We start from the raw sequence: 54,447 nt of genomic DNA, 5'->3' as shown, positions 1-54,447 counted from the left end.
TTAAAACGCGCTAGCGGGGACTCGCCGACCGTGCTTGTGACATGGAGCGACGAGCCCCTGACCGCCATCATGGCGGCTAAGGGCGTTAGACATGACGAAAACGACACACGTCAAACACGGCATGGTGGAAAATTAACCCGTGATTTTCTTTGGCGTTTGAAATTCCTTAAATTTTTCAAAGACTTTCAAAAACGGCGTGAAACTGTGCTCACAGGACTGTGAACACAGCCTTTCTGAATGGTTTCTGCAACAGCGACAATTTGAATGATTTTTGTACGAGCCTGGGAATATTAGGATTAACGTCCGGTTAATCTTTGCGTGTTTGTAATGCCTGAAGCGGTTAGAGATTCGGTGCTAAATCTATAGTGCGAAATCTAGCAGGTGAGGCGGGCAAGCATATGGCCCCGCTCTCGAGCGCACGTCTCCCATGCCAGTCTGTGGACTGGAAATGAACAATGTTGTGGTGCTGATATTCCTGCGCGTCCGCAAGGCCTCGCGCGTCTATTCGATAACCAATGCGTCATGCCCCCTGAGAGGAGAAGATTATGGCAGACATTATCTCGTTCTACGCGGCGACCCGCCGCTTGAAACGACCGGCGTTGAGCGAAAGTGCAGCCGTCGGACCCGCGCAGCTTCTGTTTTTCACCGGCGTGCGCTATGAGCGCCCGATCATCGATATCCAGATGGAAAACCGCAAGAAGCCGCGCAAACGCAAGGTCATCACCGTTTCAACGGATGCTGCGATCGGCTCTTAATGGGGATTGCGTGAAGGCTGGTTATTGCCCGGCCGTCTGCGCGCATTTCGCCTCGCCTAAAAACCGCGTGGCTTCTTCCACGAAGCTTGGCTGCGGCACCATGGTGCGCAACACCGCATAGCCCTTGTTCTGGGCTGCTTCCACCAGAATGGATTGTGACAGAGCCGCAGGCTGTGCCTTGCGAATGGCGGCCAACTGCACCTGGTTGGCGACCAGAATATCCAGCTCACCGCCCGCCGATGTGCGATCGTTCATGCTGAAGATTTCGTTGGACGCGCTATCGAAAATCGCCACCGACCAGAACGGCACCGCCCCAAAGGCTTCCAACCGCACCGGCTTGTCCGAAATATCGAAGGTGCAGACGGCCACCCGCATGAAGGGATCGCCGCTGCCAAGCTCCGTCTTCTCACGGCTGTCATCCAGAAGATGAAACAGATTGGCCGCCCCTTCCGCCACCGCACGCGTATAGGCGTCGCGGTTGGAAAAATGCGGTGTCGATAGCAGAATGACCAGATGCAGCACGGCTGCACCCACAAGCCCCACGAAAATGGCAAAGACGACCTTAAGCATTGCCGCATCCTGCCTTGCGGATATCCGGCATCTTGATGTCGATGAGGCCCGTGCTGCCCGCAACCGGCGTATCGAGCAGGGTCAGCACCAGCTTGAAATTGCTGCCCTGTGGCACCGACAGCCAATTGTAGGTCTGGGCACTAGCGGCCACGCTGATATCCATGCCGCCATCCGGCCCGTGCAACAGCGTGCGGGAGTTGAGCGCGAATGGCCGGCCCGAGCCGTCATCCAGAAGGTTGCCCTGCTGATCTGCGGCATACAGCGTCCAGAAGCGGGATGGGGGCACGTTGCCGCTCAAACTGTAGCGGCATTGGCCGGTCAGGCGCTGGCCGTCGCTATCGGTTGCTGCGGTGAAGCTCAAACCCTCGGCCGTTCCGTAGAGCAGCTTGCCCGCATCGGAGCGGTGCGACTTGGCATAAGGATCGGCCTCGATCGTCTGTGCTTCGGGAAAGGCATCCCACGCGCCGATCTTGATAGACCCAAAACCATCCGTCGCTTCCAGCGCCGCCAGCGTGGATAAAATTCCGCCGCCGAAGGCGACAATGAGCGAGATTGCAACAAGAAATGGAACTCGGAACACGCTGTTTTCCCGTTTTGGAACAGGTGAGGGTTAGCACTGATTCCGTTTGGGGGAAATGGGCAGAACGCCATGGCGATGAGGCTTTCCATAAATCTTCGCGTTTCCTGCTGATGATGTATGGACCTTGTCTGGGTTACTCTGCTTTAGACTCAAGCGCCGTGCGGGCGATGTCCGAAAGGCGGGCATCTCGAAAGGCCTTTGCCAAAGCCAGCTCTGCGCCCTGGAACGCCTCCAGAAGCCTTGCATTCGTTGCTTTTTCCACCGGACAGGAGGGATGATCGTTAGAAAGGGGAGCTTCCAGAAGCGTGTCGCCCTGAAGCGCTTGCTGAATATCGAGGATCGTCAACTCGTCCAACGGTTTGGCGAGCGACCAGCCGCCGCCGCGACCACCTTCCGAAGCAACGATCCCGTGCCGCCGCAACTGGCCCATGGTTCGCCGGACCACGACGGCATTGGTATTCAGCATCTGCGCAATGCGCTCGGATGTTTCCCGCCCGCCTAAAAGCCCCATGTGAACGAGAACATGCACCATTCGCGCCAGCCGTCCATCCTGTCTCAATCGTGACACCTCCATTAAATGTAACAATATTTGTTACGGTATCTTGATCCCATCTATTCTGTAACATATCTTGATACGCAATGAAGATGAAATGTCGCTGCATTGAAACATGCCTTTCGAGGAGACCGATATGAAACAGCGGATGATCAAGACACAAACCCTGCACATGAACATTCTGGAAGCGGGCGAGGGGCCGTTGGTGCTGCTATGCCATGGGTTTCCGGAAACCTCGCATGCATGGCGTTACCAGATCAATGCTTTGGCAGATGCCGGTTTTCATGCCGTCGCCCCGGATATGCGCGGCTACGGCCAGACCGAAGCACCGCTGGATTCGGCGCAGTTTACCGTGTTCGATCTTGTGGGTGACATGGTGAGTTTGGTCAATGCGCTGGGTGAGGACAAGGCTACCTTCATCGGCAATGATTGGGGTGCGACAGTCGCCTGGCAGGCAGCGCTTCTGCGCCCGGATCGTTTTCATAAGGTCGTCGCCATGGGAGTACCCATGATGGTCCCGCCACCCGTTGCGCCCAGCGCTATCTTCCCAGCCACTGGTGATGCACTGCTTTACGCCCTTTATTTCCAGCAGGATGAGGCGCGCCTGGAGTTGGAAAAGGACCCTGAAACGACGCTGCGCAAAATCTATCATGCGGCCAGTGGCGAGGCCGGGCCGCGCCTGCCGGGCAATGGTACGCCCAACCCGTTCGGAATGGTGTCGCGAGAACGTGGTTTGCTCGCCGATCTGCCGGATCGTCCGGTGTCATGGCTGACGGATGCCGATTGGGATGTGCTGGTGCACGCCTTTACCGCATCCGGTTTTACAGGCGGCCTCAATTACTACAAAAACCTGGATCGCAACTGGCAGCTTGCGCACGCTTTGTCCGGCTTGAAAGTGACTGTCCCCGCGCTGTTCATGGTGGGTGAGCGCGATACCGGTCTTGCTATTCCGGGCATGCGAGAGATGATCGAGGCTATGCCTGCACTGGTTCCAGCTTTAAAGACGACGCAGATCATTGCCGGGGCAGGCCATTGGCTGCCGCAGGAAGCACCGGATGTGGTAAACCGGTCCATCATCGCGTTTCTGAAAGGCTGACGTGGCAGAAAGATTGCGCACCTCAACCGCAAACGCCGCCACTTGAAAGGGAGCGGCGTTGGGAAAAGTGCTTTCTCAGTTCGCTGGAGCGGTTGGCGCAGCGGCGGCCGGAGCAGGGGCCATGGCTGTTTGCGCGCCACCCGCAGATACGTCATCGGTTGCGATGGGTGCCGGTGTCACCGTGCCATCTGCCGCGGCCACGCGCCACACCGAATTGCCCGCATCGTCCGCCACCAGCAAGGCGCCGGTGCCATCGATGCCGACGCCCACGGGCCGCCCGCGCGCCTTGTCGCCCTGAATGAAGCCGGTGACGACATCCTGCGTTTTGCCGGACGGCTTACCGTTTTCGAAGGGCACATAGGTCACGCGGTAGCCGTTGAAGGCATTGCGGTTCCAGCTGCCGTGTTCACCGATGAATACGCCGTTGGCATAGGCAGCAGGCATGGCGGAATTGAGCGTAAACGTCAGGCCGAGTGCGGCAACATGGCTGGACAGCGCATAATCCGGCTTGATGGCCGTCGCGACGATATCGGGACGCGGAGGGTAGACGCGGGCATCCACATGGTTGCCATAATAGCTCCATGGCCAGCCGTAGAAGCCACCTTCCTTCACCGATGTCATATAGTCGGGAACCAGATTCGGTCCCAGCTCATCACGCTCGTTGATAACGGCCCACAATTCCTTGGACTGCGGATTGAATGCGAGCCCGTTTGGATTGCGAAGCCCTGACGCAAACAGCTTGAAGGCACCCGTCTGCCGGTCCACCTGCAAGATGGCGGCGCGGTTTTTTTCAGCCTCGAGGCCATTTTCCACGATGTTGGAATTTGACCCCACCGACGCATACAGGAACTTGCCATCGGGGCTAAGCGCCAGATCCTTCGTCCAATGGTGGTTGATCGGCCCGCCGGGCAGCGGTGTCAGCACCCGTGGTTCGGCAGTGATCTCGTTTGCCCCGAGCTGGTAGGGATAGGCAAGAATCTCGCTGGCGGTGGCGACATAGAGCGTGTTGTCGGCAAAGGCGACGCCGAAGGGCGAATCCAGCTTCGTCAGCAGATCGTGGCGCTCATCGACAGTGCCATCGCGGTTGGTATCGCGAAGCAGTGTGATGAGATTGCTTTCCTTCTGCGGACGCGTCTCCCCATGCGAAATCGCCATAATCCAGCCGCGGATAATATCCTTCGGCCGCGAGGGAGACTGGCCCGCCGGGCCGCGCGACTGCACCACCAGCACGTCGCCATTCGGCAGCGTGTGCACGGTGCGGGGATTGGCAAGGTCCTTCTGGTAAAGGCTGACCTTCAATCCCTCAGGCACCGTTGGCATCTCGCCATCCTTCCAGCCCACGACCTCTGCGACCTTGAGGTCAGGCAGAAGGTTGGTCGATGGTTCCGGCAGCACGGGGTCTGCGCCGATCTGCTGGGACAGATCGAAATTATTGTCCTGCTCGTTGCAGGCGGACAGGACGACGGCGACGCTGCCCATCAGGACAGCGGTGTGAATGAGACGGCGCGCGATCATCATACTCTCCAAGCCAGTCTGGCATATTTGCGGGAAGACGCAGCAACGGTCATCAGCGCGACGACAAAGGTGATAGCCGAAATCAGCAACCCATAGGGCACCACAGCCGTCCATCCGTCACCGGCATGAACAAGACTGTTCAGCAGCGCCAGCACCAGCATGCCGACAAACAGCACGATCGAAAACAACGATGGCCGCATGGGCCGGGTGCGCGACCTGAACAGATCAACCAACCCCGCCAGCAACGCCAGCCCGCCCAACACCAGCCCGGCAAACAGCAGCCAAGCCGAAAAATTCAGCCACAACAGATTGCCCGTCTGCCAAAATGCAATATCCGTCCCCAGCGTCATTGAAAAACAGACGAACGGAAACGGCACAAAAAGAGATTGAAAAGGATAAGCAGAGGCTTCTCTGCCAGTCGCATCGCTCATAGACTGGTCTCCAACCAAAAAGGACTTGCCCTGTTTTATGGGGTTGAAATTGAAACGGTTTGAGAGACGATTGGTTGCAGACAACAGATACGAGCTTTTGCGCATTGCTGCTTGGAAAGTAAATGCCTCGCTTAATCTTCTCGCGGGCGGTAAAGCCAAGGCCAGCGAAGGCCTTAGTTACTGATCGTTTGGCTCAAAACGAATATAACTTTCCGGGTCGTCAAGGATCGTTCTGAGCATGTCGAAAAATTCGGGCACCGTCTGGCCTATAATATCGGGTGTGAAGTCGAACCCGTAACGTCTTGAAAACTCGCCGTCGAGATCGTTGTGATACCGTCCGAGGAAGGTCTCCATTTCATCGACCAGCTTATGTTTTTCACCGGGTTCAGTCATACGTGAGTAGCCGGCGAGCGCTTCTGGCACGCTGTCAAACTCAATGTCCATATCCTGATGGAGATAGTTTCCAATCAGGTTGAAAAGTGCGGGAAAATCGCGATCGATTATGTTCACGCCAGCAGAATCCACACCCCACCAAAATTTGAGCATCATACGACGGAGCTCCCCGATGATGGTCACGGATTTTATTCCGCGCAGATGACGCCCAATGGTGGACATCAGACCTCCTGACCAAAGTATCACTACTATCGTCACTCCCTATCGTTAGAGGAAACTCTTTATTTCGTTGAGCAGCATTTGTTTTTCATCGCGTTCGGTAAATCGCGCGTATCCCGCCAGAGCCTCCGGTACGGTGTCGTATTCCAAATCGATGTCCTAGTGCAGGCCACCAGCAATGAGGCCAAAAAGCGCTGGGAAATCGTCGGATGCTATGGTCATCTCAGCGAGCGTCCGAATCCACGCCTTTCGGGCGAGAGGCGTCCAGCACATTTTTGAACTCAAGATTGGGCCATGCGACGAGGCGGACTTGGCTTGCGCTTTCGATGAGCCAGAGCGACTTATCGGAAAAAGATACGATCTTGTCGCATGCCACCGTCTGGCCAGAGCGTAGTTCGACCGATCCTTTGCGACACACGAATGTGTCGTTATAGGACTTGGAAATTAGCACGTTACCGAAAAAACCGATTGCTGCAGCGCTTACAATGACGACGATGACTGTAGGGACGCCAGCTTTTTGTGCCCATTGTAGAATTATGCGGCCAACGATGCAGCACAGGATAATCGCGGCTATGGACAGCAGTAACGTCATGCCTGCACCCCATAACAGGGGCATTATGAAGATTGATGTACCGATCACTGCGACCAAATGCCGACGGTCCAACTGTCCGATCCAGTTGCGGAAGCTCCGAAAGTCGGAAAACTTGGAGACCTCGATGTTGACGAAGTATGCCATGGCGAAAAACAGTCCGAAACGGGTATCCGGCCAAGTGGAAAAAACCAGCCACATGGAGCGCCCATCACGCAAGAGTTCAGAGAGCCTTGGAAGCTGCACGAGAAAGGCCAGTTGAGCGCCGAGCAACATGGTGTAGAGCAGCAGGATCATGACGACAACGAACATAAGGGCTGCGCCATATCTCGCTAATCTCGTGGGTCGTTTGGTGTCAGGCTCGCTCATGGGCTGTGTCCCGAAGTCCTGTCGACCTCCTCAAGGCCGAAGTCGCTTGTCTTGATGAGCCTTGGTTTCGTAGGTCCTTCTACGATGACGAACGGACCGCTGCCGAGCAGGACAATCTGTGTGCATTGCATCGTTTCACCTGACAGAAGCCGCAGTGTGTTTGATTTGCAATTGTAGACCGATTGCTGCTGATCCGTCAGGATAAGACCAACCAGTATCCCGAAGAATAAGCCGGCTGCGATTCGTAAAGGAATGACCGGTACGCCCTTCCGTTCTGCCCGAATGTAAACGAGGCGATGAAGAACGGTCGCTGCTGCGGTCAGAAACATCTTTAAAAACGTGAAGGCGGGAACCACAAACAACAAGGGTGTCAAAAGTAGTGCAATGCCTGTGTAAGCATGGCGGACAGGTTTGCTGATAGCCCGCAAGCGTTGCCGCGCTTCGTCAATGCTGGCAACGTTGTCTATGACCCAGGATGTGCCAGAGGCCACGGCCAGAATGAGAATCATAAAAAGAGAATTTGGATTCTGCGGGCCGTTTGCAAACACCCGCCACAGCGCTTCGCTGTCTCCAATAACTGCCGGAAAGTGCGGCATGTGAAGAAGAAATCCGGCCCGCTCGCCAACAAGCCCAGCTAGAAGCGCGAGCACAATACTGGCCACGTCGATAAAGCCCGATCTGATACGCGATTGCGACGCCATATTGCCTTTTGCTTATCACCCTCTGTCGGCATATTTGCTATCACAGGTAGATAATTTTTCAACCAGTATGGGGTCGCAGAGGCGTGCTGCATCTCTGGCGATAGATGGGCAGATACTTACTCGTCGATCGAGATGACACTTACCCGGCAGAGGGCCATCCAACGAAAAACACGCAATCCTGTGAAAAGCGCTACCGCTTCACCCCATCACTCCCCACATCGGCCACCTTCTGCACCGTCAGCGATGGCGCAGAGGCTTCCTTCAGCTTCTTGCCGATAGAGCGAATGACTCTTGTTGCTTCGGCGGAGAGCGAGCGGGGGCGGGTGAGGGCTGGCATGGCGTTGGCGTCTGCGGAGGCGACAAGCGCGCCGTTCGCGGGTTTGGGGTGCGTGCCATTGGGTAGCGGGTTCTGGATGCCGGGGATGGCGCGCAGTTCCATGCCCTGGTGGGCATAGTCCATGAGGCGTTTGAACGTCATGGCGGGCAGGGCGCCGCCGGTCATGTTGTTCATGGAGGTGAAGTCGTCGTTGCCGAACCAGACGGCGGTTGTGTAATTGCCGGTAAAGCCCACATACCAGGCATCGCGGTAGGATTGCGACGTGCCGGTCTTGCCGCCCGAGACGATGCTGTTGTCCAGCGCGCCGCGTCGTGCCGTTCCTTCCACGGGAATGGTCACCAGCATGCGGTTCATCTTGGAATTGGCTTCTTCCGAGAGCACGCGCTTTGCGGGCGGCTCATCGCGGTCGAAATCGTAGAGGACTTTGCCTTCGTAATCCAGCACTTGAGCTACGCCGTGGCGGCGCGATTGCATGCCGTCTGCGGGGAATACGGCATAGCCCGTGGCTTGGTCCAGCACGGTCACTTCGGACGTTCCGAGCGGAATGGTCTTGTCGGTGCGAAGCGGCGTGGCGACGCCCATGGCTTTCGCCGTATCGGCAATGATCTGCGTGCCCAGAACATCCTTGGCAAGACGCACCGGCACGGTATTGTAGGATTTAGCAAGGGCCGTCTGCAACGTCACCTTGCCCGCATAGGAGCGGCCATAGTTCTGCGGCGACCAGCCGCGCCATGTCACCGGCGCATCCGAAATCAGCGTTTCCGGCTTGTAGCCCTTCTCCATGGCGGCGGAGTAGGTGTAGACCTTGAAGGACGAGCCGGGCTGGCGCAGCGCTGCCGTTGCGCGGTTGAACTGGCTTTCGCCGTAGTCACGACCGCCGACCATGGCGCGGATGCCGCCGCCATTTTCGATCATCACCATCGCGCCCTGCTTGACGCGGTACCCTTCGCCAAACTCGCGGAGGCTGCCTTCCATCGCCTGTTCGGCCGCCTGTTGCAGGCCGGTGTCAATGGTGGTGCGCACAACGACCGTGTGGTCCTTGATCTTGCCGTCCTTGGCCAGACGCTGCACCTCGTCGAACGCCCAGTCGAGGAAGTAATCCGGTGCCTGCTTTTCTTCGCGGTCGATGACGGTGGCCGGGTTGCGGCGGGCGCCGACGACCTGCCCCTCGGTCATCAAGCCACCCTGCACGAGGTTGGACAGCACCGTGTTGGCACGCGCACGCGCGGCGGGAAGGTTGACGTGTGGCGCGTATTTCGCCGGTGCCTTGAACAGACCGGCGAGAATGGCGGATTCCGCCAGCGTCACATCCGTCAGGTTCTTGCCGAAATAGAATTGCGCCGCCGCCGCAGCACCAAAGGTGCCGCCGCCCATATAGGCGCGGTCGAGATAAAGGCTGAGGATTTCCTTCTTGGACATGTTGGCTTCCAGCCAAAGCGCCAGAAAGGCTTCCTTGATCTTGCGTTCCAGCGAGCGCTCATTGGTCAAAAACAGGTTCTTGGCCAGCTGCTGCGTCAGCGTCGAGCCGCCCTGCACGACGCCGCCGGCGCGGGCGTTTTCGCTCATGGCGCGGGCCAGGCCGATGAAATCGATGCCGAAATGCTCGAAGAAACGTCGGTCTTCTGTGGCCAGAACGGCCTTGATGAAATGATCCGGCATCTGGTCGATCGGCACGGAATCTTCGTGGATGATGCCACGATGGCCGATGGTGTTGCCGTAACGATCGAGGAATGTGACGGCGAAATCACCGCGATAGCGCCAGTCCTTCTTGGTTTCCTCGAAGGCGGGTAGGGCGAGAGCCAGCATCAGCACCGTACCAGCGGTGCCGACCGTCAATGCATCATCGGCAATGTTGATGAGGAATTTCTTCCAGCCGCGCACATGCAGTTTGCGCGAAGCGATGGTCACCTCTTCCCAGAAATCGAAAAGGCGGGATGCAGAGGTCCACAGGCCGGAATCGATCCATGAATCGATGCGCAGCAGAATATGGCGTTTACGGCGCGCCTGTTTCTTGTTCTTATCTTCCTGCACGTAAAACGAATTCCTGTTCGATATTTCGAGCGTCTGCTTGACGCGGCAACCTTGCGCGGGTCATTCCCTCAACACTACTCCGCCGGATTTAAGGATTATCTTACAATCCGGCAGATCGCGCCACGACGAAACGGGCCGGGCCATGTTGCCGCCCGATGATGCAAAATGGAACGGAAATGTTAACGATGAGTGACGCGCCATTCTGGAAAACGAAATCACTGGCGCAAATGAGTAACACCGAATGGGAAAGCCTGTGTGACGGCTGCGGCCTGTGCTGTCTCAACAAGCTTGAGGATTGGGACACGGGTGAGGTGGTGTTCACTTCCGTCGCCTGCCAGTTGCTGGATGGCGACAGCTGCCAGTGTTCGGATTACCCCAACCGGTTCGATACCGTGCCGGATTGCATCCAGCTGAACCTCAAGCTCGTCAACGAAATCGGCTGGCTGCCACCGACCTGCGCCTATGCGCTGGTGCGCGATGGCGAGGACCTCTACTGGTGGCACCATCTGGTCTCGGGCGATCCTGAGACGGTGCATGTGGCCGGCATTTCCGCCCGTGGTCGTACAGTAAACGAGCTGAAGGTGGAGGTGGACGATTTCGAGAACTACGTTGTGGACTGGCCATTGACGGTGGGCGAGCAGCCGGAGGCGCAGCAGCGGTGAGATCATCGTGCATCCACTCCACCCTCATTCCTGTGCTTGTCACAGGAATCCAGCCAGCCCAAGTCCTTGGGCTGAAAAGACTCGTCCCGCCGCGCAGACGCGCGACGACTGGACTCCTGTCACAGGGACAGGAATGAGGGGGATATGGGCTCGTCCTATTCCTGCCCCATCTGCATCCTAATATCTTCCGATACCTTTAGACACGCCCATTACCGGCCATGACGACCGGACATTCAAGGAAAATGCATGCTGCCCCGCTGCGCCGTTCTTAAAGCTCTGTGCCTGACCGCTTTCGGTTTGTCACCCGTTTGGGCCTATGCCGCCACCCAGCCTTATGAATGCACCTTCGTAACATCGGTGGAAACCGGTGCGGTCATTACCCAGCAGGGCACCTGCGACAAGCGGGTTTCTCCCGGTGCGACGTTCAAGGTGCCGCTGGCGCTGATCGGCTATGATTCCGGCATTCTGCTCGATGAATTCAATCCCGTCTGGGAGTGGCATAAGGGCATGGAGGCAACGCCGCAGGAGCGCAAGAAGGTCGATCCGTCCACGTGGCAGAAAGAGTCGATCCGCTGGTACTCCCGCGAAATCACCAGCCGCTTGGGGCCGGAGAAATTCGCCAGTTACGTCAAACGTCTGGGCTTCGGCAATGCCGATGTGGCGGGAGAGGCAGGCAAGGATAACGGCCTGACGGACGCCTGGGTCGGCACGTCTCTTGCCATTTCCCCAGTCGAACAGATCGGCTTCATGCGCCGCCTGCTGGCCAACAACCTGCCATTTTCCCGCGATGCCCAGAACAAGACCAAGGCCATCATCCCAGTATTCGATGGCGCCGAAGCCTGGAGCGCCCACGGCACGACCGGCACTGGCAACCTCAAGGGCGACGACGGTCAACCAGACCCCAACCGCCCCTTCGGCTGGTTCGTCGGCTGGGCCGAACGCGAAGGCCAGCACATCGTCTTCGTCCGCTTCCGCGTGGCCGACAAACCGTCGGACAAGCCGATGGGAGAGGTGGTGCGCGAGGAGTTCTTGCGGGATATCCCACGGTTTTCCGTGCACCGGTAAGGGTGATATCAGAGCTATCTGAAGAGTTCGGAATGTGTTCCGGCGCGCGTGAAGATGACCAGATTTGCTTGGTCATCTATTGTATAGATCAGCAAGAAATCACCACCGATGTGGCATTCACGGTGATCCCGCCATTCTCCGGTCAACTCATGGTCGCGCAGTTGTGCGGGTAAAGGTGTTTCGTTTGCTATAAGAAGCAGCATGACGTGCTTGAGTTTCACCATGTCGTAGCGACCTGACACGTTGAGACGTTTCCAGTCTTTCAGAAATTGTTTTGTAAAGTCGCAACTGCGCGGCAGGGTCGCCCGCTTGGACGCCGCTTTTGTTTCATCACCTTTGTGACCCTTCACGGCTTGCTGCCATCAAGAACATTGAAAAGTTCATTAGATGTGCTGAAGCGAGCGCGTTTTTCAGCGGCAATTGCGCGTGCTTCCTCAATAGCAGCTAATGTTTCCGCGTTGGGTCGCGTAAGCTCGATCGGTAAAGCTTTTTCACGTGCAATCCGTGTCAACATCATGCGCATCACATCTGAAACGGTGAGCCCGAGGCTGTCGAGAACGGCCGTGGCGTCATCTTTCACATCCTGATCTATGCGCGCTCGAACATATGCATTTGCCGTCATGATCCTACTCCTGTTCGTCTTGATGTAGCTCAATTGAGCATCAAATTCAATGGAGTTCAAATATCAATGGAATACTCTTGACCTTCCCATCATGGGAAGCATTACATGAAGTCTCGAAAGGGGAAGTCTTATGAACGAGACAGTCAAGACCACCATCCCGGCAGAACCGATTTCCGTGTCCGTGGAGGGCATGACCTGCGCGTCCTGCGTGCGGCGCGTTGAGGTGGCGGCGGGCAAGGTGCCGGGGGTGGCGGCGAGTTCGGTGAATTTTGCGACGAAGAAGCTGACGGTGGAACCGGGGGACGGGTTTTCGGCGAAGACGCTGGCAGCAGCGGTGAGGAAGATCGGGTATGAGGTCGCGCCTCAAACGATGACGCTGATGGCGCATGGCTTGAAGGGTGCGGATGATGTTGCGCGATTGATCAGCGTGCTGGAGGCAGCGCCGACCACCGTTAGCGTGGAGGTGGATGCGCACAGCGGTGCTGTGACCATCGCAAGCATGGGCGGTGCGCGGCAGCGCGAGGTGCTGGTGGAAACGGCGCGGCTTGCCGGATTTGCGTTGAAGGTTCCGGGTGCTGTTGGTCAAGATCACGCAGGCCATGAGCATATGCACCATGCCGGTGACGAGGCGACGCTGAAGCGGGACGTGTTGCTTGCGGCCATTTTCACAGCGCCGCTCTTCGTGCTGGAAATGGGCGGGCATCTTTATGCGCCGATGCACCATTGGCTGATGGGCATCATCGAGACGCAGACGCTGTATTATGTCTATTTCGCGCTGGCGACAGTGGTGATTTTCGGGCCGGGCTGGCGGTTCCTGAAGTCGGGTTTTCCGGCCCTACTACATGGCGCACCGGAGATGAATTCGCTGGTGGCGCTCGGTGTGAGTGCTGCTTATCTTTATTCGCTGGTCACCACATTCGCGCCCGGCCTGCTGCCGGAGAATGCCCGGCATGTCTATTACGAGGCGGCCACCGTCATCGTCACGCTGATCCTCATCGGGCGGTTGCTGGAGGCGCGCGCCAGCGGCAAGACGGGCGATGCCATTCGCAAGCTGGCGGGCCTTCAGGCCAAGACGGCGCGAGTGGAGCGGGGCGGTCAAACCATTGATCTTCCAACGGACGAGGTCGCCGTTGGCGATATCGTCGTCATCCGCCCGGGCGAGCGTCTGGCCGTGGACGGCGAGGTGGTGGAGGGCGCTTCCTATGTCGATGAATCGATGATTTCGGGTGAGCCGGTGCCGGTGGAAAAAAGCATTGGTGCCCATGTGGTCGGCGGTACCATTAACGGCAATGGTGCGCTGAAATTCCGCGCAACCAAGGTCGGTGGCGATACGATGCTGGCGCAGATCATCGCGCTGGTAGAGCAGGCGCAAGGCGCAAAGCTGCCCATCCAATTGCTGGTGGACCGGGTCACCGCACTGTTCGTGCCGGTGGTCATCGGGGTTGCGGTGCTGACCTTCATCGCCTGGGCAATCTTCGGCCCGCAGCCCGCCTATACCCATGCGCTGATCAATGCCGTGGCCGTGTTGATCATCGCCTGCCCCTGCGCAATGGGCCTCGCCACCCCGACATCGATCATGGTTGGCACTGGCAGGGCTGCGGAGCTGGGTGTTCTCTTCCGCAAGGGCGCCGCCTTGCAGGCGCTGCGGTCTGCCGGGATCGTGGTGGTGGACAAGACAGGGACGGTAACGAAAGGCAGACCGGAACTGACGGATATGGTGGTGGCCGACGGGTTTGAGCGCCGTGAGGTGTTGAGGCTGGTGGCAGCGGTTGAGAGCCGGTCGGAGCATCCGATTGCCGAGGCGATTGTGCGAGCGGCGAGGGGGCAAGAACCCCTCCCCAACCCCTCCCCACAAGGGGGAGGGGCTAACCCAGCCGCACCGTTTGATGGAGGAGTGGCAAGCTTGCAACACGGTCTCTCCCCCCTCGTGGGGGCAGAGGAGTGGTCTGCGCAGCAGAGCAATCGATCCAGTGAATCGATTGCAGCGACGAAGCCCGGCAGGGCAGAGGGGGTCTTCCCCACAATCACCAACTTCGAAAGCATTACCGGCTACGGCATCTCCGCCACCGTGGATGGCCGCAAGATCGAGGTGGGCGCAGACCGGTTCATGGAAAAGCTTGGCCTCTCAATCGCAGCTTTTGCGGACACCGCACAAAAGCTGGGCGAGGAAGGCAAGACACCGCTCTATGCAGCCATCGATGGGCAACTGGCTGCTATCATCGCGGTGGCGGACCCGCTGAAACCATCCAGTATAAACGCTATCAAAGCCTTGAAAGCCACGGGCATCGAGGTTGCGATGGTGACGGGGGATAACGCCCGCACGGCCAACGCCATCGCCGGCCAAGTTGGCATCGAAAAGGTGGTGGCAGAGGTGTTGCCGGACGGAAAGGTGCAGGCGATCAAGGACCTGAAACAGGGCGGCAAGACGCTGGCTTTCGTGGGTGATGGCATCAATGATGCACCGGCGCTGGCTGAGGCCGATATCGGCATTGCTATCGGCACCGGCACGGATGTCGCCATCGAAAGCGCCGATGTGGTGCTGGTGGGCGGTGACCTGATGGGCGTGGTTCACGCCATCGAAATAAGCCGCGCCACCATGCGCAACATCCGCCAGAACCTGTTCTGGGCCTTCGGCTACAATGTCGCGCTCATTCCCGTTGCGGCAGGCGCGCTCTATCCCGGCTTCGGCATCACGCTCTCACCCATGATCGGGGCGGGCGCCATGGCGCTGTCGTCGGTCTTCGTGCTGGGCAACGCCTTGAGATTGAAAACAGCGGGGGTATCGCCATGAACATTGGTCAGGCATCGCAGGCCTCAGGCGTTTCGGCCAAGATGATCCGCTATTACGAACAAATCGGCCTCATCACGCCCGCTGCCCGCACGGGCAACAACTACCGAACCTATGGCGAGCAGGACGTTCACAATCTGCGCTTCATTAAGCGCTCCCGCACGCTGGGTTTTTCGCTGGAAGAAACAGAAACACTGCTGAAACTCTGGCAGGACAAGACCCGCGAAAGCTCAGCCGTGAAGGACATAGCCCTTGCCCATATCAACGATCTCGAGCGCAAGATTGCCGAGATGAAAGCCATGGTCAAAACGCTCTCCCATCTCGCCCACTGCTGCGGCGGCGACCACCGGCCCGATTGCCCCATTCTGGACGATCTGGCAGGCATCGACGCTGCCTCTGCGCAAACGTAAGTCGCAACGATATTAAGGAAATTACCATGGAAACCACCACTTTCACCGTTCCAGACATGACCTGCGGCCACTGCGAGAAAACCATTCGCGGCGCGCTGGCAGAGGCGCTTCCCGGCGCAAATATCGTCATCGATCTGCCCACACATCGTGTGACGGTGACTGGAGACGCGGCAACGGCTGAAGAGGCGATGCGGGAGGTGGGGTATAGCCCGGAACGGGTGGGATGATCTTGCAAAAGAGGTGGCATGTGCTACATATGTAGCACATATGATCCCACTTAAGGCTTCGTTTGTCTTGAAACTATTCGTGACGACGCAGAGCGGAAATCTGGAGCAGGAGCAATGACGGTAACGACAAAAATCAGACGGCAGGGCGGTGCTGCGGTCATGACCATACCGCCCGCTTTGCTGAAGCTCATGGGAACCGAAATCGGTTCGGAAATGACACTCGAAATCGACAACGGAAATCTTGTCGCGAGCCCGGTGACAACGCAAAAAAAGCGCTACTCGCTTGCAGAATTGCTGGAGGGCGCTGATGAAATGGCTGAGCTGAACGTGGAAGCTTCGGCCTGGGACGCAGCGCCGCGTGTGGGCAAAGAAGCGCTGTAATGGTGCGCAGCAATGTTCCAAAGCGCGGCGACGTGTTTCTCATCGATCTCAACCCGGTGGTCGGCAATGAGATGAAGGACGAACATCGCTGTGTCGTCATTACGCCAAAAGAGATAAATGCCGTTGGGTTGTGCTTGGTCTTACCGATAACGACTGGAGGTATGTTTACCCGTAAAGCGGGCTTGGCGGTCAATATTTCCGGGCATAGAACGACCGGCGTTGCACTGTGTAATCAGGTACGAAGCCTCGATATCGCTGGGCGTATCGCGCTAAAGAGAGCAAAATTTCTCGAAACGTTGGACGATGCTAAGATGCAGGAGATCGTAGCGAGGGTCGTCAGCATGATCGACCCAGTATAGAGGTCAAAATGTATGAGAGAGGCAGAAGGAAGAACGCGGCAATTCCTGAAGACGAAATCGAGCTTAAACAACTGCTTCTAGCCAGAATACGTGGGAAATTCGTGTCTAATGAAGAGGGAAGATCGCGCGCCGAGGCAATGATAGAGGTGAAGAAAGTCTTTTATGGCCTGTCGAAATCAGCGCCCCCCAAGGATTGAGAAGCGCTGATAATTTCAAACCTCGTCGAACTTCCCACCTTCCATGGATGGATTGCGGTCCAAGACCTTTTCCTCATCGTCATCAGGCAGAGCGTCGTCGCTTTCCTGATAGGGATCGTCATCCGTTTCGGCCTCTTCGTCCCGCAGTTCCTGCTCGATCTGCTGGGACAGTTCTCCGTCTTCGGGCAGATCGTCTACCTCGAGATCTACGATGTCCTGATCGAGGGCGTCTTCGTTTTCTGTCAGTGGCTTGCGCGGGTCCATGGGGGCCTCCCTGAGGGTTTTTGTTTTTGTCCTGAGTTAAACTGAGTGGGGCGCGCAGAGTTCCGGCTGTGCATCAAAACAAAGTCTTGACCTCAACCATGGTTGAGGACCTATTTTCCCTGCCGACCTTTGAATTGGCAGGGAGACGGCAGTGGTGGATGTGATGGAAGACAGCAGTTGGGCGGCATTGTTGCGGGGCCGCAATCTGGCGCTGCTATTGGCGATTTCGGCGGGGATCGGGCTTCATGCCTTCAACCAGTTCGCCATTGTCGCGGCTTTGCCGGTGGCGGTGGCGGATATTGGCGGTGCGCTGATTTATAGCTGGGCCTACAGCATCTACTTCGTCGGGTCGGTCGCGGGTGGTGTGACGGCGATTCTTCTGCGCGAACGGGTTGGTGCACGGACGGCACTGGTGGTGTCGGCGCTGTTCTTTTCTCTGGGCATGGTGATCTGCGCGGGTGCCATCAACTTTCCCATTCTGATTGTGGGGCGCGGCTTGCAGGGCATTGCCGATGGTCTGATCGTGGCCGTGTGTTACAGCCTGATCCCAGCAGGTTTCCGGTCCGATCTGCTGCCCAAGGTCTTTGCGGTGGAGGCTGGCGTGTGGGCGGCTGCATCCGTCGCGGGTCCGCTTCTGGGCGGGCTTGCCACCGAACATGTGTCGTGGCGGGCGACGTATCTGTTGCCGGTGCCGCTCATTCTGTTGCTGGTCGTCTATACGTGGGTGTCGGTTTCGCCGGAAAAGCTCGCCCTTTCCCAACGCAAGGCGACATGGCCGCTGGTGCTATGCCTTACAGGCGCGCTGGCCCTGTCGGCTCCCGCCGCCTTCGAAGGTCTGGAGATGCGCATGGCCAGCCTGGTGCTTGGCGCGGCATTGCTGTTCACATCGCTGAAATTGGGCGTGCGGCCCGACGCTGGACTGTTTCCCAAGGACGCATTTCGGCCCGGCACGGTGGTGGGAAACGGTTTCTGGATGCTGTTTCTGATGTCCTATGCGCAGGCGCTGACCAGCGTCTATCTGGCGCTGATCGCCATCGGGCGGTGGGGCTATGAGCCGACATTTGCGGGGTTCATCGTGGTGGCCATGCCATTGGCTTGGAGCACGGTGGCGGTGATTGTCGGTAGCTTGCAGTCGCAGCGGCTTCGCGATGCGTGTGTGCATTACGGCCCGTGGCAGATGGCACCGGGTTGCGTGCTGTTGGGCTACGGTCTGCTGACGGGAAGCTGGCTGGAAATGCTGGCGGGACAGGCCCTGATCGGCTCGACATTCGGCATGTGCTGGGCTGGAATCAACCAGAATGCCATGGAGGCCGCACCGGAACACGAACGCAAGATGACGGGAGCACTGCTGCCCACCGTCGCCACTTTGGGCGCGGCTGCCGGAGCAGGGGCGAGCGGGACGATTGCTGCCGCCACAGCTCTCGTTCCCGCTCTTGAGCGCGGCGATTTATCGCCATCGCTATCTTCAATTTATGGAGTGGCGGCTGCGGTTTCGGTTGCCGCCATCTGGATCGGTCGGCGCGTCACGAAGGGTGCTGCGCCTTCACCGTTATGACTGGGTGGTCGCGAACACGATCATTGCCAAATAAATGACGAAAGCCATGATTCCGACGCCAGCAATGATGAGGATGATGCCGCGACCGGCGCGTTTCTTCTCGCCCTTGTTCTCGTTGGCCTCGGAAGGAAATAGAATGGGATCGGTTTCCTGAATCTTGGTCACGCGGCTCTCCTCTGGATATTTTCGTTACCCAGAGAACGGTGTGGGCCCAGGAATGTTCCTACGCACTTACTGTTTTAGCGCCCAAATCGTGGCATGGGCCACCGCCCCATCGATGCTTTTCAGGTGGGCGGCCCGCACCGGCTCGAAGCTGTCGATGCGTTTTGTGCCGACATAGCGGCCATGGTCCGCGAACACTTCGATGGAGCCGTAATCCAGGAAAATCCGCAGGCGGAACGGGCGTGCGCCTTCGGCGATATAGCGCGGCGACGGACCTTCGCGACCATCTTCGTGGCGAATCCACAGGCCCGTTTCATCGCAGACAACACCCAGTTTGACGCCGGGGTGATCAAGTTCCAGCTCGAAGGGCAGGCCGGGTTTGGTGAGTTCGAACAGCAGTTCGACGGCGCCTGTCGGAAACTCCACGCGCTCTCCTGCCGCCAGCCGTGTGCGGTCCAGAATGCGGTGGCGCAGGCTTTCCGCAGCACCGATGGGCGGTGTCAGCAGCGCGCCGTGGGAGAAATGCAGGCGGCGCGGCAGGGTCATGGCTGTGGGGAAATCGATCTCCGGCGTCGCATCCGCCCAGTTGGCCAGCCAGCCGATGCCGACGATGGTATCGCCATCCAGAAAGGCCTGGAACGCATAATTATCCGTGCCGAAATCCAGCTCCTGACCAAATTCCTTGACGAATGTCTTGCCGTCGAACCAGCCGACATCTGCCATGGTCAGGTTCTTGCGGCCCGTGGCGGCATCTTCGGAATGCATGAGGCCATAGGTCAGCACCCAGCGGGTAGAGCGGGCATTGGCCGGGCCATCCAGCGGCAGCAGGCACGGGCATTCGATAGCCGTGGTCTTGTAGCGTGTTTCCACCCATAGCTTGCCGACATAGGTCCAGCCGGATGCGGCGGTCGGGTCCTGCGTCTCATAAAGCAGAATGACGCCGCCGCCATCGCTCTGGCTGCCCAGCAGCATTTTCCACAGTCCATCCGGCCCGCGCACCACATAGGGGTCACGAAAATCCGGGGTCAGCCCCTGCCCATCCGGGCGGTGGCCGAGAATGACGTCTGCCTGTCCCGCCATGATGAGATCGGACGATGTGGCGGTGAGCTGTATCTGCTGTTCCGGCACGCGGTCCTGCACCTGCTCGGTAAAGAATACGCGGATGCCGGTGCCTTCCACCAGCGGAATGGTGGAGCCGGAATAGGCACCGCCGCGCTTGTCCGGCCGTGTCGTCAGGTCTTCGGAGGGGAAAAGGAAGATCGGCAGGTGGCGCCAGCGCAGATAATCCGAAGAGACTGCATGGCCCCAATGCATGGTGTTCCAGCGCAGGCCGTGGGAATAATGCTGATAAAACAGGTGCGGACGCCCTTCGAAACGGCCAAAGCCGTTGGGGTCGTTCATCCAGCCGAAGGGCGGGCGGAAATGGTAGCTATCCGGCAGATCGGGTGCAGCATTATCCGGCTTGGTGTGGACGACAGTAATGCCGGTTTCCAGAACATCGGATGCGATGAACCAGTACATGACGGAGACCGCAGTGGTCACCGTATCATAGCTCAGCTCAACCCGCCCGCCGCCAAACACTTGATAAATACGGAAATTATACTCATCGACATTGGTGGTGGAGACTTCACCGAACTTGCCATTATGGTTGGAAAAGGACACCGAACCCGGCTCATCCGCCTTCTTCGCCTTCAGCCAGACGTGGAACGTGGCATTGACCGGAAGATCGGTTTGTATGGTGCGAACAGCGCTCTCGATCTCTACGGGCAAAGCTGTATCGTTCATTCCACTATCCTTTCATCAATATGCGGTGACAGGATAGCAACGAAAGTGGCAGGTTAAAGTTCATCGCAGCAGGAGAGCCCGGATTGAGACAGGCTTCGGGAACACCTCAGATATAGGACGGCCTCTTGGGGTCGAAGATGGGCGGATAGTCGTTTTCATCGAGCATATCGAGAAACGGATCCAGTCCCTTTGATTTTATGAATGCATATTCCGCATCGGAGATGAGGTGCACAGTCAAAATATCCACCTTTTCATTGTCCACAAACACCGTGTCGCTTAAAAGTTCGTCGTCACATATGATGGGTCTGAGAAAGAGAAAGGTCTTGAAGGGGCAATCCGACAGTGGCGGTGTCGGCATGGGAATGCGGTGTCCAAAGCCTATGAAGGTCTTGTCGATAAACGGAAACTGCGTCAACCACCGCAAGTTTGCCACGATCTCCGGTGTGGGTTCGCGGACATACCACATCAATTCCGCACGCGGTTTGATGCCCTCTTCCCCGGCACCTTCCGGGATGGACATTTGCTGGTCGCTCATGCCGTTGCTTAGTAGAACATAACCTTCATCCACCGAACCTTCCGGCGCAAAATCACGACCGTAGGCTTCCACGAGCGTATCCGTGTCATCTTTACCCTCAAAGACATATTCCGGCTCTTCCAGGAACGTCTCGTAAGCCTCCCGGCGGTCTTTACTATTGCGCGTCGGCACCGCTTTTCCGTTGCCCGATATCAGGCGCTTGAGACTTGAAAGCATGGTGGAAGACCCTTCTTCGTAAGATGTGGACCTTGGTAAGGCACGGGCGCATCCGGCTGCCATTAACCAGCCGACGATGGCAGTGAGTGCCGTTCGGCGCCTAAAGAGAGCTGCCATTTCGGTTCCTATCGCGTCGATTCATCCACTCGATGCGCACCGCAGCTTTTGCAAAAAAAACACGCTTTTATATTGACCTTTGGTTGTAATTATTGATGGCTCGTTGCAGCTTTTGTCAATCCACTTGTCTCGGAATCGATACTTTGAAGGGGGCGCATGGCCGAGTGTTCTGATTGTGTGATCCGGGTGGCCACAGTTTTTACCGCTGCGGATTTTGCAGTGACCACATCTTATCTCGAAGCTTACGGCATCGTGGTTGTGGCAAAGCCGGTTCACGTCATCAATAATTTCCAGCATTACACAAACGCCGTTGGCGGTGCCGGTGTTTTCGTGCCGGAGAGACAAGCGCAGGCGGCGGTCAATCTCCTGATTGAAGCGGACAGAGGGGAGACGGAAATGAAAGACGGTGAGCCAAAACTCATGATGCCGAAGACTTTGTTCGACAGGGTGATGGAGCTGTTTCTCTACATCTATATCGGCGGTGGAGAAGCCGCGCCGCCCTATGCGAGCCGCCTCGTTCACGGGCAATGGCAGGCTCTTGGCAAAGAGGAAATTTAGCCGTGGACACCAAGGAGCGAGTTCTGGACATACGCTATGTTTGTATGCGGTCTGACTTCATTGCGGTCACCCGAGCACTGATCCGCAGACCTTTCTGGCAGACTGTGTTGAAACTCGTCTTGTCACTGATCATTGCTGGAAATCTTTTCGTCATGGCATGGTTTTGGCCGGTCAAGGAGGGGGTGCCGACATGTATGCCGAACTCTATTTCCGTTACTGGCCCATCTGGTTTCTGCCGCTTCTATTGACCGTTTTCAGCGGTCATCTGGCCGGTCTGATGGCGGCGATGGTGTTCAAAACAAGGGCGGCGGCAAATCAGGACATCGTCGTTACGCTGTCGAGGGATGGCGTCAGGGCTCGTTCTGCGGATATCAACAGTGACATTTCTTGGAGTGGTATCGTCAAGGCGATACAAACCAGGACGCATCTCTTTCTGGCCTTGTCCAAACGCGAGGCGTTGATCCTGCCGCGCCGGGGTTTTGCATCCGATGCCGATTATGCCGAGGCGGTACGCCTTGTTCGCGCGCATCTCAGACCCTCCGCCCCGTTCGTCAGGCACGAAGGGTTGCGCATTATCGACGTGAAGACGGGCGATGTGAAATGAGGACCTCGGCGTCTGCTGCTGGAATATTGTGCTAAACCCGCCCATATAGATGGAAACAGGGAGAGTACCCGTGATCCATTTTGACAATTCCTATGCGCGCTTGCCGGAGCATTTTACCGCCGCTGCCTTGCCCACTCCGGTGGCGGCGCCGGTGTTGATTGCGTTTAACCGCCCGCTGGCTGACGAGATGGGACTGGAGCTTGAAGGCGTCGATGATGCGCGTTTGGCGACGATCTTTTCCGGTAATGTCGTGCCGCAGGGGGCGGAGCCGCTGGCCATGGCCTATGCGGGGCACCAGTTCGGTAATTTCGTGCCGCAGCTGGGGGATGGCCGGGCCATTCTGCTGGGGGAAGTCGTTGATATCAATGGCAAACGGCGCGATATCCAGCTGAAGGGTGCCGGGCCGACGAAGTTTTCGAGGCGTGGTGACGGGCGGGCCGCGCTGGGGCCGGTGCTGCGCGAATATATCGTGTCCGAGGCCATGCATGCGCTGGGCATTCCAGCGACACGGGCACTGGCGGCAGTGGCGACGGGCGAGCGCGTGCAGCGGGAAACCGGCCTGCCGGGTGGCGTGGTGACGCGGGTGGCGGCGAGCCACATCAGGGTTGGTACGTTCCAGTTTTTCGCGGCGCGTGAGGACAATGATGCGATCAAGGCGCTGGCGGATTATGTGATCGACCGGCATTACCCCGATGTAAAAAGTGCGGAAAATCCCTATCTCGCTTTGCTGCAAGCGATTGCGGAGCGGCAGCGCGCGCTGGTGTGTCGCTGGTTGATGGTGGGGTTCATCCATGGCGTGATGAACACGGACAATGTGGCTATATCAGGCGAGACGATCGATTTCGGGCCTTGCGCTTTTATGGATGAATATAATCCTAACAAGGTGTTTTCCTCCATTGATGCACAGGGGCGCTATGCCTATAACAGTCAGCCGGGCATCGCCCAGTGGAACATTGCGCGGCTGGCGGAATGCCTGTTGCCGTTGCTGGATGAGGATGCCGAAAAGGCGGTTGAATTGGCCAATGGCGTGCTGGCGGAATTTGCCAGCGATTTCCCCAAACGCTGGCTTTCAGGCATGCGCGAGAAGCTGGGATTGACGACGCAGGACGATGCGGACGAGCAACTGGTGCAGGATTTGCTGGCGCTGATGCAGCGCAATGAGGTGGATTTTACGCTGACGTTCCGCAGGCTCTGCGATGCGGCGGATGGCAGTCCGGAGGCGTTTCGCGGCATGTTTACTGATCTGGCCGGTGCGGACGAATGGCTGGCCCGCTGGCGACAGCGGACGTGGCGAGAAAGCGCCACCGAGAGTGACCGGGCGCAGGCGATGCGGGCGGTGAACCCGGCGGTCATTCCGCGCAACCACCGCATTGAAGAGGTGATTGCGGCGGCGGTGGAGGATGGGGATTTTGAGCCGTTTCATGCGATGGTTCGGGCAACGGCGCGGCCGTTTGATGAGGTGCCGGAGTTTGCGGTTTATATGCAAGCGCCGATGGGGCACGAGCGGGTGTTTCGGACGTTTTGTGGGACTTGAGGATTCAGTTTTGAGGGTTGTGGGTGGGGCTTACCCCCCTCTGTCCTGCCGGACATCTCCCCCTCAGGTGGGGAGATCGACTCGTGGGTAGGTCTCGGCCATCTTGAATGTTGCGGACGGAGTGGGAGATTTCGTCTGGTCGATCTCCCCCCTTGAGGGGGAGATGCCTGGCAAGGCAGAGGGGGGTGAGCCCCACATGCTGTGGCTAACGTGCGGAGGTAGACTACCCCACCTTCGCCAACCCCTCCCGTGGTGCATAATACTGCCCGAAGCGGTTGGCCAGAAAATCCGCCAAGCCGATATCCTCCTGCTTTACAAAGCCTTTTTGCGGCAGCTTGCCTTGGCTCAGCAAGTCCAGAACCGTCGTGATACCGGCGGCGGTGGTGATCTGGATGGCGCTCATCATGCGGCCCGAGACGGGGCCGGCATAGACTTTGTGGGCGTAGGTTTCCTGCATGAAGCGGCCGTTCTTGGTGCCGCAGACGGTGACGAAGACGATGACGACATCCTGCATTGTGGCGGGGAGGGCGTTTTCGAAGAGGTCTTTCAGCACATCACGACGGTTGCGCAGGTTGAGGTCGTTGAGCAGCGCCTTCATGATGGAGACGTGGCCGGGATAGCGGATGGTGCGATAGTTCATCGTGCGCACCTTGCCCTCCAGCGTGGAGGCGAGCGTGCCGAGACCGCCTGATGTGTTGAAGGCCTCGTAGGTCATGCCATCGAGCGAGAATTCTTCACGTTCTTCCAGCGCAGGCACGGCTGTCAGGCGACCCTCGACAATGGCTTCGCAGGGCTCGATGTATTCGTTGATGAGACCGTCCGTGCTCCAGGTAAGGTTATAATTCAAGGCATTGGACGGATATTGCGGCAAGGCACCGACGCGCATGCGCACGCTGTCCAGCTTGTCGAAACGCGAGGCAAGATCGGCGGCAACGATGGAGATGAAGCCAGGCGCAAGGCCGCATTGCGGGATGAGGGCGCTTTCGGACGCCTCGGCCAGTTTCTTGACCTTGCGGGTGGATTCGACGTCTTCGGTGAGGTCGAGATAGTGCGTGCCGACGGCGACTGCGGCTTCGGCGATGCCAGCGGTGAGGTGGAACGGGGCAGCGGAGAGGACCGCGAATTTGTCTTTCAACAGCGCCTGTAGGCCGAGGCGATCGGTGATGTCGACGATCTCGGTATCGACGCGTTCATGGCTGGGGACGTTGGCGAGCTGGTCTGCAGACCGGTCTGCAACGGTAACGCGGTAATCGCCTGTGACGGCGAGCATCCATGCGATGGCAGAGCCGATATTGCCCGCGCCGATGATGACGATGTGTTTCATTCTGTCCCCTTTTGTTTTTTGTTGAGGTAACAGAATGCCGCTTTTCGCAAACGATTCGTAGCTTCACTTTGCGCGAAAGAGTGACTAGAGTTGTGCAGATCGCCGAGAGGATTATGCACAATGCTAAGCGAAAAAGATCGGGCACTGTTATCGCTGCTGGGGGACAATGCGCGCATGCCGGTGGCGGAACTGGCGCGGAAGCTCGGCCTTTCCCGCACCACGGTGCAGGCGCGTATCGAGCGGCTGGAAGCGGATGGTGTGATATCCGGTTACGGCATCAAACTGTCCGACGCCTATCTGTCCGGGCTGGTGCGGGCGCATGTGCTGATTACGATTGCGCCCAAGGCACTGGCGGGCGTGACGGCTGCGCTTGCCGCGATCAAGGAGGTGACGACGCTGCATTCCGTCAGCGGTGCTTTCGACCTGATCGCCATTTTGACCGCACCTTCGATTGCCGATCTGGACCGGTTGATCGATGGTATCGGGGCGCTGGATGGGGTGGAGCGGACGCTGTCTTCGGTGATTTTGTCGACGCGGATTTCGCGGTGAGGTGGGCGGGCCTAACGTCAGGCCCGCTTAAGCTCTTCGACTTCTTCCGGATGCTTTTCCAGCATGCGGAAGAGATTGATGACGGCAGGAGTGGGTGTCACCTTGCCGGTTTCATAGCGCGAAAAGGCATTGTGCCCACCGCCTGTGAGCTTCGATGCTTCCGCCTGATTGATGCCAAGTTTTTTGCGGATGCGGCGCAACTCGTCGCCCGTGGTTCGGCGCGCTTCCAGCACGAGTGAATCACTTGCCGTGGCGTAGCGTTCAGCGCTTTGCGCATCATATTCGATTTCGCCACAGGTAGGGCACCGAACGCCAGAAAGGCCATCGACTTCGACCGCCAATCCACGGTGTTCGATGCGGTGGGTTTCGTTTGAAAAGGCGCTCATTCTTGCGCCAGAATCGCAGCACATGCAGATATCGCTCATGACTCCAACTCCTTGAATTGTATAACCAATGCTCCGTTGTCTCGAAGCGTCAGCTTGATATAGGCTCTGCCGCCGGGGGTGTCCGCACGATAGACATCCTGCCAGACGGTATTGTCGTTATGGGTTGTCATCGACTTGTAGAGGCACTTCGCATTGAGCCCACAAATGACGTCGATCATTTCAGCAACCGTCAGGTCCATCCGCCGCCCGCCATCAATTGCGGTTTTTGTGAAGACAGCTGCTCGCCGCTGTTTTACGATGGCGATAATGGTTTTTAGATCGTAGTGAGCGAGCCGTTTTTCCATGCTTCATATTACCCTTTAAGGGTAATTCCGCAAGATGGCATATTTGCGGCTTTTCCCACGTCACACCGGATCCGTACTGCCCCGCTTCGCCTTGAAAAACATCTTCAGCCGCTGAATGTCTGGCGCGCTCCAACCCTGTGGTTGGGTCACTTCCAGCCAGGCATCGATGTAGTGTTCGGGGGCGTAGACGTGGCCGTAGCCCATGGGGGCGGTGGTGGCGGCGGCGACGTCTAGGAGCAGTTGTAGTTCGGTGACGACGGGGAACCAGCGGAAGGAGGTGGAGACGTCGCGACCGCGGGGTTGCTTCATCCATTCCGGGCGGCGGTAGAGGGCGGCGGTCTCGAAGAAGGTGATGGGGTCGCTGGCATATTGTAGATAGACGATGCGCATCGGCCCCCAGGGCTTATCCGGCATATGGGCGTTGGTGTACTGGTCCGCAAAGCGGATGACCGAGGAATCGCGGAATTTTGGCAGCCAATAGGGTGAGCCGGAGGCGCGGCCTGATGTGGCCATGCGCCATGTGGGGCTGGAGAAGGGTGGGCCGCTCCACAGTGCGCCCTGGAAGGGGTCTGCCAGCACATCGTAGAGATCGGACGATTTCTGGCTGTTCAGCGCACCGAGGCTGAGGCCGTGGAGGTAGAGCTTGGGGCGGGTGTCCTTGGGCAGCGTCGTCCAGTAGCCATAGATGGCTTCGAACAGGGCGCGGGCGGTTTCCACGCCATAATCCGGCTCAGTCAGAAGCGCGATCCAGCTGGAGAGGTAGGAATATTGCACGGCGACGGTGGCGACATCGCCATTGTGTAAATATTCAAGCGTATCAATGGCTTCCGGGTCGATCCAGCCGGTGCCGGTGGGGGCGATGACGACAAGGGTATCACGCTCGAAACCGCCGGTGCGTTTGAGTTCTTCGAGCGCCAGTTTGGCGCGCTCTGCCGGTGTTGCTCCGGCATTCAGTCCGGCGTAAACGCGGATGGGCTCCATCGCCGGGCGGTTGGTGAAGGCAGAGATTTCGGCGCTGTGGGTGCCGGTGGCGATGAATTCACGGCCTCGACGTCCCAGCGATTCCCACGACATGAGCGAGGCGGAACTGCCGGTTTTCATGGGGTCGGAGGGGCGCGGCACATCCGGTTCGATGAGGCTATCCACCTGTTTCAGCGATGAGTCCATGAACCGCAGGCCGACATCCACCACCAGCCCGTTGAGCAGGAGCACAGCGATGACGGCGGCGGCGGCAATGCCGACGACATTGGCCAGCGGGCGCGGCAAAAACCGGCGGCTGCGCAGGGCAAACAGCCGCCGCACGATCTGAAACAGGCGCCCGAAACCGATGAGCAGGGCGGACACGCCAACGGCGATGGCACCGGTTTTGATGCGGTGGGCGCTGTCCAGCGGGTCGAGTTCCATCAACACACGGATGGAGTTTTGCCACGTGGCCGCCTGCCACAGAAACCCGACCGCCGCGATGATGGCGGCCAGCGACACGACGAAGAGAATGCCGCGTTTATCATGCCGGGAGGGCTGCGGCAGGCCGAGATAAATGGCGATATCCTTCAGGAAAACGCCGATGAGATAACCGATGGCAAAGGAAAACCCGCACAACACGCCCTGCATGATGAAGGTGCGGGGAAGCAGCGACGGCGTGAGCGAGACGCAGAGCAACACCGTACCGACGACAATGCCTGTGCTCGACAACGGCATGACCAAACGACTGATCCATCTCAAGATTTTGCTTCCTTCCCCGTATCCACTGCTTGAGTGTAATATGCCGGTTAAGGGGTTGGAAGAATAAATTTTGGATGTAATAGGAAAATAATCCTTGACGGCGTTACGGTCGTTTGGTAGTGTTTGGGTATAGTCGGAAAAGTGTGGGTGGTGGGGGTGGCGGTTTCTGCTGCTGGACCTTTGGCTGCGGCTTACCCCCCTCTGTCCTGCCGGACATCTCCCCCACAAGGAGGGAGATTGGCAAGACGCAACCCCTCCGCTTTTCCCGCAACGTTAGAGATGGGCGAGAGCTAGCCACGAGTCGATCTCCCCACCTGTGGGGGAGATGCCGGCAGGCAGAGGGGGGGGGGGGCGTCTTGCGCCGACTTTTGATGTCCTCACCAGTAGGCAGACCATGACATCCAAAATCGATACCGACCTCTCGCTTTACCGCGCGTGGCCGCACAGCCGCGTCTATGCCCCGCTCATAACGCTCGAAACCAAATCTCTACCGCCTGAAACCGCAACCGGTACCATTCACGGGCCGGATGGGTTGTGGGGCTTGCTGAACGAGATGACCGCTGAAATGCGCGAGCAGTTTCGGTTCTTTCGCGGTCTGCGCGAAGGGGCAGGCGCTGCGCTGGAGGGCGTGGCGGATGAGGCGGCGGGCAAGGTGGCGCGGGCCGATGTGAAGGCCGCGAACGATGCCGTTTCGCTGATCGTGCGGACGCTGGAAAAAATAGACACGCTGCAACGGCAACTGGCCCGCGATCGCGAGGCGGCGGCTGAAACTGCGGCGGGAGCGCAAGATTATGAAGAGGCCGTCGCATTCTTCCAAAGGCGCATCGACGAACTCGTCCGGCAAAAAGTGCGGGCAAGGCTTGTCGCCGCCGGTGTTTCGCCGGACGAAGACGCGGTTCAAGCCTGAAAATGAGGCGGGCCGGGCGGCGGTGCCTGTCATCGGCTCCACCGTTCCTGACATTCGCAGGCAGGAGATTGCGCAAGGCATGGCAGCGCCGCTGGCAGAGAAATATCAACGGCAGCACGTTGCCCGTTTCAACCGCGACTGGCGCTTCGTGGGCAATGCCCCGCAGCAACAGCCGGATGGCGACTGGCGCAACTGGCTGCTGATCGGCGGGCGTGGTTCCGGCAAGACGCGGGCCGGGGCCGAATGGGTGCATCTGGTTGCCTCCATGGGCGACCGCTCCGATCTGCGCATTGCGCTGGTGGCGGAAACGCTGGGCGATGCGCGTGAGGTGATGATCGACGGCGTCTCCGGCATCTGCCGGGTGGCGCGGTTCAGGAGACCGGATTTCGAGGCATCGCGCCGCAGGCTGGTCTGGCCGAACGGCGCGATGGCGCAAATCTTCTCCTCCGAAGACCCAGAAAGCCTGCGTGGGCCGCAGTTTCATTTTGCCTGGTCTGACGAGCTGGCGAAATGGCGTTATGCGCAGGAAACCTGGGACATGCTGCAATTCGGTCTGCGCCTTGGTGACAATCCGCGTCAGCTGATCACCACCACGCCAAGGCCGATACCGCTGTTGAAGACGCTAATGGCCGACCCGGCAAGCCGTGTGGTGCGAATACGCACTCACGACAATGCCGACAATCTCTCGCCCGGCTTCATCGACACTATGCTGAAACGCTATGGCGGCACGCGGCTGGGGCGGCAGGAGCTGGATGGCGAGTTGATTGCACAGCGCGATGATGCGCTGTGGAAGCGCGCCGATCTGGAAGCGATTTTTGATAACAGGCCGGATGCTCTGGCGCGGATCGTGGTGGCGGTGGACCCGCCAGCGGGAAGCGGCGAGGGCTCCTGCTGCGGCATCTTGGTGGCGGGCATCGGCATCGACGGGCGGTTCTGGGTTCTGGCGGATTGTTCCGCCGAGGGCGCGACACCTGCGGGCTGGGCGCGGGCGGTGGTTGCCGCCTTCCGCCGCTTCGAGGCCGACCGGGTGGTAGCGGAAGTCAACCAGGGTGGCGAGATGGTGAGCGCCATGCTGAAAAGCATCGACGCCAACCTGCCCATCACCATGGTGCGGGCCAGCCGGGGCAAGTTCACCCGTGCCGAGCCGGTGGCCGCACTGTATGAGCAGGGCCGCGTGCGGCATGCGGACAGGTTCGAGAAGCTGGAAGACCAGATGGCGGATTTCGGGCCGAATGGGCTTTCCTCGGGCAAGTCACCGGACAGGCTGGATGCGCTGGTCTGGGCGCTGACGGCACTGGCGATGGAGACGATGGCAGAACCGCGGGTGCGGGGGATGTGAGGGAAGATGACATCGTCTTCCGTCATGCCGGGCTTGACCCGGTATCCAGTGCGATCAAGTCCTTGATCGCGGAAGAGTCTTTTCGCCGCGTCGACACGCGGCGGCTGGACCCCGCAGCAAGTGCAGGGTGACGGAGTTTTGGGTTAGCGCTTCAGCAGAAACGCAAAACGCCCGCGAAGGCCAATAAGGCGCATCACGGGCGGTTTTGAATTCCAGCAGGCGGCAGGATGTGCCCCTTCCAATTACTTCTTCGGGGCCTGCGAAGGTTTTGTCTGTGCGCTGACTTCGCGCATCTGACGCCATTCGTTTTCGAGACGGTCGTAGGTCGTCTGAGGGATCGTCGCGGTCATGGCATTCCTCCTTCGGGTTGGCGCTGTTCATTGCGCGGTGTGAAACAGAGTAGGGGCCCAGAGGTTCCGCAATTCAAGGTAAAGTTTACCCTTAAAACGGTTCGCATGAAATAAAATCGATTAGGATTTTTCTAAATCGATTTAGGTACGGAAAGTTGCATATTAAAATCTGGGGTTTAGGCCACCATGATTCTGAGAGGTGATGATGCTGTTGGACAGACAACGTTTTTTCACGATGATTCGGGGTGCTCCCTTTCCGGGCCGATTGAGTGCCGCGCAGGTTACCGGCACGGAATTGGTGCTCGACGAATTCGAGGCAAGAGCGCCGGATGGCGACCTTCGCCACGTGGCTTATATGCTGGCGACCGCGTTTCATGAAACGGCGGCGACCATGCAGCCGGTGCGCGAAACGCTTGCCGCCAGCGACGAGGCGGCGATCCGTATTCTGGACCGGGCCTATGCGGCAGGAAGGCTGGGGCAGGTGCGCACGCCTTATTGGCGACGCGACGCGGACGGCAAAAGCTGGCTGGGGCGCGGGCTGGTGCAGCTGACACACCGGCGCAATTACGAGGCGATGTCTGCGGTGACTGGCATTGATCTTGTCGAGCGGCCTGAACGGGCAATGGAGCCGCAGGTTTCCGCCGCCATTCTGGTGGAGGGCATGCTGCGCGGCAGTTTTACCGGCAGGCGGCTTTCGCAATATTTCGATGCCCAGCGTGCCGACTGGGAAGGTGCCAGAGCCATCGTCAACGGCAATGACCGGGCGGCATTGATCGCCGGTTATGGCCGGACCTTTTACGCGGCCTTGACGGCAAGCCTGATTGAACAGCCAGCGGTGGGATGATAGCGATTTCCACCCCGAGATTTTGCATGACAGGTGCCGCCATGATCCGCCACATCGTTTTCTTCACCGTACCGGAAGCCAACCGCGACGCGGTGCGCAAGGGCCTCTCCGGCCTGACCGCGATCTCCCACGCTTCGAAGCTGGAAATCGGCGAGAACGTGAAGAAGGACCAGTGGGGCAATTCGGTAGACTTCATCGTCTACGGCGAATTCGAGAACGAGGCTGCGCTGGCGGCCTATAAGGCCGACCCGGCCTATGAGCTTTCGACCAATACGGTGAAGCCGCTCAGGGATACGCGGGTGGCTGCGGATTTTGATAGTGACCGGGCGGTGAAAGCGCCGATCAAGTAAGTCAGCTTTCTGGCCCTCCATCTTAGCCACCTGCAGGGTGGCTTTTTTGTTGTCTTTCAAAGGAAATAGCCATGCGATTTTTTGGTCATCTGCCGTGGCGGCGCCCGGTGGAGCACGAACCTGTGCGCGAAGAAAAGGCGGCGGGCGGTTTTCTGGTGCTGTCTGGCGAGGCGGGGCGGGCGCATTGGTCGGGGCGGGGGTATGGCGCGCTGTCTCGCGAAGGTTTCATGCGCAACCCGGTGGCGCATCGGGCGGCGCGGATGGTGGCGGAGGCTGCGGCATCCGTCAGCTGGTTGCTGTATGAGGGTGACGACGAGATTGGTGAGCACGCGCTGTTGCGGCTGCTGGCGCGTCCCAACGGGCAAATGAGCGGGCCGGATTTCTTCGAGGCGCTCTACGGGCATCTGCTGCTGTCCGGCAATGGCTATATCGAGCCGCTGATGGTTGGCGAGCGGTTGCGGGAGCTGCATTTGCTGCGGCCCGACCGGGTCGGCATTATCGAGGGCGCGGATGGCTGGGTGGCGGCATTCGATTATCGCGCCGAGGGGCGTGCGGCCCGGCGCATTGCGGCGGATCGAGATGGGTTGGGGCTGCTGCATCTGAAACTGTTCAACCCTCTGGACGACCATAACGGATTTTCACCGCTGGCGGCGGCGGGTGCGGCGCTGGATCTGCACAATGCCGCCAGCATCTGGAACAAGCGGTTGCTGGACAACTCAGCTCGCCCCTCCGGCGCGCTGGTCTATCAGCCCAAGGAAGGCGGCAATCTTTCTGCTGACCAATACGAACGGCTGAAACGGGAGCTCGAGGAGGGCTATGCAGGTGCCGTGAATGCCGGACGTCCGCTGCTGCTGGAGGGCGGGCTGGACTGGAAGAGCATGGGGCTTTCGCCGAGGGATATGGATTTCATGGAGGCCAAGAATGGCGCGGCGCGGGACATCGCGCTGGCGCTCGGCGTGCCGCCCATGCTGCTGGGTATTCCCGGTGATAATACCTACGCGAATTACCAGGAGGCGAACCGGGCGTTCTATCGGCTGACGGTGCTGCCGCTGATCAACCGTACGGCGGCGAGTTTATCGGCGTGGCTTTCGCCGCTGTTTGAGGGCGCGTTGCGGCTGGAGCCGGATCTGGATCGGATCGCGGGCTTGGCTGGCGAGCGGGATGCGTTGTGGGCAAGGGTGGGGGCTGCGATGTTTCTGAGCGATGAGGAGAAGCGGGAGGCGGTGGGGTATTAGTGGGCTGTTGCTTCATATTGAGCGGTGGTGGGTGGGGTTTACCCCCCTCTGTCCTGCCGGACATCTCCCCCTCAGGTGGGGAGATCGACTCGTGGCGACCTCTCGCACATCTTGAAGGCTGCGGAGTGATGGGGATCATGCGCCCAGCCGATCTCCCTCCTTGTGGGGGAGATGTCCGGCAGGACAGAGGGGGTGAGCCACGAGCACGAGGTTATCGAATTTCTCTCGCTTTCGCGACGTCCAACCGTTGAACCGCTTTCTCAACAACCGGAATCCGTTTGTGAAGGTGTTCCTTCAACCGATTCCAATGACTCAAGAAATGCGCACAAAGCCGTCGTGCGGGTGCAGGGCGTCCGTCGTGCAACTCGTCCTACTCTAACCCGGAATGGTTACTCATGTCTGAATTTGCAAACGAGGGTAGCATCTGGGCTGCCCGTTTTACCGGGGCCGTGGCGGGGGCCGGTGTTTCGCTGATCTATCTGTTGCCGCAGACGCACCGCGAGGCGGCGAGCCGGTTTTTGACCGGGCTTGCCTGCGGTATGATTTTCGGCGGGCCGGTGGGGCTTTGGATCGTCCAGCGGATGGGTATCTCCGGTGGGCTTTCGAGCCAGGAGGTGATGCTGACCGGCTCGGCCGCTGCCAGCCTCTGTGCGTGGTGGGGGTTGGGCGTGATGGTGCGCGTGGCCGAGCGGTATGCGGCGCGGCCCAAACCCTGATCTGATCCGTCAAGGCACATTTCCTCAAAATCCCAGGAGAATTTCATGCACGTTTATCGCGGGCCGCGGCCTGCTACGCGCAAATTTGCCAGTCTGGAACTGCGCGGTATCGCTTTCGACGGGTCGTTTTCCGGTTATGCCAGCGTGTTTGGCGAGGTGGATCTGGGGCGTGATGTGATTGAGCGGGGCGCGTTTCGGCGCTCGCTCGAGGAGCGCGGCGCTTCCGGAATTCGCATGCTTTATCAGCACGACCCCGCACAACCCATCGGCGCATGGCGGACCATTCGTGAGGATGAGCGCGGGCTTTACGTCGAGGGGGTGCTGGCGCCTGACGTGGCGCGGGCGAAGGAGGTGCATTCGTTGATGAAGACGGGTGCGCTGGACGGGCTTTCCATTGGTTTCCAGACCGTGCGGGCGGGCAAGGCATCCCGTGGTGGTGTGCGGCGTATTCTGGAGGCCGATCTCTGGGAAATCTCCGTCGTGACCTTTCCCATGCTGCCATCTGCGCGGGTTTCCAACGTCAAGCAGGCGAGGTTCTTTCGCGACCGGGAGACGGAACTGGTGCGAACGATGCGCCTGGCGGCGAAGAGTTTGGCGGGTGGGGTGTTTCGGCGGTGAGAGGGCTTTTGAGGCTCGCGCCTCCCCTCCGTCATACCGACCTTGAGCCGGTATCCAGTCCGGCGCGTCTGCGGCGGGAAAGACTCTTTTGCGTCGCAGACGCGACGCTGCTGGGCCCCGGATCAGGTCCGGGGTGACGGAGAACAAGAGCAGTCTCCCCGCCAAAAAATCAACAACAATCAACAGAGGAAAACCACATGACGGAACAGACTTCCATTCACACCGTGGCACCGCAGATCAAGGCCGTGCCGGATACGATGACGGCGGCGTTTGATGATTTTATGGAGGCATTCGAGGCCTTCAGGGAGACCAATGACGAGCGGTTGGGGGATATCGAGCGCAAGATGGGCGCAGATGTGCTGACCCGCGAAAAGCTTGATCGCATCGACAAGGCGCTGGACGACAATAAAAAGGCGATGGACGAGCTTTCGCTGAAGAAGGCGCGGCCTGCGCTGGGGCGCAGGGGTGCGGCCAACGCGGAAACGGAGGAGCACAAGGCGGCGTTCGAGGCCTATATTAGCCGGGGTGACGAGGGCGCGCTGCGCGATCTGGAGGCCAAGGCGTTTTCTGGCAGTGCCGGCGCGGATGGCGGGTATCTGCTGCCCAACGAGACAGACAGCGATATCGGCAGGCGCATGGCGGTGGTGTCTCCGATGCGCGCACTTTCCACCGTGCGGCAGGTTTCCGGCTCCGTACTGAAAAAACCGTTTGCGCCGAGCGGCATGGCCACCGGCTGGGTTTCCGAGACTGCGGCGCGACCGCAGACCAACACGCCGCAGCTTTCCGAACTGACCTTTCCGACCATGGAGCTTTACGCCATGCCGGCGGCCACGCAAGGTTTGCTGGACGATGCGGCTGTCGATATCGAGGCGTGGATTGCATCTGAAGTGGATGTGGCTTTTGCCGAGCAGGAGGGCACGGCCTTCATTTCCGGCGATGGCGTGAACAAGCCGAAGGGTCTGCTGGCCTATGACACGGTGGCGAATTCGGCCTGGGAGTGGGGCAAGATCGGCTATGTGGCGACGGGGGCTGCCGGTGCGTTTGCCTCTTCCGGGCCACTGGATGTGCTGATCGACACGGTCTATTCGCTCAAAGCCGGGCATCGACAGAATGGCAGCTTCCTGATGAACCGCAAGACGCAGTCGACCTTGCGCCGGGCGAAGGACAACACAGGCAACTATCTGTGGCAGCCGCCTGCTTCTGCCGGGCAAGCGGCGCTGTTGATGGGCTTTCCGGTGGCCGAGGCCGAGGACATGCCGGATGTGGCGGCGGGCAGCACCGCGATTGCGTTTGGTGATTTCCGCGCGGGGTATCTAGTGGTGGACCGCACGGGCATTCGCATTCTGCGCGACCCTTATTCGGCCAAGCCGTATGTGCTGTTTTATACGACCAAGCGTGTTGGCGGTGGAGTGCAGAACTTTGAGGCGGTGAAGCTGGTGAAGTTTGCGGCGAGTTGAGAACTCGGTTCTTCATCTTGATGTCGTCATGCCGGAGGTTTCCGGCATGACGGAAGACGAACAAAAGCGTCATTGCTTGTGGCACACCCCCCTCTGTCCTGCCGGACATCTCCCCCACAAGGAGGGAGATCGGCCAGACGCGTGATCCCCACTCTATCCACAGCCTTTGAGATGGGCGAGAGGTCTCAACGGGTCGATCTCCCCACCTGTGGGGGAGATGTCCGGCAGGACAGAGGGGGGTGAGCCACGGGCGCTGACAGAAAATAGTTGTTGCTGCAACACCCCAATTCCCCGGAGACACCATGACCTATGCCACACTGACCCCGCCGCTGGCGGAGGCGTTGACGCTTGCCGATGTGAAGGCGCATTTGCGGCTGGATGGCGCGGATGAGGATGCGCTGCTGGCAGCGCTGATCACCACCGCGCGCGAGCATCTGGAACGCCATAGGGGCCTGTGCCTGATGCGCCAGAGCTTTCGGCTGTATCTCGACGACTGGCCTGACAACGGCGTGATTCAGATTGCCAAGGGACCGGTGCAAGCCATCGAAACGATTCTGGTTTTCGATGATGCGGGCGACCCGACCGATATCACCGACACGGACAAGCTGCTGGACGGGCAGGCGCGACCGGCGCGGCTGTGGCTGCGTCAGCCGCCTGCGCCCGGGCAGCCGCTGAACGGCATCGAGATCGATTTTACCGCAGGCTTTGGCGAAAGCGGCGCGGATGTGCCCGATACGCTGAAGCGGGCGATGTTGATCCATATTGCCCATATGTTTGCGTTTCGCGGCGCGGTTTCGCCTGCCGACCAGCCCGCAGGTGTGCCAGCGGGTTACGAGCGGCTGATTGCACCGTTTCGCCGTGTGGGGTTGTGAGCGATGAACCTGACCTTTCTCGATCCCGGCCAACTGACGGCGCGGCTGGAGCTGGAGGCACCGGAAGAGGTGTCGGATGGGCAGGGTGGTGTGACGGCGGGTTGGCGTCCGCTACGCTCGCTCTGGGCGGCTATCGAGCCGGTTTCGCAAGGGGCTTACGAGCGCGCCTCTGCCGATGGCGTGGCGATCACGCATCGCATCTGGGCCGGGTTTCGAACTGATGTTGTGGCCGGCATGCGGCTGCGCAAAGGCGCGCGGGTCTTTGCGGTGAAATCGGTCATCGACCCCGATGAGACGGGTCGCTTTATCGTGTGCCGCTGCGAGGAGGAAAGCCGATGAGGGCAGCCAATGCGCTGTTGCAGGCGGTTCATACGCGTCTTGTCGGCGATGCCGAACTGTTGGGCATGGTGGGGAGCGGCGGCATTATCGACCGGCTGCTGCCAAGGCCGGTTTTGCCTTGCGTGGCCTATGGCGAAATGGACAGCCGCGATTATTCCACCGCTTCGGAACGCGGCGAAGAGCATTTCCTGACCATCGAAGTGTGGAGCGAGGAGGGCGGGCGAAAGCTGGCGCAGGACATCGCTGTGCGCATTCTGGCCCTGCTCGACGACGCGCCGCTGGTGCTGGGCGGGGGCATTGCGCTGGTGAGCTTGTTTTACCGCAACAGCCGATCTGTGCGGCAGGCGAAGACGAAGCAATTTTTGACGGAAATACGGTTTCGGGCGGTGACGGAGTAGGGCGCGGGTGGCTGCGGCGGTTATCTCTCCCCTTGTGGGAGAGAAAGCGATTTCAACATCTTAGCCAGAGGCTAAGTGTTAGAAATCGCAAGTGAGGGGTTTTTCTCGGCGCAAGCGGCGGACCCCTCACCTAAAAAATCTACGACTTAGCTGATGCTAAGATCGTGATTTTCTGTCCTCTCCCACAGGGGGAGAGGTAACCCGCCGCGCCGTCTCACATCTCATTTTTAGTATGTGAAAGGACAGACCATGGTGGCGCAGAAGGGGAAAGACCTGCTGCTGAAGATCGATAATGGCGGGGCATTCGTGACCGTTGCCGGGCTGCGCACGAAGCGGTTGGCGTTTAACGCCGAAAGCGTTGACGTGACGGATGCGGAAAGCGCCGGGCGCTGGCGGGAATTGCTGGCGGGGGCTGGTATCCAGCGGGCCGGACTGACGGCATCGGGTATCTTCAAGGACCAGCAAAGTGACGCGCTGGTGCGCGGGCAGTTTTTTGCCGGTGCCATTCCCGGCTGGCAGATCGTGATCCCGGATTTCGGCATAGTTACAGGACTGTTTCAAATTACCGCGCTGGAATATTCCGGGCGGCATGATGGCGAGGTGCAGTTCGAGATCGCGCTGGAATCGGCGGGTGCCATTACGTTTGGAGCCTTGTGATGGGGGCTGCGAATTTCGGGCGGGCGAACCGCAGGCGCGGCGAGGTGGAGGCGGTGCTGGATGGCGAGCGGCGCATTCTGTGCCTGACGCTGGGTGCTCTCGCCGAACTGGAAACCGCCTTTGCCGCCGATGACCTTACGGGTTTGGCCAGCCGCTTTGCCAGCGGGCGGATGAAGGCGGCAGACATGATCCGCGTCATCGGCGCTGGGCTTCGCGGCGCGGGCAACGTGTTTTCGGATGATGATGTGGCGGCGATGAGCATCGAGAATGGAATTGCCGGCTATGCGACGATCGTGGGAGACCTCCTGACCGCGGCTTTCGCTGGAACCGGCACCGGAGGGGAGGCACCCGCTTCCCCCTGAGAGCCGCAGCGGGCGCACATGCCTCGCAGGACGCAAGGCCCTTTCCCTGGGGGCAGGTGATCCATGCGGGCCTGAGCCTGCTGCGGCTTTCTCCAACGGTTTTCTGGGCGCTGACGCCGGTAGAGTTTTTTGCCATGACAGGCGGGATGAGGCCGCAGCGTGGCGGGTTGGATCGTGGTGGGCTGGAGGGATTGATGCGGGCTTTTCCGGATGGGTGATCAGGGCTTGGCCGCTTTTTTCGGGCGGCCACCTTTTGCGCCGTTGGCGCGGCTGGCGGCAGCTTTGGTGGGCGATCGGCTCTTTCCGCCACGGCTTTGTGCCTCCATGAAGGCCCTGCTACCGAATATGCCGCTCATTAGGCCGGTGACGGTATAATCGACATCGAGGCTTTCCCAATGAAGGCCGGTTTCGCCCAATAACTCGACCTCAGCAAGTTGGGCCGCTGTTGCCAGTTCCAACCCCTCCACCGCGTGGGCCGGAAACATGAAGGATGCACCATTGGTGAAATCCACAATGACCCGTTCCGAAGCGGAATCGAAGCGAACCGCGTTCGGGACCGGACGCTCCGCCCGCTCGTCACTCCAGCGCTTTTTTGCCTGTGCAAGATCCTGATCGCTGATCTCAACCATGATATTTCCTCCAGGTCTCGAGAAAGAGTTGCTAGTGTTCTTCGATCACGTCTACCGCTCGTCGCACATCCCGGTCTGACATGCCGCCTTGCGTGATAACATTGAGATTGACGATATCAATGCGGCTTTCGCCTTCGCCGTAGACATGGGCGTGAGGTGGCTCGTGATCTGCCGTGTAGATGACGAAACGCATTCCATGCTGGCGAAGAACTCTAACCATTTCATAAATAACCTAACTTCTTGGGTTTTTCAAGCGGCGTGGCAATTGCTGCGTTATTCCAATCCCCTAGCTTCCCAAATTGAATCAGAAAGGCAAGGCCGATGGTTGATGAGACGAGTTTTGCCGACCAGCGTGATGAGGCGCAGGCTTTGGCTGAGGTGATGGACGATCTGGAGCGGCGGTCGCAGCGGTTTGGCTCGGCGCTGACGTCTGCGTTGCAGGCGGCGACCACTGGCGGCAAGGGGCTGGATAGCGTGTTGCAGGGACTTGGGACGCGGCTTTCCAATATTGCGCTGTCTGCCGGATTGAAGCCGCTGGAGAACATGCTGTCATCTGCGGTGAGCAGCCTTACGTTAGGGGCGGGATCGCTGTTTGCCTTTGCCAATGGAGGTGTGCCGGGGCGGGTGACGCCGTTTGCGAATGGCGGGGTGGTATCGAGCCCGACGTTTTTTCCCATGGGTGGTGATATGGGCCTGATGGGCGAGGCGGGGAGCGAGGCGATTTTGCCGCTGAAGCGCGGGGCGGATGGGTCGCTGGGCGTGGCTGCTGCCGGTGGTGGTGGGGGCACGCAGATCGTGTTCAATGTGACGGCGAGCGACGCGGCGAGTTTTCGGCGCAGCGAGGGGCAGATTTCGGCGATGCTGGCGCGGAGCGTGGGGCGTGGGCAGCGGGGTTTGTAGTTTGGCGGCGGCGGGTGTGGCAGACGCTTCTTACGGTTGGCGTTGAGTTTGTGGCTCACCCCCCTCTGTCCTGCCGGACATCCCCCACAAGGAGGGAGATCGGCTGGGCGCTTGCTCCCCGTTCTGTCCGCAGCCGTTGAGATGGCCGAGAGGCCTCCACAAGTCGATCTCCCCACCTGTGGGGGAGATGGCCGGCAGGCCAGAGGGGGGTGAGCCGCGCCCACTGCCGCCAGCGTTTGCTCTCAAAATTTCATTTTAAATTCAGGAAAATCAGAGCCATGGCAGCATTTCATGAGGTGCGGTTTCCGCTGCGGTTGGCGTTGGGGACCAGTGGGGGGCCGGTGCGGCGGACGGATATTGTCAATTTGTCCAATGGGCGGGAGAACCGGAACCAGCGGTGGCGGAATTCTCGGCGGGCGTATGATGCGGGGTCGGGGGTGCGCTCGGTGAGTGACCTTTATGCCGCAATGGAGTTTTTCGAGGCGCGGGTTGGGCAGCTTTATGGGTTTCGGTTTCGTGATCCGGTGGACTTCCGGTCCTGCCCGCCGCTGACGACACCCACCGCCATGGATCAGCGGATCGGCACTGGCGATGGGGTGACGGCTGCATTTCCTCTGTTGAAGACCTATGCCGATGCGGGCGGAGGGTGGACGCGGACGATTGCCAAGCCGGTGGAGGGGTCGGTTCTGGTTTCGGTGAATGGTGTGGCGACGGTGAATTTTAGCACCGATTACGCGACCGGGATGGTGACATTTGCGGCGGGGCATGTGCCCGCCGCGGGGGCAGCTGTTCGGGCAGGCTTCGAGTTCGATGTGCCTGTGCGGTTCGATATCGACCGCATCGATGTGAGTCTCAGCGCCTTCGAGGCCGGACGTATTCCGTCCATTCCGCTGGTGGAGATTTTGCCATGAAGACCGTGCCTTCGGCTCTCGCTGCGCATCTTAAGGGCGAGGCGACGACGACGTGTCATTGCTGGAAGGTGAGCCTGCGCGATGGCGTTATCATGGGCTTTACCGAGCATGACGAGCCGCTGACCTTCGGCGGCGTGACCTATCTGGCCGCGAGCGGTTTTCAGGCCAGTGAAAACGATAGCGAGACGGGACTGGCAGCCAGCAGCGGCGAGGTGGCGGGCGGATTTTCCAGCGAGGCGGTGAGTGAGGCCGATCTGTCTGCCGGGCGCTTCGATGGTGCGCGGGTGGAGCTTTACCTCGTGAACTGGCAGGCACCGGAGCAGCACATTCTGCTGAAGGTGCGCGAGATTGGCGAGGTGACGCGGGCAGGCGGAGCCTTTACGGCGGAGCTGCGTAGCTTTGCGCACAGGCTGAGCCAGCCGCAGGGGCGGGTCTATGGACGGCGATGCGATGCGGCGCTGGGCGATGGCAGGTGCGGTGCCAATGTGGCGGCATTTCAGGCCAGTGGCGCAGTGGTTTCAACCGATGCGGCGGGGCGGCTGACGATGTCTGGACTATCTGCCTTTGCGGATGGGTTCTTCAAGCAAGGCAAGATGCGTTTTACCAGCGGAGCGAACAAAGACCGCAGTTTCGACCTCGATGACCACGCGCTGCGCGATGGGGTGGCGACGTTTCGGTTGTGGCTGCCGCTGGAGGTTTTGCCGCAGCAGGGAGACACGTTCACGGTGACGGCAGGGTGCGACAAGAGCTTTGTGACCTGCAAGGCGAAGTTTGCCAATCATCTGAATTTTCGAGGTTTTCCACATATGCCGGGGGCGGATTTTGCCTATTCCTATGTGACGAGCCGGACGCAACACGATGGCGGGGCGATATACCTATGAGCGATACGGGAGAACGTGTGCTGGCCGTGGCCGAAAGCTGGATCGGCACGCCCTATCGGCATCAGGCTTCCACCATTGGTGTGGGCTGCGATTGTCTGGGGCTGGTGCTCGGTATCTGGCGCGCACTGTACGGTGACGAGCCGGAATTGCCGCCGCCCTATGCGCGCGACTGGGCCGAGCGCAGTGGCGAGGACCGGCTGATGGCGGCGGCACAGCGGCATTTTCAGCCGGTTGCCAGCATGGGGGATGCGCTGCCGGGCGACATGCTGCTGTTTCGCTGGCGGCCGGAATTTGCGGCAAAGCATGTGGGTATTTTGGCGGATGGCGACCACTTCATTCATGCCTATGAGGGTGCGGCGGTACTGCGTTCGGCGCTGGTGCCTTCCTGGCGCCGGCGCATCGTCGGCGCTTTTAGATTTCCGGAGATGTGACTGATGGCAACCCTTGTTTTACAGGCGGCGGGCGCTGCCATTGGCAGCATTTTCGGGCCTGTTGGTGCGATCATCGGCCGGGCGGCGGGGGCGTTAGCCGGGAGTGCGGTCGATAATGCGCTGTTGTCCTCATCGAAGACCGTCAGCGGTGCGCGGCTTTCCACGGCGCGTATTCCCGGTGCCGAGGAGGGGGCGGCGATTGCGCGGGCCTATGGCACGGTGCGCATCGGCGGCACGTTGATCTGGGCAACGCGGTTTGAGGAAAGTGTGACGCGGGAACGGCAGGGCGGCAAGAGCACGGGTGCCGGCACGACGACGGTGGAAACCTTCAGCTATTTCGCCAATATCGCGATCGGTCTTTGCGAGGGTGAGACGGCGATGGTGCGGCGCGTTTGGGCCGACGGGCAGGAGCTGGACCTGACCGGCATCGAAATGCGGTTTTACTCCGGCAGCGAGACGCAGCTTCCTGACCCGCTGATCGAGGCGAAGCAGGGAACGGGACATGCGCCGGCCTATCGTGGCCTGTCCTATGTGGTGTTCGAGCGCTTGCCGCTGGACGGTTTCGGCAATCGTATTCCGCTGTTGCAGTTCGAGGTCGTCAGGCCCATTGGCAGGCTGGAGGGACAAATCCGCGCGGTGACGGTGATACCCGGTGCCACCGAGCATGGTTATGCGACGGTTGCGGTGTCCGAGCGGACGGGGGCGGGCGAAAGCCGGGTGATGAACCGCCACACGCTGGCGGCGGCAACCGACTGGCAGGCTTCCATCGACGAATTGCAGGCACTGTGCCCAAACCTGGAAAGCGTGGCGCTGGTGGTGACGTGGTTCGGCACCGATATGCGCGCCGGGGAATGCCATGTTTTACCGGGCGTGGAGGTGGGCTATCGCGACCGAGAAAGCGCCACATGGTCTGTCGCGGGCATGGGGCGCGGGCAGGTACGGCTGGTGAGCCAGCGCGATGGCGGCCCGGCCTATGGCGGCACGCCAAGCGATACGAGCGTGTTGCAGGCGATTGCCGATCTGAAGGCGCGGGGCTTGAGAGTGTGCCTCTATCCCTTTGTTATGATGGATATTCCCGCAGGCAGTAGTCTGCCGGACCCCTATGGCAATTTGCAACAGGATGCCTATGGCTGGCGTGGCAAGATTACTTGCCATCCAGCAGCGGGGCAGGCAGGGAGCGTAGACCGGACGTCTGCGGCGCGCACGCAAATCTCGACCTTCTGCAACCGCACCGATGGGTATCGTCGCATGGTGCTGCATTATGCGGTGCTGGCGAAGCAGGCGGGCGGGGTGGATGCGTTTTTGATCGGTTCCGAACTGCGCGGGTTGACGCGGGTGCGGGATCAGGCCGGGGCGTTTCCCTTCGTGGAGGAGCTGGTGCGGCTGGCGGGCGATGTGCGCGGGATGCTGGGCGCTGCGACGAAGTTGACCTATGCCGCCGACTGGAGCGAATATTTCGGTTATCACCCGGCGGATGGGTCGGGCGACGTGTTTTTCAATCTCGATGCGCTATGGGCGAGCCCGCATATCGATGCCGTGGGCATCGACAATTATATGCCGCTGTCCGACTGGCGCGACGAGGATGTGCTTGATGGTAACCCGGATGGGTTCGGGGGAACCGACGATGCGGCGGGGTTTGGCCGTAGCATCGAAGGCGGTGAGGGGTTCGACTGGTATTATGCTGATGATGCAGACCGCGCGAGCCGCAAGCGCAGCGCGATTTCTGACGGGTTGAAGGGCAAGCACTGGGTCTATCGCAACAAGGATTTGCGCGGCTGGTGGGGCAACCGGCATTATGACCGGGTGGGCGGCGCGGAACTGGCATCACCGAGCGCCTGGGTGCCCGGCATGAAGCCCCTGTGGTTCACCGAGTTGGGGTGCCCCGCGATCGACAAGGGCGCGAACCGGCCCAACACCTTCATCGACCCGAAATCATCCGAAAGCGCTTATCCCTATTTTTCGAGCCGCATGCGGGCAGACAGCCAGCAGCGGCGGTTTCTGGAGGCGCATCATGACCATTGGGCGGGTGGTTCGGCGCTGGCGGGGATGGTCGACCCTGACAGGATTTTCGTGTGGACGTGGGATGCGCGGCCATATCCAGCGTTTCCACAGGACACGGCGGCGTGGAGCGATGGCAGCAATTGGCGCACGGGACACTGGCTGAATGGCAGGCTTGGCGCGACCACCTTGGCCGATCTGATTGCGGCGGTGCTTGGTGATCATGGATTTGCGGATTTCGATGTGTCTGCCGTAACAGGCGATGTGGGCGGGTATGCGCAGGGCGATGTGACGGCAGCGCGCAGCCTGCTGGAGCCGCTGCTGGAAGCCTTTCAGGTGGATGTGATCGAGGACGGGGCGACACTTCGGTTTGTCTCACGCGGACGGGCGGCGGCGAAGACGACGATGATGTCTGCTTTCGCCGATATCGAGGACACGGCGCTGTGGTCTGAGGCACGCGGCCATGAGAGCGATTTCGCAGCGGAGGCGGTGCTGACGGCGTTCAACCCGGCGTTGGATTACGACCAGGCGAGTGTGCGTTCAAGGCGTATCGACCATGCTGGTAACCGGGTGCTGCGCTATGATCTGGGCGCGGTCCTGGCGCAGGAAACGGCGCAGAATGCGGTGGAAGCGCTGTTGCGTGATAACCGGCTGGCGCGGCGAACAGTGCGCTTTTCGATTGCGCCGAGCGAGATTGCGCTCGACCCTGGCGACTGCGTGCAGCTTGAGGGTGGCCCGAGTGGGCGATTTCTGGTGAGCCGGATCGAGGACGGGGATGTCAGACGCATCGAGGCGCGGGAGTTTGCGCCTGCAGCCGTCGCGCTTTCCGGCGATGCGGAGACACCGCGCGCTGGCGGCGGGGGCGCTTCCAGTGGGTTCGACCCGGACATCGTGCTGATGGACTTGCCGCGTTACGAAGCCGGTGAGGCGCAGGGCTTTGCCCGGGTCGCGGCCTTGGCCAGGCCTTGGCGGCGCATGGCACTGTCCGTTTCGGCTGGAACCGAAGGCTACGAGGCGCGGGCGTTGCTGGACCAACCCGCAAAGATCGGCGCGCTTGCGAGCGCTGTGCCGAGGGGTTTTGCAGGGCGGTTCAATGTGGCTGGCGCAATCGAGATCACACTGCCGTATGGCGATCTGGCCTCGGCTTCGGATCTGGCGGTGCTGAATGGGGCAAACCGGATTGCCATTCGCTGTGCGGGTGGTGCGTGGGAGATTGCGGCTTTCGCCGGGGCGGAGGAGGTTTCGGCCAATCGCTGGCGGTTGTCGCGGCTGTTGCGCGGGCTTGCGGGCACCGAGGACGCGATGGCGACAGGTGCTATCGAGGGAGCGGAGGTGGTGGTGCTGGATGCGGGCGTGGTGCCGATGGGGCTGCGCGCAGACGAGCGTGGATTGCAGCTGAACTGGATCATAGAGGCGGCCGGAGCGCAAATTTCGAGCGTCGGGCCGTTCGCCTTTGCGGGGGGGCTGCGGGCGGAAACGCCCCTAGCACCGGTGCATTTGCGCGGCGTGCGTGGGACGCAAGGCGTGCGCCTGACATGGGTGCGGCGCGGGCGCGTGGAGGCGGATGGATGGGACGCTGCCGATATTCCGCTCGATGAGGTGGCCGAGCGTTACCGCGTAGAAATCCTGTCCGGCGAGGTGGTGCGGCGAACAATCGAGGTGAGCGAGACAGCTTGCCTTTATGCCACGAGCGACGAGGTGACCGATTTCGGCGCGGCGCAGGCAACGCTTTCGGTCCGGGTGCGCCAGCTTGGGCGGGCGGTGCCGTTGGGGATCCCGGCGAGCGCGACCCTGAAGCTTTAAACTTCACAATGACGTCAACTGAGAAAGGGTGAAATATGGATACTGTAAAGGCTTGGTATCAATCGAAAACCGTATGGGGCGCGCTGATCGCGGTGCTGGCACCGCTGTTGCAGGTGGTGGGTTTGAACCTGCCGGCGGGGTTTGAGGGTGAGCTTGCGGAGGGGCTGACGACGGTGGCCGGTGGTATCGGCGGGCTGATCGCGCTCTACGGGCGGTTGTCTGCGACGAGTGCGATCAGGTAGGGGGGGAGGGACGGTGGGTGTGGCCCCCCCCCCCCCCCCCTCTGTCCTGCCGGACATCTCCCCCTCAGGTGGGGAGATTAGCTGGGCGCGCGCTCCCACTCCATCGATACGTTAAAGACGGGCGAGAGGTATCAGCGAGTCGATCTCCCCCCCTTGAGGGCGAGATGCCTGGCAAGGCAGAGGGGGGTGAGCCACACCACCACCCTTCACCACCCCCTCAAATCCGCGATAGCCCACATTCATTTGCCATTCAGAACGTTTACGATACATATTCGGGCAAGAGTTCGTTTCGACGTGCATCCAATTTGTCTGTGGAAGTTTTTGCAATGGCATCACCTCTCATCATCGCGACGCTTGCAGCCGGTCTGGCCGGTTTTCCTGCGCCGCAGGCTGAGGGGCCGATGGGACATGACGGCGCGCGGGTCATGCAGGTGGCGAGCGATTGTAGCTCCGCCGTATCCCGTGTGGTGCGCGAAACCGGCGGCCAGCTTCTGTCGGTCTACCCGTCCAATGACGGCCAGAACTGCGTCGTGACCGTGCTGGTGCAAGGCAATGGCGAGCGCCCGCGCAAGGTGACCATGCGCGTGCCGATGTAGACCGTCGCAATCCCCAAATTTCTGATGTAGAGATGATTTGAATGACCGTCGCGCTGCAGAAGTGACGGGTGGAATGAAAAGGGACGGATGATGCGCATTCTCGTGGTCGAGGACGATACCAACCTCAATCGGCAATTGACCGACGCGCTGAAAGAAGCGGGTTATGTCGTCGATCAGGCCTTCGATGGGGAAGAAGGGCATTATCTCGGCGATACCGAGCCCTATGACGCCATTGTTCTCGATATCGGCCTGCCGCAGATGGACGGTATTACCGTTGTCGAGAAATGGCGCGCCAGTGGCAAATCCATGCCGGTCCTCATCCTCACCGCGCGCGACCGTTGGAGCGACAAGGTGGCGGGGATCGATGCCGGTGCCGACGACTATGTGACCAAGCCGTTCCATGTGGAAGAAGTGCTGGCGCGTGTGCGCGCACTGATCCGCCGTGCGGCGGGCCATGCCTCTTCGGAAATCGTCTGTGGCCCTGTCAGGCTCGACACCAAGTCTTCCAAGGCGACAGTCAATGGCGTGACGCTGAAGCTGACCTCGCATGAGTTCCGCCTGCTCTCCTACCTCATGCACCACATGGGCGAGGTCGTTTCGCGCACCGAGTTGGTCGAGCATATGTACGATCAGGATTTCGACCGTGATTCCAACACGATCGAAGTGTTTGTCGGACGTTTGCGCAAGAAGCTGGGCGTCGATCTGATCGAGACTATCCGTGGTCTTGGCTACCGGATGCAAGCACCCGCAGATGCGAAGTAATTCACTCACCGCCCGCGTTCTGTTGCTTGCCTCGGCATGGTCTGCCCTGGCGCTGGTGGTGATCGCTGTGGTGATTTCCACGCTCTACAGACAGGGCGTGGAGCGCAGTTTTACCGATCTGCTGCGTGCGCAGCTTTACAACGTCATCAATTCCATCACTGTTTCCAACGAAAACACGCTGGCAGGGAGCCCGCAGCTGGGAGACCTGCGGTTCTCGCAGCCCGATACCGGCTGGTACTGGGTGGTGGAACCGCTGGGCAATTTCCAGACCGCGCCGCTGGTCTCGTCTTCGCTCGGTGTCGCCACGCTGCCGGTTCCCAGTATTCTGGATGTGCCCTTCGATAATCGCTACGAGCGCTATTACGTGGTGACGGACGAAGCGCAGAACCGGGTGCAGGTGGCCGAAACGGAAGTGGTGCTGGATGGCGAGGGCCGGGCGGCGCGGTTTCGCGTGACCGGCAATCTCAATGTCGTGGAAGACGATGTGCGCGACTTTTCCAACAGCCTCTATCTGGCACTGGCCGTCTTTGGCGTCGGAAGTCTGGTCGTGAACGGTCTTGCCATTCTCTACAGCTTGCGGCCGCTGGACAGGGCGCGTGTGGCGCTGGGCAAGATCCGTGGCGGTGAGGCTGAGAGGCTAGAGGGCGAATTCCCGAGTGAAATCCAGCCGCTGGCAACCGAAGTGAATGCGTTGATCGAAAGCAACCGCCGGCTTGTGGAACGGGCGCGGATGCAGGTGGGCAATCTGGCACATTCGCTGAAAACACCAATTGCCGTGTTGTTGAACGAGGCGCGCACGCTGGACAGCCATCACGGCGATCTCGTGCGCGGACAGGTGGAGGCGATGCAGGCGCAGGTGCAATCCTACCTGTCGCGCGCGCGCATTGCCGCCCAGCGCGGCTCCATTCTGGCGCGTGTCGAGGGCGAGCCTGCGCTGGAGCGGCTAGTGCGTGTGATGCGCCGCCTGAACCCGGAAAAGACCTTCGAGCTGAACATGCAGCAACCGACGATCGTGCTGGCGATGGAGCAGCAGGATCTGGAAGAGGCTGTCGGCAACCTTCTGGAAAACGCGGCGCGCTTTGCGGACACCAAGGTGGTGATAACTGTGATGCCGGGCATGCACCCGTCTTCCGACCCTGATGTAACGCGCAGGTCTTGGGTGACTTTATTGGTGGAGGACGATGGGCCGGGTCTGGAGCCGGATCAGATCACCGAAGCGATGAAACGAGGCCGGCGTCTGGACGAGAGCCGACCGGGTACCGGGCTTGGTCTTTCCATCGTCAGCGAGGTGGTTTCTGAGTACCACGGCACGTTTGCGATGTCGCGTAGTCCGCTGGGCGGTCTGAAAGCCGAATTGCTTCTACCAGGACTTTCGAAAGAGCTTGCATGACGGCCAAAAACTGGCATGACATTCCCTTGAGGAATGACCGCGCCAGGATGGCGCGTTGATAAGGAGTGTATTCTTGGTTGACGTGATTGGCAAAGCCGGATTTGCCGGATTGAACTCCCATTTTATGCGCCCTGCGGTTTTCTCGCTGATCTGCCTTTCGGTCCTCAGCTCGTGCACGACATCCAATACCCGCAACGCCGGTGGCGGATTGCTGGGACGCGGTGGCGGGTCCGCTACGCCCTATATTTCAGCCCTTCAGGGCGGAATCGTCGGCAGAAGTGGTCTTCAGATGGGCCGTGGTGATTTCAACAAGGCGCTGGAAGCCGAATATCAGGCGCTGGAAACGGCACCCGGTGGACAGGCCGTGACCTGGGGCAGCGGCGATACGCGCGGCGAAGTGATTGCCAACGCGCCTTATCAGGTGGGCAACCAGAATTGCCGCCAATATACCCATGATCTGACGATCGATGGTAAGCAGGCCAAGGTGCGCGGTGCTGCCTGTCGCAACACAGACGGCACGTGGACGCCGCTGACCTGATGGCCGCTTGACACATGTCAAGGCAAGCGTAAGGCTTGTCGTTCAGAACTTGGACCGGTTGGGTCATCTGCCGCAGGACGCCTTTGTGCGACCGCCTGCGGCATAGGGCCTCAAATTCACGTCATCCCGCAGCGGCTTATTCCAAAGCGGTGCGCATTCGAGTAATTGAAACGGCATGTTCTGGATTATCATCGCCCTGTTGACGGCGGCCGTGGCCCTCGTTCTGACCTATCCGCTGATGCGCAGCAAAGGCATAGCCGACACTGCCCGTGAGGGCGAGGTGGCGGTCTACCGCGACCAGCTGGCCGAATTGCAGCGCGAGCGCGCAAGCGGGCTGATCGGCGAGACCGAAGCCGAGTATGCGCGGGCCGAAATCGGTCGGCGGCTTCTGGCGGCGGCATCCGACAAAACGGGCGAGGTCTCAGCGATGTCGCCACGCAAGCACAATGCGCTCGCCAGCATCGTGACCGTGCTTTTGCCGCTGATGGGGCTCTGTCTTTACTTGTATATGGGCAGTCTGAACACGCCGGATATGCCGCTTGCCGCGCGGCTGGAGAAGCCCGGCAACGACATGAACCTGATGATTGCCAAGGCCGAACGGCATCTGGCGCAGAACCCGGATGATGGCGCCGGATGGGACGTGCTGGCCCCGATCTATTTCAAGACCATGCGTCTGGGTGATGCCGAGATGGCGTACCGCAATGCCATCCGTCTTCAGGGCGAAAACGCGCCGCGCCTGACGGGCCTTGCCGAAACGCTGATTGCGACCAATGACGGTGTCGTCGTCGAGGATGCGCGCTCGGCACTGGAAGACGCGGAAAAGATGAGCCCCGGCAATCCGCGTGTGCGCTTCTATCTGGCGCTTTCTCTGGAGCAGGCGGGTAAAACGGATCAAGCGCGCGATGCCTTTGCCGCGCTGCTGAAGGAATCGCCCGAGGGCGCGCCGTGGATACCGTTGGTGCAGGCGCATCTGCAAAACACCGGTGGTGCCGATATAGCCGCAGCGCCGAGGCCACAGGCGCCGGGTGGACCGAGTGCCGAGGATGTGGCTGCCGCCAGCAACATGTCGAGCGAAGACCGGCAGGCGATGGTGGCTGGCATGGTGGAAAGTCTGGACGCGCGGCTGAAGGAAAATCCTGATAATTTCGAGGGTTGGATGCGGCTGGTGCGATCCTACGCGATGTTGAAAAATGATGAGAAGGCGCGCCAGGCTCTGGCCGAAGGCCTGAAAGCCTTTCCGGCCGCTGGTGAACAGGGCAAGCAATTGCTGGCGCTGGCGCAGCAGCTGGGCGTGAATGCGCAGGGAGTGACGCAATGACCCGCAAGCAGAAAAGACTGGCGATCATCGGCGGTGGCGTCAGCTTTATCATGATCGCGGCGTTTCTGGTGATGTTCGCCTTCGGGCAGTCGATTGCCTACTTCTACATGCCGGGCGATCTGGAAAAGACCGCAGTCGCACCCGGCACGCGCATCCGTCTTGGCGGGTTGGTGGCCGAAGGGTCGGTCAAGCGCGGCGAGGGGCGCACGGTGAGCTTTGCCGTGACCGATGGCGGGGCGAGTGTGCCGGTGAGCTATACCGGCATTCTGCCGGATTTGTTTCGTGAAGGGCAGGGCGTGGTGACCGAGGGCACCTTCGATGCCGCGACGCATGCCTTTGTGGCCGACAGCGTTCTGGCCAAGCATGATGAAAACTACATGCCCAAGGAAGTTGCCGACCGCCTGAAGGACAAGGGCCTGTGGCAGCAGGCACCAGATGGCACCGCCAAAACCGGAGCGACGCAATGATCACCGAAATCGGCCATTATGCTCTGGTGCTGGCGCTGGGTGTGGCGCTTATCGTGTCCACGCTGCCCGCCTTCGGCGCGCGCCGCAACGACAAGGCGCTGATGGACATCGCGCCCATTGGTTCGGTTCTGCTGTTTCTGCTGGTGGGCATTTCGTTTGCGGCGCTGACGCATGCCTATGCCGTCTCCGATTTCTCTCTGAAGAACGTTTATGAGAATTCCCATTCGCTGATGCCGATGCTCTACAAGCTGACCGGCGTGTGGGGCAACCATGAGGGATCGATGCTGCTCTGGCTGCTGATCCTGGTGCTGTTCAGCGCGATGGTCGCAGTCTATGGCCGCAATCTGCCTGATACGCTGCGTGCCAATGTGCTGGCCGTGCAGGCGTGGGTGGCGACGGCGTTCCTGCTGTTCATTCTCTTGACGTCCAACCCTTTTGCGCGGCTTTCGCCGGTGCCTGCCGAAGGGCAGGACCTGAACCCGATCCTTCAGGACTTCGGTCTCGCGATCCATCCGCCGCTGCTCTACCTCGGCTATGTCGGCTTTTCCGTCTGTTTCTCCTTTGCCATTGCGGCGCTGATCGAAGGGCGCATCGACGCCGCATGGGCGCGCTGGGTGCGACCATGGACACTGGCTGCCTGGACGTTTCTGACAGCGGGTATTTCGATGGGTTCCTACTGGGCCTATTATGAACTCGGCTGGGGCGGCTGGTGGTTCTGGGACCCGGTGGAGAACGCATCCTTCATGCCTTGGCTTGCGGGAACCGCGCTTTTGCATTCGGCGCTGGTGATGGAAAAGCGCGAGGCGCTGAAAATCTGGACCGTGCTGCTGGCGATCATGACGTTTTCGCTGTCGCTGCTCGGCACCTTCCTCGTGCGCTCCGGCGTGCTGACGTCGGTGCATGCTTTTGCGACCGACCCGAGCCGTGGCATTTTCATTCTGTGCATCCTGATGATCTTCATCGGCGGCGCATTTTCGCTGTTTGCATGGCGTGCGCCGATGCTGAAAGCGGGCGGGCTGTTTGCGCCGATCTCACGCGAGGGCGCGCTGGTTCTCAACAATCTGATTCTGACGGTTTCGACGGCGACGGTGCTGATCGGCACGCTCTATCCGCTGGTGCTGGAAACGCTGACGGGCGAGAAGATTTCCGTCGGCGAGCCCTTCTTCAACCTGACATTCGGTCTGTTGATGATCCCCATTCTGATCGTGACGCCGTTTGGGCCGATGCTGGCGTGGAAGCGCGGAGATCTGCTGGGCGCGTTTCAGCGGCTTTATGTGGCGGCGGGTTTGGCCGCACTTGCGGGTCTTGCGCTCTGGTACGCTGAACATGGCGGGCCGGTGCTGGCGGTTCTCGGCATCGTCGCCGGGTTCTGGCTGATCTTCGGAGCGCTGGCCGATCTGTGGTACCGCGCCAATTTCGGCAAGCTGGCCTTCGGGATCGCGTTTCGCCGCCTGAAAGGGCTGCCGCGCTCGACCTTCGGGACGGCGCTGGCGCATATGGGCCTTGGCGTGACCGTGCTGGGCATCGTCACCGTCACGACTTTCGAGACGGAAACCGTCGTGGAAATGAAGCAGGGAATGACGGTGGATGCGGGCGGCTACAGCCTGACCTTCGACGGCATTCGCCACCATGTAGGCCCCAACTATACCGAAGATCGCGGGCACTTCACGGCGCGCAAAGGCGGAGTGGACTTGGCCGATGTGTGGTCCTCCAAGCGGCTCTACACGGCGCGGCGCATGCCGACCACGGAAGCCGGGATCATGACCTTCGGCCTCTCGCAGCTCTATGTCTCGCTGGGTGACCCGATGAGCGACGGCGGCATGGTGGTTCGCATCTGGTGGAAACCGTTCATTCTGTGCATCTGGGGTGGCACGGTGTTCATGATGATTGGCGGGTTTGTTTCGCTGTCTGACCGGCGGTTGCGCGTGGGTGCGCCGACGCGCAAGGCGAAGGCCGTGAAGGCCGGGCTAGTGCCGGAGCCTGCGGAATGATGGGCAAGAACCCCTCCCCAACCCCTCCCCACAAGGGGGAGGGGCTTAACCCTGCCTCACGCTTTTCGTTTCCATTGGACCGGATGGTTGCCGCACGGTGTCTCCCCCCTTGTGGGGGAGATGGCCGACAGGCCAGAGGGGGCTTTGTTCGCCACGTGAGAACCATCGCCCTTTTCTTCACCCTTCTCCTCACCGCACTCCCGGCTTTCGCCTTCAACCCGGACGAAGTTCTCTCCGACCCGGCGCTGGAAGCCCGTGCGCGGGCGCTGACCGTTCAACTGCGATGCATGGTGTGCCAGAACCAGTCCATCGATGACAGCAATGCGGAGCTTGCCCGCGACCTGCGCGTGCTGGTACGCGAGCGTTTGACGCAGGGCGATAGTGACGAGGCGGTGATCGATTATGTCGTGTCTCGCTATGGCGAGTTTGTTTTGCTGAAGCCGCGTTTCAGTGCGCGGACCATTGCGCTTTGGGGTGCGCCGATTGCGCTGATTTTGATTGGGGCGACAGCGATTTTCGTTTTTGCGCGACGGCGCGTGGCGGTGTCGGAGGGGCAAAAACTGACGGTGGATGAAGAGGCGCGGATTCGGGATTTGTTGGGGTAGTGGTGAGGCGGGGTAGCGTGTTCGGTACGCTTGTGG

62 protein-coding genes and 1 pseudogene are annotated in these 54,447 nt (G+C 60.0%); 42 read left to right on the top strand and 21 right to left on the bottom strand.

The annotated features are described in order from the left end of the window. Nucleotides 1-545 precede the first annotated feature (545 nt). Nucleotides 546-755: a hypothetical protein gene (locus tag RRU01S_RS15525; protein WP_045231206.1), complete on the top strand. Its 210-nt coding sequence runs from the start codon at nt 546-548 to the stop codon at nt 753-755. Between the two features lie 21 nt (nt 756-776). Here RRU01S_RS15525 and RRU01S_RS15520 read toward each other — a convergent pair whose 3' ends face one another. The 3 genes from RRU01S_RS15520 to RRU01S_RS15510 form a co-directional block, all read right to left on the bottom strand. Then, on the bottom strand, nt 777-1,325 hold the full coding sequence (locus RRU01S_RS15520) for a DUF1254 domain-containing protein (RefSeq protein ID WP_045231205.1): 549 nt from the start codon (nt 1,323-1,325) through the stop codon (nt 777-779). Then, nucleotides 1,318-1,905, bottom strand: a complete 588-nt coding sequence (locus RRU01S_RS15515) for a DUF1214 domain-containing protein (protein WP_045231204.1) — start codon at nt 1,903-1,905, stop codon at nt 1,318-1,320. Before RRU01S_RS15515 ends, RRU01S_RS15520 begins: the two co-directional genes overlap by 8 nt. A 133-nt stretch (nt 1,906-2,038) precedes the next feature. Then, on the bottom strand, nt 2,039-2,464 hold the full coding sequence (locus RRU01S_RS15510) for an RrF2 family transcriptional regulator (protein WP_108722664.1): 426 nt from the start codon (nt 2,462-2,464) through the stop codon (nt 2,039-2,041). Between the two features lie 130 nt (nt 2,465-2,594). Between RRU01S_RS15510 and RRU01S_RS15505 the strand changes: the two genes are divergently transcribed. Beyond that, nucleotides 2,595-3,554 carry an alpha/beta fold hydrolase gene (locus RRU01S_RS15505; protein ID WP_081880099.1) on the top strand — a complete coding sequence of 320 codons (960 nt, stop codon included), beginning with the start codon at nt 2,595-2,597 and terminating at the stop codon, nt 3,552-3,554. A gap of 84 nt (nt 3,555-3,638) precedes the next feature. On the opposite strand, the pseudogene RRU01S_RS15500 reads toward RRU01S_RS15505, so the two are convergent. The 6 genes and pseudogenes from RRU01S_RS15500 to RRU01S_RS15475 all read right to left on the bottom strand — a co-directional run. Then, nucleotides 3,639-5,069: pseudogene (locus RRU01S_RS15500) on the bottom strand (PQQ-dependent sugar dehydrogenase); the annotation flags it as partial. After that, complete coding sequence (locus RRU01S_RS15495) at nt 5,069-5,500, bottom strand: DUF2231 domain-containing protein (RefSeq protein WP_045231275.1); 432 nt, start codon at nt 5,498-5,500, stop codon at nt 5,069-5,071. The gene RRU01S_RS15495 and the pseudogene RRU01S_RS15500, both read right to left, overlap by 1 nt. 177 nt (nt 5,501-5,677) lie before the next feature. Further along, nucleotides 5,678-6,115 carry a contact-dependent growth inhibition system immunity protein gene (locus RRU01S_RS15490; protein WP_045231201.1) on the bottom strand — a complete coding sequence of 146 codons (438 nt, stop codon included), beginning with the start codon at nt 6,113-6,115 and terminating at the stop codon, nt 5,678-5,680. 220 nt (nt 6,116-6,335) lie between these two features. Next, entirely contained in the window at nt 6,336-7,070 is a 735-nt protein-coding gene (locus tag RRU01S_RS15485) for a hypothetical protein (RefSeq protein ID WP_131367799.1), read from the bottom strand. After that, a complete protein-coding gene (locus tag RRU01S_RS15480) occupies nt 7,067-7,771 on the bottom strand; it encodes a hypothetical protein (protein ID WP_045231199.1) in 705 nt (234 codons plus the stop codon). Before RRU01S_RS15480 ends, RRU01S_RS15485 begins: the two co-directional genes overlap by 4 nt. A 190-nt stretch (nt 7,772-7,961) precedes the next feature. Further along, the gene (locus tag RRU01S_RS15475) at nt 7,962-10,139 is read right to left on the bottom strand and encodes a transglycosylase domain-containing protein (RefSeq protein WP_045231198.1); all 2,178 of its coding nucleotides are present in this window, start codon (nt 10,137-10,139) and stop codon (nt 7,962-7,964) included. Nucleotides 10,140-10,324: 185 nt separating this feature from the next. Between RRU01S_RS15475 and RRU01S_RS15470 the strand changes: the two genes are divergently transcribed. Both RRU01S_RS15470 and RRU01S_RS15465 read left to right on the top strand, forming a co-directional pair. Then, nucleotides 10,325-10,801: a YcgN family cysteine cluster protein gene (locus tag RRU01S_RS15470; RefSeq protein WP_045231197.1), complete on the top strand. Its 477-nt coding sequence runs from the start codon at nt 10,325-10,327 to the stop codon at nt 10,799-10,801. A gap of 246 nt (nt 10,802-11,047) precedes the next feature. Next, entirely contained in the window at nt 11,048-11,866 is an 819-nt protein-coding gene (locus RRU01S_RS15465) for a serine hydrolase (protein ID WP_045231196.1), read from the top strand. 14 nt (nt 11,867-11,880) lie between these two features. On the opposite strand, the gene RRU01S_RS15460 is transcribed toward RRU01S_RS15465, so the two are convergent. Both RRU01S_RS15460 and RRU01S_RS15455 read right to left on the bottom strand, forming a co-directional pair. Further along, nucleotides 11,881-12,216, bottom strand: coding sequence for a type II toxin-antitoxin system YafQ family toxin (locus RRU01S_RS15460; protein WP_045231195.1), 336 nt, complete (start codon nt 12,214-12,216; stop codon nt 11,881-11,883). Next, on the bottom strand, nt 12,213-12,488 hold the full coding sequence (locus tag RRU01S_RS15455) for a type II toxin-antitoxin system RelB/DinJ family antitoxin (RefSeq protein ID WP_045231194.1): 276 nt from the start codon (nt 12,486-12,488) through the stop codon (nt 12,213-12,215). The genes RRU01S_RS15460 and RRU01S_RS15455 overlap by 4 nt, the downstream gene beginning before the upstream one ends. Nucleotides 12,489-12,618: 130 nt before the next feature. Here RRU01S_RS15455 and RRU01S_RS15450 point away from each other — a divergent pair, with 130 nt between their 5' ends. The 5 genes from RRU01S_RS15450 (at nt 12,619) to mazF (ending at nt 16,653) form a co-directional block, all read left to right on the top strand. Further along, the gene (locus RRU01S_RS15450) at nt 12,619-15,279 is read left to right on the top strand and encodes a heavy metal translocating P-type ATPase (protein ID WP_045231193.1); all 2,661 of its coding nucleotides are present in this window, start codon (nt 12,619-12,621) and stop codon (nt 15,277-15,279) included. After that, a complete protein-coding gene (cueR, locus tag RRU01S_RS15445) occupies nt 15,276-15,686 on the top strand; it encodes a Cu(I)-responsive transcriptional regulator (protein WP_045231192.1) in 411 nt (136 codons plus the stop codon). The genes RRU01S_RS15450 and cueR overlap by 4 nt, the downstream gene beginning before the upstream one ends. A gap of 26 nt (nt 15,687-15,712) precedes the next feature. Further along, on the top strand, nt 15,713-15,913 hold the full coding sequence (locus RRU01S_RS15440) for a heavy-metal-associated domain-containing protein (protein ID WP_045231191.1): 201 nt from the start codon (nt 15,713-15,715) through the stop codon (nt 15,911-15,913). Between the two features lie 114 nt (nt 15,914-16,027). Next, nucleotides 16,028-16,294, top strand: a complete 267-nt coding sequence (mazE, locus tag RRU01S_RS15435) for a type II toxin-antitoxin system antitoxin MazE (RefSeq protein ID WP_045231190.1) — start codon at nt 16,028-16,030, stop codon at nt 16,292-16,294. Then, nucleotides 16,294-16,653, top strand: coding sequence for a type II toxin-antitoxin system toxin MazF (gene mazF, locus RRU01S_RS15430; RefSeq protein ID WP_045231189.1), 360 nt, complete (start codon nt 16,294-16,296; stop codon nt 16,651-16,653). Before mazE ends, mazF begins: the two co-directional genes overlap by 1 nt. A gap of 212 nt (nt 16,654-16,865) precedes the next feature. On the opposite strand, the gene RRU01S_RS15420 is transcribed toward mazF, so the two are convergent. Continuing rightward, on the bottom strand, nt 16,866-17,114 hold the full coding sequence (locus tag RRU01S_RS15420) for a hypothetical protein (RefSeq protein WP_045231187.1): 249 nt from the start codon (nt 17,112-17,114) through the stop codon (nt 16,866-16,868). A 154-nt stretch (nt 17,115-17,268) separates the two neighbouring features. Between RRU01S_RS15420 and RRU01S_RS15415 the strand changes: the two genes are divergently transcribed. Beyond that, complete coding sequence (locus RRU01S_RS15415; RefSeq protein ID WP_108722662.1) at nt 17,269-18,669, top strand: MFS transporter; 1,401 nt, start codon at nt 17,269-17,271, stop codon at nt 18,667-18,669. Here the strand turns inward: RRU01S_RS15415 and RRU01S_RS26220 are convergent. The 3 genes from RRU01S_RS26220 to RRU01S_RS15405 form a co-directional block, all read right to left on the bottom strand. Next, nucleotides 18,664-18,834 (bottom strand): hypothetical protein, encoded by a 171-nt coding sequence (locus RRU01S_RS26220; RefSeq protein WP_164470675.1) that lies wholly within the window; start codon nt 18,832-18,834, stop codon nt 18,664-18,666. The two genes, RRU01S_RS15415 and RRU01S_RS26220, sit on opposite strands and share 6 nt — an antisense overlap. A gap of 66 nt (nt 18,835-18,900) precedes the next feature. Beyond that, nucleotides 18,901-20,616: a GH32 C-terminal domain-containing protein gene (locus tag RRU01S_RS15410; protein WP_045231186.1), complete on the bottom strand. Its 1,716-nt coding sequence runs from the start codon at nt 20,614-20,616 to the stop codon at nt 18,901-18,903. A 106-nt stretch (nt 20,617-20,722) separates the two neighbouring features. Continuing rightward, on the bottom strand, nt 20,723-21,484 hold the full coding sequence (locus RRU01S_RS15405) for a suppressor of fused domain protein (protein ID WP_234936162.1): 762 nt from the start codon (nt 21,482-21,484) through the stop codon (nt 20,723-20,725). 219 nt (nt 21,485-21,703) lie between these two features. On the opposite strand from RRU01S_RS15405, the gene RRU01S_RS15400 reads away from it, so the two are divergent. From RRU01S_RS15400 to RRU01S_RS15390, 3 genes are all read left to right on the top strand, one after another. Continuing rightward, nucleotides 21,704-22,042 carry a hypothetical protein gene (locus RRU01S_RS15400; protein ID WP_131367798.1) on the top strand — a complete coding sequence of 113 codons (339 nt, stop codon included), beginning with the start codon at nt 21,704-21,706 and terminating at the stop codon, nt 22,040-22,042. A gap of 190 nt (nt 22,043-22,232) precedes the next feature. Beyond that, complete coding sequence (locus RRU01S_RS15395; RefSeq protein ID WP_045231183.1) at nt 22,233-22,646, top strand: YcxB family protein; 414 nt, start codon at nt 22,233-22,235, stop codon at nt 22,644-22,646. A 73-nt stretch (nt 22,647-22,719) separates the two neighbouring features. Next, nucleotides 22,720-24,180: a protein adenylyltransferase SelO gene (locus RRU01S_RS15390; RefSeq protein WP_081880097.1), complete on the top strand. Its 1,461-nt coding sequence runs from the start codon at nt 22,720-22,722 to the stop codon at nt 24,178-24,180. A 223-nt stretch (nt 24,181-24,403) separates the two neighbouring features. Here RRU01S_RS15390 and RRU01S_RS15385 read toward each other — a convergent pair whose 3' ends face one another. Continuing rightward, complete coding sequence (locus RRU01S_RS15385; RefSeq protein WP_045231181.1) at nt 24,404-25,504, bottom strand: saccharopine dehydrogenase family protein; 1,101 nt, start codon at nt 25,502-25,504, stop codon at nt 24,404-24,406. 120 nt (nt 25,505-25,624) lie between these two features. On the opposite strand from RRU01S_RS15385, the gene RRU01S_RS15380 reads away from it, so the two are divergent. Further along, nucleotides 25,625-26,053 (top strand): Lrp/AsnC family transcriptional regulator, encoded by a 429-nt coding sequence (locus RRU01S_RS15380; RefSeq protein ID WP_045231180.1) that lies wholly within the window; start codon nt 25,625-25,627, stop codon nt 26,051-26,053. A gap of 17 nt (nt 26,054-26,070) precedes the next feature. Here the strand turns inward: RRU01S_RS15380 and RRU01S_RS15375 are convergent, their stop codons facing one another. The 3 genes from RRU01S_RS15375 to RRU01S_RS15365 are packed head-to-tail and all read right to left on the bottom strand — an operon-like array spanning nt 26,071 to nt 28,481. Further along, nucleotides 26,071-26,478, bottom strand: coding sequence for a type II toxin-antitoxin system MqsA family antitoxin (locus tag RRU01S_RS15375; RefSeq protein ID WP_052816088.1), 408 nt, complete (start codon nt 26,476-26,478; stop codon nt 26,071-26,073). Further along, nucleotides 26,475-26,783 (bottom strand): type II toxin-antitoxin system MqsR family toxin, encoded by a 309-nt coding sequence (locus RRU01S_RS15370; RefSeq protein ID WP_045231179.1) that lies wholly within the window; start codon nt 26,781-26,783, stop codon nt 26,475-26,477. Before RRU01S_RS15370 ends, RRU01S_RS15375 begins: the two co-directional genes overlap by 4 nt. Before the next feature lie 60 nt (nt 26,784-26,843). Then, nucleotides 26,844-28,481: an alpha/beta hydrolase gene (locus RRU01S_RS15365; protein ID WP_045231178.1), complete on the bottom strand. Its 1,638-nt coding sequence runs from the start codon at nt 28,479-28,481 to the stop codon at nt 26,844-26,846. Between the two features lie 418 nt (nt 28,482-28,899). Here RRU01S_RS15365 and RRU01S_RS15360 point away from each other — a divergent pair, with 418 nt between their 5' ends. The 14 genes from RRU01S_RS15360 to RRU01S_RS25375 all read left to right on the top strand — a co-directional run bounded on the left by RRU01S_RS15360 (nt 28,900) and on the right by RRU01S_RS25375 (nt 39,167). Then, nucleotides 28,900-29,412, top strand: a complete 513-nt coding sequence (locus RRU01S_RS15360) for a hypothetical protein (RefSeq protein WP_045231177.1) — start codon at nt 28,900-28,902, stop codon at nt 29,410-29,412. A gap of 79 nt (nt 29,413-29,491) precedes the next feature. Further along, nucleotides 29,492-30,751, top strand: coding sequence for a DNA-packaging protein (locus RRU01S_RS15355; RefSeq protein WP_045231273.1), 1,260 nt, complete (start codon nt 29,492-29,494; stop codon nt 30,749-30,751). Nucleotides 30,752-31,306: 555 nt separating this feature from the next. Beyond that, on the top strand, nt 31,307-31,945 hold the full coding sequence (locus tag RRU01S_RS15350) for a chitinase (RefSeq protein ID WP_045231272.1): 639 nt from the start codon (nt 31,307-31,309) through the stop codon (nt 31,943-31,945). A gap of 41 nt (nt 31,946-31,986) precedes the next feature. Further along, nucleotides 31,987-32,295, top strand: a complete 309-nt coding sequence (locus RRU01S_RS15345) for a Dabb family protein (RefSeq protein WP_045231271.1) — start codon at nt 31,987-31,989, stop codon at nt 32,293-32,295. 71 nt (nt 32,296-32,366) lie between these two features. Continuing rightward, on the top strand, nt 32,367-33,530 hold the full coding sequence (locus RRU01S_RS15340) for a phage portal protein (protein ID WP_045231176.1): 1,164 nt from the start codon (nt 32,367-32,369) through the stop codon (nt 33,528-33,530). A 395-nt stretch (nt 33,531-33,925) separates the two neighbouring features. Then, nucleotides 33,926-34,246: a DUF6107 family protein gene (locus RRU01S_RS15335; RefSeq protein WP_045231175.1), complete on the top strand. Its 321-nt coding sequence runs from the start codon at nt 33,926-33,928 to the stop codon at nt 34,244-34,246. A gap of 45 nt (nt 34,247-34,291) precedes the next feature. Beyond that, nucleotides 34,292-34,864 (top strand): HK97 family phage prohead protease, encoded by a 573-nt coding sequence (locus RRU01S_RS15330; RefSeq protein ID WP_045231174.1) that lies wholly within the window; start codon nt 34,292-34,294, stop codon nt 34,862-34,864. Between the two features lie 197 nt (nt 34,865-35,061). Then, entirely contained in the window at nt 35,062-36,321 is a 1,260-nt protein-coding gene (locus RRU01S_RS15325; protein ID WP_045231173.1) for a phage major capsid protein, read from the top strand. A gap of 302 nt (nt 36,322-36,623) precedes the next feature. After that, a complete protein-coding gene (locus RRU01S_RS15320) occupies nt 36,624-37,193 on the top strand; it encodes a head-tail connector protein (protein ID WP_045231172.1) in 570 nt (189 codons plus the stop codon). Between the two features lie 3 nt (nt 37,194-37,196). Then, nucleotides 37,197-37,532 (top strand): phage head closure protein, encoded by a 336-nt coding sequence (locus RRU01S_RS15315; protein ID WP_045231171.1) that lies wholly within the window; start codon nt 37,197-37,199, stop codon nt 37,530-37,532. Then, the gene (locus RRU01S_RS15310) at nt 37,529-37,930 is read left to right on the top strand and encodes a DUF3168 domain-containing protein (RefSeq protein ID WP_045231170.1); all 402 of its coding nucleotides are present in this window, start codon (nt 37,529-37,531) and stop codon (nt 37,928-37,930) included. The genes RRU01S_RS15315 and RRU01S_RS15310 overlap by 4 nt, the downstream gene beginning before the upstream one ends. A 249-nt stretch (nt 37,931-38,179) precedes the next feature. After that, nucleotides 38,180-38,587 (top strand): phage major tail protein, TP901-1 family, encoded by a 408-nt coding sequence (locus tag RRU01S_RS15305; RefSeq protein ID WP_045231169.1) that lies wholly within the window; start codon nt 38,180-38,182, stop codon nt 38,585-38,587. Continuing rightward, nucleotides 38,587-38,949, top strand: coding sequence for a gene transfer agent family protein (locus RRU01S_RS15300; RefSeq protein WP_045231168.1), 363 nt, complete (start codon nt 38,587-38,589; stop codon nt 38,947-38,949). Before RRU01S_RS15305 ends, RRU01S_RS15300 begins: the two co-directional genes overlap by 1 nt. Continuing rightward, nucleotides 38,946-39,167: a rcc01693 family protein gene (locus RRU01S_RS25375; RefSeq protein ID WP_081880093.1), complete on the top strand. Its 222-nt coding sequence runs from the start codon at nt 38,946-38,948 to the stop codon at nt 39,165-39,167. Before RRU01S_RS15300 ends, RRU01S_RS25375 begins: the two co-directional genes overlap by 4 nt. On the opposite strand, the gene RRU01S_RS15295 is transcribed toward RRU01S_RS25375, so the two are convergent. Together RRU01S_RS15295 and RRU01S_RS15290 are read right to left on the bottom strand one after the other, a co-directional pair. Beyond that, the gene (locus RRU01S_RS15295; RefSeq protein ID WP_045231167.1) at nt 39,168-39,578 is read right to left on the bottom strand and encodes a DUF2442 domain-containing protein; all 411 of its coding nucleotides are present in this window, start codon (nt 39,576-39,578) and stop codon (nt 39,168-39,170) included. It abuts the gene before it with no gap. A gap of 31 nt (nt 39,579-39,609) precedes the next feature. Next, nucleotides 39,610-39,798, bottom strand: coding sequence for a DUF4160 domain-containing protein (locus RRU01S_RS15290; RefSeq protein WP_045231166.1), 189 nt, complete (start codon nt 39,796-39,798; stop codon nt 39,610-39,612). Nucleotides 39,799-39,899: 101 nt separating this feature from the next. Between RRU01S_RS15290 and RRU01S_RS15285 the strand changes: the two genes are divergently transcribed. The 14 genes from RRU01S_RS15285 to RRU01S_RS15220 all read left to right on the top strand — a co-directional run bounded on the left by RRU01S_RS15285 (nt 39,900) and on the right by RRU01S_RS15220 (nt 54,411). Beyond that, nucleotides 39,900-40,478 (top strand): phage tail tape measure protein, encoded by a 579-nt coding sequence (locus tag RRU01S_RS15285; protein WP_045231165.1) that lies wholly within the window; start codon nt 39,900-39,902, stop codon nt 40,476-40,478. A gap of 278 nt (nt 40,479-40,756) precedes the next feature. Continuing rightward, nucleotides 40,757-41,389: a TIGR02217 family protein gene (locus RRU01S_RS15280; protein ID WP_045231164.1), complete on the top strand. Its 633-nt coding sequence runs from the start codon at nt 40,757-40,759 to the stop codon at nt 41,387-41,389. Then, a complete protein-coding gene (locus RRU01S_RS15275; protein ID WP_045231163.1) occupies nt 41,386-42,270 on the top strand; it encodes a phage/gene transfer agent baseplate hub protein in 885 nt (294 codons plus the stop codon). The genes RRU01S_RS15280 and RRU01S_RS15275 overlap by 4 nt, the downstream gene beginning before the upstream one ends. Next, nucleotides 42,267-42,701, top strand: coding sequence for a C40 family peptidase (locus tag RRU01S_RS15270; RefSeq protein ID WP_045231162.1), 435 nt, complete (start codon nt 42,267-42,269; stop codon nt 42,699-42,701). Before RRU01S_RS15275 ends, RRU01S_RS15270 begins: the two co-directional genes overlap by 4 nt. Nucleotides 42,702-42,704: 3 nt before the next feature. Further along, nucleotides 42,705-46,502, top strand: a complete 3,798-nt coding sequence (locus tag RRU01S_RS15265) for a baseplate multidomain protein megatron (protein ID WP_045231161.1) — start codon at nt 42,705-42,707, stop codon at nt 46,500-46,502. A gap of 35 nt (nt 46,503-46,537) precedes the next feature. Then, on the top strand, nt 46,538-46,744 hold the full coding sequence (locus RRU01S_RS15260; RefSeq protein WP_045231160.1) for a hypothetical protein: 207 nt from the start codon (nt 46,538-46,540) through the stop codon (nt 46,742-46,744). A 326-nt stretch (nt 46,745-47,070) separates the two neighbouring features. Further along, complete coding sequence (locus tag RRU01S_RS15255) at nt 47,071-47,340, top strand: hypothetical protein (RefSeq protein WP_045231159.1); 270 nt, start codon at nt 47,071-47,073, stop codon at nt 47,338-47,340. 90 nt (nt 47,341-47,430) lie between these two features. Continuing rightward, nucleotides 47,431-48,102, top strand: a complete 672-nt coding sequence (locus tag RRU01S_RS15250) for a response regulator transcription factor (protein ID WP_045231270.1) — start codon at nt 47,431-47,433, stop codon at nt 48,100-48,102. Beyond that, entirely contained in the window at nt 48,092-49,492 is a 1,401-nt protein-coding gene (locus RRU01S_RS15245) for an ATP-binding protein (RefSeq protein ID WP_045231158.1), read from the top strand. Before RRU01S_RS15250 ends, RRU01S_RS15245 begins: the two co-directional genes overlap by 11 nt. 124 nt (nt 49,493-49,616) lie before the next feature. Further along, complete coding sequence (locus RRU01S_RS15240; RefSeq protein WP_045231157.1) at nt 49,617-50,030, top strand: RT0821/Lpp0805 family surface protein; 414 nt, start codon at nt 49,617-49,619, stop codon at nt 50,028-50,030. A gap of 175 nt (nt 50,031-50,205) precedes the next feature. Further along, nucleotides 50,206-51,348, top strand: a complete 1,143-nt coding sequence (gene ccmI / locus RRU01S_RS15235) for a c-type cytochrome biogenesis protein CcmI (protein ID WP_045231156.1) — start codon at nt 50,206-50,208, stop codon at nt 51,346-51,348. After that, a complete protein-coding gene (ccmE, locus tag RRU01S_RS15230) occupies nt 51,345-51,815 on the top strand; it encodes a cytochrome c maturation protein CcmE (protein WP_045231155.1) in 471 nt (156 codons plus the stop codon). The genes ccmI and ccmE overlap by 4 nt, the downstream gene beginning before the upstream one ends. Further along, the gene (locus tag RRU01S_RS15225) at nt 51,812-53,806 is read left to right on the top strand and encodes a heme lyase CcmF/NrfE family subunit (protein WP_045231154.1); all 1,995 of its coding nucleotides are present in this window, start codon (nt 51,812-51,814) and stop codon (nt 53,804-53,806) included. The genes ccmE and RRU01S_RS15225 overlap by 4 nt, the downstream gene beginning before the upstream one ends. A 155-nt stretch (nt 53,807-53,961) precedes the next feature. After that, the gene (locus RRU01S_RS15220; protein ID WP_045231153.1) at nt 53,962-54,411 is read left to right on the top strand and encodes a cytochrome c-type biogenesis protein; all 450 of its coding nucleotides are present in this window, start codon (nt 53,962-53,964) and stop codon (nt 54,409-54,411) included. Nucleotides 54,412-54,447 lie beyond the last annotated feature (36 nt).

Origin of the sequence: Agrobacterium rubi TR3 = NBRC 13261 (assembly GCF_000739935.1) — a bacterium.
Taxonomy (GTDB): Bacteria; Pseudomonadota; Alphaproteobacteria; order Rhizobiales; family Rhizobiaceae; genus Agrobacterium; species Agrobacterium rubi.
This window is presented reverse-complemented; position numbering and strand designations above follow the sequence as displayed.

Coding starts and splice junctions, on each gene's coding strand:
- RRU01S_RS15525 (WP_045231206.1), top strand. CDS start 546: ATGGCAGACATTATCTCGTTCTACGCGGCGACCCGCCGCTTGAAACGA.
- RRU01S_RS15520 (WP_045231205.1), bottom strand. CDS start 1,325: ATGCTTAAGGTCGTCTTTGCCATTTTCGTGGGGCTTGTGGGTGCAGCC.
- RRU01S_RS15505 (WP_081880099.1), top strand. CDS start 2,595: ATGAAACAGCGGATGATCAAGACACAAACCCTGCACATGAACATTCTG.
- RRU01S_RS15495 (WP_045231275.1), bottom strand. CDS start 5,500: ATGAGCGATGCGACTGGCAGAGAAGCCTCTGCTTATCCTTTTCAATCT.
- RRU01S_RS15490 (WP_045231201.1), bottom strand. CDS start 6,115: ATGTCCACCATTGGGCGTCATCTGCGCGGAATAAAATCCGTGACCATC.
- RRU01S_RS15485 (WP_131367799.1), bottom strand. CDS start 7,070: ATGAGCGAGCCTGACACCAAACGACCCACGAGATTAGCGAGATATGGC.
- RRU01S_RS15480 (WP_045231199.1), bottom strand. CDS start 7,771: ATGGCGTCGCAATCGCGTATCAGATCGGGCTTTATCGACGTGGCCAGT.
- RRU01S_RS15470 (WP_045231197.1), top strand. CDS start 10,325: ATGAGTGACGCGCCATTCTGGAAAACGAAATCACTGGCGCAAATGAGT.
- RRU01S_RS15465 (WP_045231196.1), top strand. CDS start 11,048: ATGCTGCCCCGCTGCGCCGTTCTTAAAGCTCTGTGCCTGACCGCTTTC.
- RRU01S_RS15455 (WP_045231194.1), bottom strand. CDS start 12,488: ATGACGGCAAATGCATATGTTCGAGCGCGCATAGATCAGGATGTGAAA.
- RRU01S_RS15450 (WP_045231193.1), top strand. CDS start 12,619: ATGAACGAGACAGTCAAGACCACCATCCCGGCAGAACCGATTTCCGTG.
- cueR (WP_045231192.1), top strand. CDS start 15,276: ATGAACATTGGTCAGGCATCGCAGGCCTCAGGCGTTTCGGCCAAGATG.
- RRU01S_RS15440 (WP_045231191.1), top strand. CDS start 15,713: ATGGAAACCACCACTTTCACCGTTCCAGACATGACCTGCGGCCACTGC.
- mazE (WP_045231190.1), top strand. CDS start 16,028: ATGACGGTAACGACAAAAATCAGACGGCAGGGCGGTGCTGCGGTCATG.
- mazF (WP_045231189.1), top strand. CDS start 16,294: ATGGTGCGCAGCAATGTTCCAAAGCGCGGCGACGTGTTTCTCATCGAT.
- RRU01S_RS15420 (WP_045231187.1), bottom strand. CDS start 17,114: ATGGACCCGCGCAAGCCACTGACAGAAAACGAAGACGCCCTCGATCAG.
- RRU01S_RS15410 (WP_045231186.1), bottom strand. CDS start 20,616: ATGAACGATACAGCTTTGCCCGTAGAGATCGAGAGCGCTGTTCGCACC.
- RRU01S_RS15405 (WP_234936162.1), bottom strand. CDS start 21,484: ATGGCAGCTCTCTTTAGGCGCCGAACGGCACTCACTGCCATCGTCGGC.
- RRU01S_RS15395 (WP_045231183.1), top strand. CDS start 22,233: ATGTATGCCGAACTCTATTTCCGTTACTGGCCCATCTGGTTTCTGCCG.
- RRU01S_RS15385 (WP_045231181.1), bottom strand. CDS start 25,504: ATGAAACACATCGTCATCATCGGCGCGGGCAATATCGGCTCTGCCATC.
- RRU01S_RS15380 (WP_045231180.1), top strand. CDS start 25,625: ATGCTAAGCGAAAAAGATCGGGCACTGTTATCGCTGCTGGGGGACAAT.
- RRU01S_RS15375 (WP_052816088.1), bottom strand. CDS start 26,478: ATGAGCGATATCTGCATGTGCTGCGATTCTGGCGCAAGAATGAGCGCC.
- RRU01S_RS15370 (WP_045231179.1), bottom strand. CDS start 26,783: ATGGAAAAACGGCTCGCTCACTACGATCTAAAAACCATTATCGCCATC.
- RRU01S_RS15365 (WP_045231178.1), bottom strand. CDS start 28,481: ATGCCGTTGTCGAGCACAGGCATTGTCGTCGGTACGGTGTTGCTCTGC.
- RRU01S_RS15360 (WP_045231177.1), top strand. CDS start 28,900: ATGACATCCAAAATCGATACCGACCTCTCGCTTTACCGCGCGTGGCCG.
- RRU01S_RS15355 (WP_045231273.1), top strand. CDS start 29,492: ATGGCAGCGCCGCTGGCAGAGAAATATCAACGGCAGCACGTTGCCCGT.
- RRU01S_RS15350 (WP_045231272.1), top strand. CDS start 31,307: ATGCTGTTGGACAGACAACGTTTTTTCACGATGATTCGGGGTGCTCCC.
- RRU01S_RS15345 (WP_045231271.1), top strand. CDS start 31,987: ATGATCCGCCACATCGTTTTCTTCACCGTACCGGAAGCCAACCGCGAC.
- RRU01S_RS15340 (WP_045231176.1), top strand. CDS start 32,367: ATGCGATTTTTTGGTCATCTGCCGTGGCGGCGCCCGGTGGAGCACGAA.
- RRU01S_RS15335 (WP_045231175.1), top strand. CDS start 33,926: ATGTCTGAATTTGCAAACGAGGGTAGCATCTGGGCTGCCCGTTTTACC.
- RRU01S_RS15330 (WP_045231174.1), top strand. CDS start 34,292: ATGCACGTTTATCGCGGGCCGCGGCCTGCTACGCGCAAATTTGCCAGT.
- RRU01S_RS15325 (WP_045231173.1), top strand. CDS start 35,062: ATGACGGAACAGACTTCCATTCACACCGTGGCACCGCAGATCAAGGCC.
- RRU01S_RS15320 (WP_045231172.1), top strand. CDS start 36,624: ATGACCTATGCCACACTGACCCCGCCGCTGGCGGAGGCGTTGACGCTT.
- RRU01S_RS15315 (WP_045231171.1), top strand. CDS start 37,197: ATGAACCTGACCTTTCTCGATCCCGGCCAACTGACGGCGCGGCTGGAG.
- RRU01S_RS15310 (WP_045231170.1), top strand. CDS start 37,529: ATGAGGGCAGCCAATGCGCTGTTGCAGGCGGTTCATACGCGTCTTGTC.
- RRU01S_RS15305 (WP_045231169.1), top strand. CDS start 38,180: ATGGTGGCGCAGAAGGGGAAAGACCTGCTGCTGAAGATCGATAATGGC.
- RRU01S_RS15300 (WP_045231168.1), top strand. CDS start 38,587: ATGGGGGCTGCGAATTTCGGGCGGGCGAACCGCAGGCGCGGCGAGGTG.
- RRU01S_RS15295 (WP_045231167.1), bottom strand. CDS start 39,578: ATGGTTGAGATCAGCGATCAGGATCTTGCACAGGCAAAAAAGCGCTGG.
- RRU01S_RS15290 (WP_045231166.1), bottom strand. CDS start 39,798: ATGGTTAGAGTTCTTCGCCAGCATGGAATGCGTTTCGTCATCTACACG.
- RRU01S_RS15285 (WP_045231165.1), top strand. CDS start 39,900: ATGGTTGATGAGACGAGTTTTGCCGACCAGCGTGATGAGGCGCAGGCT.
- RRU01S_RS15280 (WP_045231164.1), top strand. CDS start 40,757: ATGGCAGCATTTCATGAGGTGCGGTTTCCGCTGCGGTTGGCGTTGGGG.
- RRU01S_RS15275 (WP_045231163.1), top strand. CDS start 41,386: ATGAAGACCGTGCCTTCGGCTCTCGCTGCGCATCTTAAGGGCGAGGCG.
- RRU01S_RS15270 (WP_045231162.1), top strand. CDS start 42,267: ATGAGCGATACGGGAGAACGTGTGCTGGCCGTGGCCGAAAGCTGGATC.
- RRU01S_RS15265 (WP_045231161.1), top strand. CDS start 42,705: ATGGCAACCCTTGTTTTACAGGCGGCGGGCGCTGCCATTGGCAGCATT.
- RRU01S_RS15260 (WP_045231160.1), top strand. CDS start 46,538: ATGGATACTGTAAAGGCTTGGTATCAATCGAAAACCGTATGGGGCGCG.
- RRU01S_RS15255 (WP_045231159.1), top strand. CDS start 47,071: ATGGCATCACCTCTCATCATCGCGACGCTTGCAGCCGGTCTGGCCGGT.
- RRU01S_RS15250 (WP_045231270.1), top strand. CDS start 47,431: ATGCGCATTCTCGTGGTCGAGGACGATACCAACCTCAATCGGCAATTG.
- RRU01S_RS15245 (WP_045231158.1), top strand. CDS start 48,092: ATGCGAAGTAATTCACTCACCGCCCGCGTTCTGTTGCTTGCCTCGGCA.
- RRU01S_RS15240 (WP_045231157.1), top strand. CDS start 49,617: ATGCGCCCTGCGGTTTTCTCGCTGATCTGCCTTTCGGTCCTCAGCTCG.
- ccmI (WP_045231156.1), top strand. CDS start 50,206: ATGTTCTGGATTATCATCGCCCTGTTGACGGCGGCCGTGGCCCTCGTT.
- ccmE (WP_045231155.1), top strand. CDS start 51,345: ATGACCCGCAAGCAGAAAAGACTGGCGATCATCGGCGGTGGCGTCAGC.
- RRU01S_RS15225 (WP_045231154.1), top strand. CDS start 51,812: ATGATCACCGAAATCGGCCATTATGCTCTGGTGCTGGCGCTGGGTGTG.